This window comes from Streptomyces sp. NPDC087901, from assembly GCF_044742205.1.
Classification (GTDB): domain Bacteria; phylum Actinomycetota; class Actinomycetes; order Streptomycetales; family Streptomycetaceae; genus Streptomyces.
Genome location: NZ_JBIUUC010000027.1, coordinates 1 through 41,151, shown reverse-complemented (window position 1 = coordinate 41,151; position 41,151 = coordinate 1). Strand labels below are relative to the sequence as shown.

General features: G+C 71.9%; 30 protein-coding genes. 16 read left to right on the top strand and 14 right to left on the bottom strand.

Annotated features, from left to right (window positions below):
- The first annotated feature begins 457 nt into the window (after positions 1-457).
- Together ACIOEW_RS39615 and ptsP are read left to right on the top strand one after the other, a co-directional pair.
- Positions 458-907 carry a PTS glucose transporter subunit IIA gene (locus tag ACIOEW_RS39615; RefSeq protein WP_401970271.1) on the top strand — a complete coding sequence of 150 codons (450 nt, stop codon included), beginning with the start codon at positions 458-460 and terminating at the stop codon, positions 905-907.
- A gap of 76 nt (positions 908-983) precedes the next feature.
- Positions 984-2,654: a phosphoenolpyruvate--protein phosphotransferase gene (gene ptsP / locus ACIOEW_RS39610; protein WP_401970270.1), complete on the top strand. Its 1,671-nt coding sequence runs from the start codon at positions 984-986 to the stop codon at positions 2,652-2,654.
- Between the two features lie 83 nt (positions 2,655-2,737).
- Here ptsP and ACIOEW_RS39605 read toward each other — a convergent pair whose 3' ends face one another.
- Both ACIOEW_RS39605 and ACIOEW_RS39600 read right to left on the bottom strand, forming a co-directional pair.
- Positions 2,738-3,655, bottom strand: a complete 918-nt coding sequence (locus tag ACIOEW_RS39605; RefSeq protein WP_362556970.1) for a hypothetical protein — start codon at positions 3,653-3,655, stop codon at positions 2,738-2,740.
- A 67-nt stretch (positions 3,656-3,722) separates the two neighbouring features.
- Positions 3,723-5,699, bottom strand: a complete 1,977-nt coding sequence (locus ACIOEW_RS39600; RefSeq protein WP_401970268.1) for an acetoacetate--CoA ligase — start codon at positions 5,697-5,699, stop codon at positions 3,723-3,725.
- A gap of 240 nt (positions 5,700-5,939) precedes the next feature.
- On the opposite strand from ACIOEW_RS39600, the gene ACIOEW_RS39595 reads away from it, so the two are divergent.
- Positions 5,940-8,291 (top strand): glycoside hydrolase family 31 protein, encoded by a 2,352-nt coding sequence (locus ACIOEW_RS39595; RefSeq protein WP_401970267.1) that lies wholly within the window; start codon positions 5,940-5,942, stop codon positions 8,289-8,291.
- Positions 8,292-8,429: 138 nt separating this feature from the next.
- On the opposite strand, the gene ACIOEW_RS39590 is transcribed toward ACIOEW_RS39595, so the two are convergent.
- Positions 8,430-8,939: an NUDIX domain-containing protein gene (locus ACIOEW_RS39590; protein WP_362556975.1), complete on the bottom strand. Its 510-nt coding sequence runs from the start codon at positions 8,937-8,939 to the stop codon at positions 8,430-8,432.
- 114 nt (positions 8,940-9,053) lie between these two features.
- Between ACIOEW_RS39590 and ACIOEW_RS39585 the strand changes: the two genes are divergently transcribed.
- From ACIOEW_RS39585 to glpK, 6 genes are all read left to right on the top strand, one after another.
- Positions 9,054-9,860 (top strand): M15 family metallopeptidase, encoded by an 807-nt coding sequence (locus tag ACIOEW_RS39585; protein WP_401970265.1) that lies wholly within the window; start codon positions 9,054-9,056, stop codon positions 9,858-9,860.
- Positions 9,861-9,988: 128 nt separating this feature from the next.
- Positions 9,989-10,336 (top strand): DUF962 domain-containing protein, encoded by a 348-nt coding sequence (locus ACIOEW_RS39580; RefSeq protein ID WP_362556979.1) that lies wholly within the window; start codon positions 9,989-9,991, stop codon positions 10,334-10,336.
- Between the two features lie 48 nt (positions 10,337-10,384).
- Complete coding sequence (locus tag ACIOEW_RS39575) at positions 10,385-10,861, top strand: zinc ribbon domain-containing protein (RefSeq protein ID WP_362556980.1); 477 nt, start codon at positions 10,385-10,387, stop codon at positions 10,859-10,861.
- The gene (locus ACIOEW_RS39570) at positions 10,858-12,048 is read left to right on the top strand and encodes a lipid-transfer protein (protein ID WP_362556982.1); all 1,191 of its coding nucleotides are present in this window, start codon (positions 10,858-10,860) and stop codon (positions 12,046-12,048) included. The genes ACIOEW_RS39575 and ACIOEW_RS39570 overlap by 4 nt, the downstream gene beginning before the upstream one ends.
- A 234-nt stretch (positions 12,049-12,282) precedes the next feature.
- Positions 12,283-13,044 carry an MIP/aquaporin family protein gene (locus ACIOEW_RS39565; RefSeq protein ID WP_362556984.1) on the top strand — a complete coding sequence of 254 codons (762 nt, stop codon included), beginning with the start codon at positions 12,283-12,285 and terminating at the stop codon, positions 13,042-13,044.
- Positions 13,045-13,081: 37 nt separating this feature from the next.
- Positions 13,082-14,599 (top strand): glycerol kinase GlpK, encoded by a 1,518-nt coding sequence (gene glpK, locus ACIOEW_RS39560; protein WP_362556986.1) that lies wholly within the window; start codon positions 13,082-13,084, stop codon positions 14,597-14,599.
- 111 nt (positions 14,600-14,710) lie between these two features.
- On the opposite strand, the gene ACIOEW_RS39555 is transcribed toward glpK, so the two are convergent.
- Genes ACIOEW_RS39555 through ACIOEW_RS39540 form a run of 4 tightly spaced genes read right to left on the bottom strand, consistent with a single transcriptional unit; the run spans position 14,711 to position 18,997 of the window.
- Positions 14,711-15,316: a GTP-binding protein gene (locus tag ACIOEW_RS39555; protein ID WP_401970262.1), complete on the bottom strand. Its 606-nt coding sequence runs from the start codon at positions 15,314-15,316 to the stop codon at positions 14,711-14,713.
- Complete coding sequence (locus ACIOEW_RS39550; protein ID WP_351001764.1) at positions 15,297-15,719, bottom strand: DUF742 domain-containing protein; 423 nt, start codon at positions 15,717-15,719, stop codon at positions 15,297-15,299. Before ACIOEW_RS39550 ends, ACIOEW_RS39555 begins: the two co-directional genes overlap by 20 nt.
- 9 nt (positions 15,720-15,728) lie before the next feature.
- On the bottom strand, positions 15,729-16,172 hold the full coding sequence (locus ACIOEW_RS39545) for a roadblock/LC7 domain-containing protein (RefSeq protein WP_351001766.1): 444 nt from the start codon (positions 16,170-16,172) through the stop codon (positions 15,729-15,731).
- Complete coding sequence (locus tag ACIOEW_RS39540; RefSeq protein WP_401970259.1) at positions 16,169-18,997, bottom strand: nitrate- and nitrite sensing domain-containing protein; 2,829 nt, start codon at positions 18,995-18,997, stop codon at positions 16,169-16,171. The genes ACIOEW_RS39545 and ACIOEW_RS39540 overlap by 4 nt, the downstream gene beginning before the upstream one ends.
- A gap of 429 nt (positions 18,998-19,426) precedes the next feature.
- On the opposite strand from ACIOEW_RS39540, the gene ACIOEW_RS39535 reads away from it, so the two are divergent.
- Positions 19,427-19,894 carry a hypothetical protein gene (locus ACIOEW_RS39535; RefSeq protein WP_362556989.1) on the top strand — a complete coding sequence of 156 codons (468 nt, stop codon included), beginning with the start codon at positions 19,427-19,429 and terminating at the stop codon, positions 19,892-19,894.
- Positions 19,895-19,942: 48 nt separating this feature from the next.
- Here the strand turns inward: ACIOEW_RS39535 and ACIOEW_RS39530 are convergent, their stop codons facing one another.
- The 6 genes from ACIOEW_RS39530 to ACIOEW_RS39505 all read right to left on the bottom strand — a co-directional run bounded on the left by ACIOEW_RS39530 (position 19,943) and on the right by ACIOEW_RS39505 (position 33,620).
- Entirely contained in the window at positions 19,943-24,763 is a 4,821-nt protein-coding gene (locus tag ACIOEW_RS39530; RefSeq protein ID WP_401970257.1) for a hypothetical protein, read from the bottom strand.
- 81 nt (positions 24,764-24,844) lie between these two features.
- The gene (locus tag ACIOEW_RS39525; protein WP_362556991.1) at positions 24,845-25,798 is read right to left on the bottom strand and encodes a hypothetical protein; all 954 of its coding nucleotides are present in this window, start codon (positions 25,796-25,798) and stop codon (positions 24,845-24,847) included.
- A gap of 205 nt (positions 25,799-26,003) precedes the next feature.
- Positions 26,004-27,530, bottom strand: coding sequence for a hypothetical protein (locus tag ACIOEW_RS39520; RefSeq protein ID WP_362556993.1), 1,527 nt, complete (start codon positions 27,528-27,530; stop codon positions 26,004-26,006).
- 164 nt (positions 27,531-27,694) lie between these two features.
- Positions 27,695-31,399 (bottom strand): hydantoinase B/oxoprolinase family protein, encoded by a 3,705-nt coding sequence (locus ACIOEW_RS39515; protein ID WP_401970255.1) that lies wholly within the window; start codon positions 31,397-31,399, stop codon positions 27,695-27,697.
- A gap of 187 nt (positions 31,400-31,586) precedes the next feature.
- Positions 31,587-33,008 (bottom strand): HEAT repeat domain-containing protein, encoded by a 1,422-nt coding sequence (locus ACIOEW_RS39510; protein WP_362556997.1) that lies wholly within the window; start codon positions 33,006-33,008, stop codon positions 31,587-31,589.
- Between the two features lie 219 nt (positions 33,009-33,227).
- Positions 33,228-33,620 carry an ankyrin repeat domain-containing protein gene (locus tag ACIOEW_RS39505; RefSeq protein ID WP_362556999.1) on the bottom strand — a complete coding sequence of 131 codons (393 nt, stop codon included), beginning with the start codon at positions 33,618-33,620 and terminating at the stop codon, positions 33,228-33,230.
- Positions 33,621-33,933: 313 nt separating this feature from the next.
- Here ACIOEW_RS39505 and ACIOEW_RS39500 point away from each other — a divergent pair, with 313 nt between their 5' ends.
- Both ACIOEW_RS39500 and ACIOEW_RS39495 read left to right on the top strand, forming a co-directional pair.
- Complete coding sequence (locus tag ACIOEW_RS39500; RefSeq protein ID WP_018103962.1) at positions 33,934-34,128, top strand: hypothetical protein; 195 nt, start codon at positions 33,934-33,936, stop codon at positions 34,126-34,128.
- Positions 34,129-34,165: 37 nt separating this feature from the next.
- A complete protein-coding gene (locus tag ACIOEW_RS39495; protein ID WP_362557001.1) occupies positions 34,166-35,758 on the top strand; it encodes a hypothetical protein in 1,593 nt (530 codons plus the stop codon).
- 90 nt (positions 35,759-35,848) lie between these two features.
- Here ACIOEW_RS39495 and ACIOEW_RS39490 read toward each other — a convergent pair whose 3' ends face one another.
- Complete coding sequence (locus ACIOEW_RS39490; protein WP_362557003.1) at positions 35,849-37,348, bottom strand: PLP-dependent aminotransferase family protein; 1,500 nt, start codon at positions 37,346-37,348, stop codon at positions 35,849-35,851.
- 102 nt (positions 37,349-37,450) lie between these two features.
- Between ACIOEW_RS39490 and ACIOEW_RS39485 the strand changes: the two genes are divergently transcribed.
- The 4 genes from ACIOEW_RS39485 to ACIOEW_RS39470 all read left to right on the top strand — a co-directional run bounded on the left by ACIOEW_RS39485 (position 37,451) and on the right by ACIOEW_RS39470 (position 40,945).
- On the top strand, positions 37,451-38,113 hold the full coding sequence (locus ACIOEW_RS39485; protein ID WP_401970254.1) for a YitT family protein: 663 nt from the start codon (positions 37,451-37,453) through the stop codon (positions 38,111-38,113).
- Entirely contained in the window at positions 38,110-38,874 is a 765-nt protein-coding gene (locus tag ACIOEW_RS39480) for a glycerophosphodiester phosphodiesterase (protein ID WP_362557006.1), read from the top strand. The genes ACIOEW_RS39485 and ACIOEW_RS39480 overlap by 4 nt, the downstream gene beginning before the upstream one ends.
- Before the next feature lie 45 nt (positions 38,875-38,919).
- Complete coding sequence (locus ACIOEW_RS39475; RefSeq protein ID WP_362557008.1) at positions 38,920-40,296, top strand: MFS transporter; 1,377 nt, start codon at positions 38,920-38,922, stop codon at positions 40,294-40,296.
- A 274-nt stretch (positions 40,297-40,570) separates the two neighbouring features.
- Positions 40,571-40,945, top strand: coding sequence for an RNA polymerase-binding protein RbpA (locus ACIOEW_RS39470; protein WP_250970851.1), 375 nt, complete (start codon positions 40,571-40,573; stop codon positions 40,943-40,945).
- Positions 40,946-41,151 lie beyond the last annotated feature (206 nt).

Below are 41,151 nucleotides of genomic sequence, written 5' to 3'. Positions count from 1 at the left end.
TTCTGGGGCTTTCCTCCGGGCGCTTCCCTTCGGTCTTGCGTTTCCGACTCTATCAGACTCTTTCGTGTCCGATTCCCGGTCGAAGCGGGTTTTGCATTTCTCGCCTTTCGGGAATTCGCTTTCGCGTTTCCCTTTCCGGCGAGTCCGACCTTATCAGGCCTTTCCGCTCCCCCTGACCGGCGCCCCGCAAGCATGCGGCTGCCCGATATCGGGTTAGGGTTTGGGCTGAATCGTCGCCGCCGACCCCCGACTCAAAGTCGCGTTGGGGCCAGGCAGGAGTACGACAGTACAGGCTGCCGGGAGTCGAGGCAAATCGTTTCCGGTACACCCCTAGGTCCTCGAACCACCAGGACTCGGGCGGAACCGGGACTTCTTATGACTTACGCTGCTGAGCAGTACGCCGTCCCCCTACCAGCCGCGGCGGCGCCATCGAAGCTCCACTCTGGGAGGCTCCCCCATGACCACTGTGACGTCCCCTATTGCCGGACGTGCCATCGGGCTCGCTGCCGTACCCGACCCGGTCTTCTCCGGGGCGATGGTGGGTCCCGGCACCGCTATCGACCCCGTGCGTGAGCCGTCCGAGGCTGTCTCGCCCGTCGACGGAATCGTCGTCTCCCTTCACCCGCACGCCTTCGTGGTCGTGGACAGCGAGGGCCACGGGGTGCTGACCCACCTCGGCATCGACACCGTTCAGCTCAATGGCGAGGGCTTCGAGCTGCTGGTGAACAAGGGTGACACCGTCACGCGCGGCCAGGGCGTCGTCCGGTGGGACCCCGTCGCGGTCGAGGCGGCCGGCAAGTCGCCGGTCTGCCCCATCGTGGCGCTGGAGGCGACTGCCGATTCGCTGTCCGCCGTCATCGAGGACGGCGACGTGAAGGTCGGCGACGCATTGTTCGGTTGGCAGTAACGCGTTCGGCGCAGTGACAGCCGACTGGATATCCACCGCGGGGGCATCGGCCGCCGCACAACCGGAGACGGGTGCAATGCAGACAACGCTGCGAGGCGTAGGCGTGAGCCACGGTGTGGCCATCGGCGAGGTACGGCACATGGGCACGGCAGTGCTCGAACCGCCGGCCAAGCAGATTCCGGCCGAGGAGGCCGAGCGCGAGCAGGGGCGGGCCCGTCAGGCCGTGGAGGCTGTGGCGGCCGACCTCATCGCGCGCGGCAACCTGGCCGGGGGCGAGGCCCAGCACGTGCTGGAGGCCCAGGCCATGATGGCGCAGGACCCCGAGCTCATGGCCGATGTGGACCGCCGTATCGCTGTCGGCAGCACCGCAGAGCGCGGTGTGTACGACGCGTTCGCCTCTTATCGCGCTTTGCTGGCCGGTGCCGGTGAGTACCTGGCCGGCCGCGTCGCCGACCTCGACGATGTACGCAACCGGATCGTGGCGCGCCTGCTCGGCGTGCCGATGCCGGGTGTCCCGGACAGCGACGAGCCCTATGTACTGATCGCGCGCGACCTGGCTCCGGCCGACACGGCGCTGCTCGACCCCACGCTGGTCCTCGGTTTCGTCACCGAGGAGGGCGGGCCGACCAGCCACAGCGCCATCCTCGCGCGGGCGCTCGGTGTACCCGCCGTCGTGGCACTCCCCGGCGCCGGGGAACTGGCCGAAGGCACCGTGATCGCGGTGGACGGCAGTACCGGCGAGATCTTCGTCGAGCCGAGTGCCGAGAAGCGGGCGGAGATGGAGGCCTCCGCCGCCGCGCGCAAGGCGGCGCTGTCCGCGTCGACCGGCCCGGGCGCGACGTCCGACGGGCACAAGGTGCCGCTCCTCGCCAATGTCGGCGGGCCCGGCGATGTACCGGCAGCCGTTGCGGCCGGCGCGGAGGGTGTCGGCCTGTTCCGCACCGAGTTCCTGTTCCTCGACGACAGCAAGCAGGCACCGTCCGAGGAGAAGCAGATCGCCGCGTACCGCGCGGTGCTGGAGGCCTTCCCCGAAGGCCGTGTCGTGGTGCGGGTGCTGGATGCCGGGGCGGACAAGCCTCTGGACTTCCTCACTCCGGCCGACGAGCCGAACCCGGCACTGGGTGTGCGCGGGCTGCGCAGTCTCCTGGATCACCCCGACGTGCTGCGGACCCAGCTGACCGCTCTGGCGAAGGCGGCCGAGGGCCTTCCCGTCTACCTCGAGGTCATGGCTCCGATGGTCGCGGACCGTGCGGATGCCAAGGCCTTCGCCGACGCATGCCGTGCGGCCGGGCTGCAGGCGAAGTTCGGCGCGATGGTCGAGATCCCGTCGGCCGCACTTCGGGCGCGCTCGGTGCTGCAGGAGGTGGAGTTCCTGTCGCTGGGCACCAACGACCTGGCGCAGTACACCTTCGCTGCGGACCGTCAGGTGGGTGCGGTGTCCCGGCTTCAGGACCCGTGGCAGCCCGCGCTGCTGGATCTGGTCGCGATGTCGGCCGATGCCGCCAAGGCCGAGGGCAAGAGCTGTGGTGTCTGTGGTGAGGCCGCCTCCGATCCGCTGCTGGCCTGTGTCCTGACCGGCCTGGGTGTGACGTCGCTGTCGATGGGCGCCGCGTCCATTCCTTACGTACGCAGCACGCTGGCGAAGTACACGCTCGCCCAGTGCGAGCGCGCCGCGTCGGCCGCGCGTGCGGCGGACTCCGCCGAGGAGGCCCGCGTCGCCGCGCAGGCGGTGCTGTCGGGCGAGTAGGACCCCGCGCAGGACCGGAGGGTCCGGACGATGTGTGAAGAAGGGGCTTCCCGCCGGTGACGGTGGGAAGCCCCTTCGGGCTGTCAGCGGTGCTCCTCCGGTTCATCGGCACCGATGTCGAAGCCTGCGCAGTACTCCACACCGGATTCGGGGGACACGGGGTCACCGGTTTCGGCGTCGGTGCAGTAGGCGCTGAAGACCTCGCCCGCGGTGAGCGGGGTGAGGCTGCCGCTCCTCAGGCGCCAGCCGTGGACCCGGTCCGCCGTCCCCGGGGCGCTCGTCCGCAGAACGACTCCCCCAGGGCTTCCGAGCGCGATGGCGACGGCCAGCACGGTCACGAACTCGGCGCCCTCCGCCGAGTCGAGGTGTGCGGGGCCGGTGGTGTCGCGCTCGGTGTGCAGCGCGGCGAGCAGTTGCTCGCTCTCCGTGGGAGTGCTGCAGACCAGGTGGTGGGTGCCGGGGCCGGCCGCCTCCAGAGTGCGCAGCAGCAGGTGGGAGGCGCGGTCGAAGGCGGCGCGGCCGATGTCCTGTCCGCAGTCCGCGCAGTCCCCGAGTCCGGCCAGGAGCATCGTGGCGTACTCCCAGGTGGCCTGCCGGACCGCTCGGGCGACCAGGAGCGGGATCAGAGCCTCGATGGGTTGTCCGGTGTAGGCGACGGTGGCGCCGCAGGCCGCGACCTCCGCGGTGAACCTGCTGCGGCCTGCCGGGTCGTCGGGTGCGATTCCGGATTCGGCGCAGAACTCCGCGTACTCCTCGGGGTCGAAGAGGGCGACAGTCGTGTGCATGCCCTGCGCGGCGAGAGCCCTGAGCAGGCCCTCCACCTGCTGCAGATAGACGGAGTGGTCGTCGAACGTGAAGGTGCGGTACCGCCGCATCGCCGCGAAGTCCTGTTCATCGGTCAGGAGGCCGATGGTGCTCGGTGCTTCGCGGCGCAGCGTGCGTCGCATCGTGGTGCCGGTCCGGCCACGGACGGTGGCCCGCTTGTTCCTGGTCTGCGCCATGATTCCCCCAGTGCGCTGTCGAACATTGCTCACTCAGAGTAATCACGGGCACTGACAGTGGCCTCGGTCAGCGGCGCTTGCGGGCCAGCTCCTCGTAGAAGTGGAGGAGTTCCAGGTTGTCGATGGATCCGGGGTTGACGGCCTTGGCCAGGGCGGTTCCCTGGAGCAGACGCTTGACCGGAACCTCGATGCGCTTGCCGGTGAGGGTGTGCGGGATGCCGGGGACCTCGATGACCTCGTCCGGAACGTGGCGCGGCGAGAGGTTCTCGCGGATCGTGCGCTTGATGCTGTCGCGTAGGTCGTCGTCGAGCGCGGCGCCTTCGGCGAGGTGGACGAACAGCGGCATCCAGTAGCCGCCGTCCGGCTCTTCCAGGCCGATGACGAGGGACTCGCGGATCTCGGGGAGGCGCTCGACGGCTTCGTAGATGTCCGCGGAGCCCATGCGGACGCCCTGGCGGTTGAGAGTGGAGTCGGAGCGGCCATGGATGACGACCGATCCGCGGTCGGTGATCGTGATCCAGTCGCCGTGCCGCCAGGCGCCCGGGTACATCTCGAAGTAGCTGTCGCGGTAGCGGCTGCCGTCGGGGTCGTTCCAGAAGCGGATCGGCATGGACGGCATGGGCTGGGTGACGACGAGTTCGCCGACCTCACCGGTCAGCGGCCGGCCCGCGGGGTCCCAGGACTGGAGGTCCGTTCCGAGGCACGCGGCCTGGAGCTCACCGATGTGGACCGGGAGGGTGGGGACCGCGCCGGCGAAGCAGCTGCAGACGTCGGTGCCGCCGCTGACGGATGCGATCCACAGGTCGTCGGCCACCTCGTCGTGGAGCCAGCGGAAGCCGTCGGGCGGGAGCGGGGAGCCGGTGGTGGCCACGCACTGGATGCGGGAGAGGTCGAAGTCCCTCCCCGGGTGGATCTCGGCCTTGCGGCAGGCCATGACGTAGGCGGCGGAGGTGCCGAACAGGGTGGCGCCGGTCTGTTCGGCGACGCGCCACTGGGCGCTGACGTCCGGGTAGCCGGGGCTTCCGTCGTACAGAACGAGGGTGGTGCCGGTGAGGAGGCCGGAGACGAGGAAGTTCCACATCATCCAGCCGGTGGAGGTGTACCAGAAGAAGCGGTCCTCGGGGCCGAGGTCGCAGTGCAGGCCGATCTGCTTGAAGTGTTCGAGCAGGATGCCGCCCTGCGACTGGACGATGGCCTTGGGGAGGCCGGTCGTGCCGGAGGAGTAGAGCACCCACAGCGGGTGGTCGAAGGGGACCTGCTCGAAGACCGGCTCCGTGTCCGCGGCGGTGAGGGCGGACCAGTCGAGGGCGCCTTCGGGTGCGTCGGTGCCCAGCAGCGGGATGTGGACGACGGCGCGCAGCGTGGGCAGTTCCCGGCGCAGTTCGGCGACGGTGTCCGCGCGGTGGTGCTCCTTGCCGCCGTAGCGGTAGCCGTCGACGGTGAACAGGACGACGGGTTCGACCTGCTGGAAGCGGTCGAGGACGCTGCGGGCGCCGAAGTCGGGGGCGCAGGAGGTCCAGACGCCGCCGACCGCGGCGGTGGCGAGAAAGGCGACGACCGCCTGCGGGATGTTGGGGAGGTAGCCGCTGACGCGGTCGCCCGGGGTGACGCCGAGGGCGCGGAGTTCGGCTGCGAGCGAGCCGACCTGACGGCGCAGTGCGGACCAGGAGACGGGGACCTGGGTGTGGGTCTCGTCGACGTGGAGCAGCGCGGGGGCGTCTGCTCGCAGAGGGTCCTCCGCTGTGCGCAGCGCGTGTTCGACGTAGTTGAGGGTGGCGCCGGGGAACCACTGGGCGCCGGGCATCGTACGGTCGCCGATGACGGTTTCGTAGGGGGTGGAGAACCGTACGTCGAACCATTCGGCGACGGCCTGCCAGAAGGTGTCGAGCTCGTCGACGGACCAGCGGTGCAGGCTCGCGTAGCCGCCCTCGGCCGGTGCTCCGTGGCGTTCGGCCGCCCAGCGCTGGAAGCGGGTGACGGCCGCGGTCGCGATGCGGTCCGGGCCGGGCTGCCACAGGGGGGCTTCGTCGGCTGCTGAGGTCATGGGGCGGCTCCCTGGCTGTACGGGTACGCGGTGTGTGCGTGTGTCGCGCGCACGGGCTGGGGTGTGCGCGTGAGGCGGCTTCACGGACGATGCCATGTGATCGTCTTTCGCACCAGGGTTGCCCGCCCATGGCCGCGTGTCCCGATATGTGGTCCGGCCACGCTCCGTCCCGGCCGGCCATGGGTGAACGGAAGTTGAACAGAACCCGTTACCGGATCACCGGGTGGCAGGGTGAGCTGTATGGACGGTCGTGACCTGGTGCGCTCGGTGAAATTGGTCGGCTCGAAACAGGGGCTGCGTACGGTGCGCTACGCGTGGCAGCGGGCGCGGGCGGATGCGCGGGCCCTGCCTGCGCGCGGTCCGGAGCGGGCACGGGTGCCGGGGGCCCTGACCGGTGCGGAACCCGAACCGGGCGGCGGTGTCGTGAGGTTCGCCCGTTCGGAGCTCCGGATCCGGGTGGCGGTGGGCGGGGCCGTCTTCTGGGGATGGGACGGCGCGGAGCCGTTGCCGTCCTACGCGCTGCCGGGGGCTGCGCCGGACGCCGATCCGCGAGCCCTGCTGGAGCCGGACAAGGACGGCGGCTGGCAGGTGGTGTCGGAGCGGCTGACGGTGGTGGTGTCCCGGCTGGGAGCGGTGGAGCTGCGGACGCCGGGCGGGGTGGTGCTGAGGCGGGAGCTGCCGCCGCGGTGGTGGGAACCGGTGGCGGGTGGTCGGGCGCGGTGGGTGCAGCGGTCCGAGGTCCCGGCGGACGCGCGGTTCTTCGGGCTGGGCGGACGGGCTGCGGGCCCCCGGCTCAGGGATGGTGTGTACGGGCTGTGGAACACGGATCCGGGCGGGCGGTTCGGGCCCCAGGACGATCCGCTGTATCTGACGATGCCGGTGCAGGTGGTGGTCTCGGACGCGGGGACGCATCTGGCGTTCCATGACAACTCCTGGGCGGGGCGGGTGGCGCTGCGTGAGGGCGCGGAGGGGGCGGGCTCCGGTCATGACCGGCCGGGGACGTGCGAGGTCCGGATGGACGGGGGCCCGTTGCGTTGTTGGGTGGTGGTGGGTACGCCGGCCCGGGTCCTCCAGGGGTGGTCCGCCCTGACCGGCGCTCCTGCGCTGCCTCCGTCGTGGGCGCTGGGTCCGCAGCATGCGCGGTGGGGGTTCGGGAGCGAGCGGGAGGTGCGCCGGATTGCCGCGGGGTACCGGGAGCGGGGGCTTCCGTTGTCGGTGCTCCACCTGGACATCGACCACTTCGACGCACACCGGGTGTTCACGGTGGACCGGGAGCGGTTCCCCGATCTTCCCGGGCTGGCGGCGGAGTTGCGCGAGGACGGGGTGCGGCTGGTGTCGATCGTGGACCCGGCGGTGGCCGCGGCTCCGGGGAACGCGGTGTTCGACACCGGTGCGGCGGTCGGGACTTCGGGTGCGTTCGTCCGGGACGCCCGGGGGCGGGCTGTGCGCGGGGAGGTGTGGCCGGGTGAGTGCGTGTATCCGGACTTCACCGATCCGCAGGTGCGTGAGTGGTGGGGCGGGCTGTACGAGGAGCGGCTGGCTCAGGGGTTCTCCGGTGTCTGGCACGACATGAACGAGCCGGTGTCGTTCGCGGCGTTCGGTGAGCCGACGCTGCCCCGTTCCTCCCGGCACTCGATGGAGGGGCGCGGCGGCGATCACCGGGAGGGCCACAACGTGTACGGCCTCGCGATGGCGCGTGCCGGGTACGAGGGGCTGCTGCGGCTGCGGCCGCAGGAGCGGCCGTTCCTGTTCTCACGGTCCGGCTGGGCGGGGATGCAGCGGTACGGGGGTACCTGGTCGGGTGACGTGGCGACCGGCTGGCCCGGGCTGCGGGCCTCGTTGGCGCTGGTGCTGGGTCTCGGGCTGTGCGGGGTGCCGTACTCGGGTCCGGATGTGGGCGGGTTCGACGGCTCGCCGTCTCCGGAGCTGTATCTGCGCTGGTTCCAGTTGGGGGCGTATCTACCGCTGTTCCGCACGCATGCGGCGATCGATGCGGGGCGCCGGGAGCCGTGGGAGTTCGGCCCGCGGGTCCTCGACGGGGCGCGGGAGGTGCTGTTGGAGCGGGAGCGGCTGCGCCCGTACTGGGTGACGCTGGCGCACGTGGCCCGGCTGACCGGGGCCCCGTATGTGCGACCGCTGTGGTGGGCGGCGCCCGGTGACCGGGCGCTGCGGGAGTGCGAGGACGCGTTCCTGCTGGGTGACGCGCTGCTGGTGGCGCCGGTGCTGGAGCCGGGGGTCGAGGAGCGGTCGGTGCGGCTGCCGCCGGGGCGCTGGTACGACACGGTGAGCGGTGCGGTGTACGAGGGGCCCGGTCAGGTGATGGTCGAGGCGCCGCTGTCGCGGGTACCGGTGCTGGCGAGAGCCGGTGCGGTGATTCCGGTGCGGGGTGCGGACGGTGGGCCGGAGCTGGAGGTGTGGGCTCCTGCGGCGGGGGCAGGCGGGGGCGGCTCGGTGGTCCGTGACGCGGGTGACGGATGGGAGCCGGCGGTGGTCGAGCGGTACACGACGCGGCTGGTGGGCGGGCGGGTCGTGGTGGAGCGGGACGGGGAGGAGGGGTTGGTGGACTGTCCGGTCCGGGTGCGGGGGTTGTGAGTGACCGGGTGGTGGGGGCGCGGGGGTTGTGAGTGCGACCGGGTGTTGGGAGTGCGGCGGGTGCGGGTGCGACCGGGTGGTGGGAGCGCGGGGATGTGAGCGCAACCGGGTGCGCCGAGTTCCGGGTGGTGAGCGCGGTCAGCGGTAGCGGCCGGCGAACCAGGAGTGGACCGCCTCGGTGTGGAGGGGGAAGGCGAGCGCTTCGGGGGTGCGCAGTACTCCGTATCCGGAGGTCTCGTCGGTCGGCACGGACGGCGGGAGCGCGGCGGCCGGGCGGGCGGGGAGCAGCCCGAACACGAGCAGATGGCCGTCGGGGTCGCTGAGGGCGTCGGCGAGGCGGACGTCGTCCCGGTCGGCCTCGATGCCGGTCTCCTCGCGGAGTTCGCGTACGACCGCGTGCTTCCAGTCCTCGTCGTGGTCGATGAAGCCGCCGGGGAGGGCGGTGCCCCCGAGGCAGGGTTCGATCGTGCGGGTGATGACGACGAGTCCGGTGCCGTCGTGGCCGGTCACGGGGAGCAGGGCGACGGCGACCGGCAGTGGGTTGCGGTAGGCGGTGTCTCCGCAGGCGGTGCAGGTGCGGGGCCATGCTTCGGGGGCCGGGAGTGCGTTGTACGGCACTCCGCAGCTGCCGCAGTGGGAGTTCTTCACGGCCTTCTCCGTTCCTCGTCGTCGTGGGCCCGCAGGCGGTACGAGCCGGGTGGACACGCGCGGACTGTATCCGATCGCCCGCCCCGGACGGCTCGATCAGTGGACGATGTGCTCATGACAGCTATTGCTTCCGTTCTCCGTGTCCTGGCAGCGACCGCCGCCACTCTGCTCGCCGTCACCGCCGCCGCTCCGGTGGCGCAGGCGAAGCCCGAGCCGAAGGCCCCCGGGGAGTTCGTCGCGCTGCGTACGGTCGATCCCACGATCATCCAGGAGATGCGCTACCCCACCGGGCACGACTTCATGGGTGTGCCGGTGGACGGGTACCGCCAGTCCTTGTGCATCCTGACCCGGCCGGCGGCCGAGGCCCTGCACCGGGCCCAGGTACGGCTGCTGGCGCAGGGGTACTCCCTGAAGGTGTACGACTGCTACCGGCCCCAGCGGGCCGTCGACCACTTCGTACGGTGGGCGAAGGATCTCGACGACGAGACGATGAAGGGCGAGTTCTATCCGCAGGTCGACAAGACCCGCCTGTTCGCGGACGGTTACATCGCCGAGAAGTCCGGGCACAGCCGGGGCAGCACGGTGGACCTCACTCTGGTGCGGCTGCCGGCCCTGCCGACCAGGCCGTACCGTCCGGGCGAAGAGCTGGTTCCGTGCTACGCCCCGCAGGCCGACCGCTTCCCGGACAACTCGGTCGACATGGGGACCGGATTCGACTGCTTCGACACGCTCTCGCACACCGACGACCCGAGGATCCAGGGCGCGCAGCGCGCCAACCGTCAGTTCCTCAAGAAGACGCTCACCGACGCCGGATTCGTGAATCTGGCCGAGGAGTGGTGGCATTACACGTTCAAGCCCGAGCTGTTCCCGGACACGTACTTCGACTTCCCGGTGGCCCGCCGGTCCGTCGCCGGCCACTGAAGCGGCACGTCCGGGGAGGAAAGTGAGCGGGCGGTCGGGACCACCCCCGTGGGTTCCGGCCACCCGCTCTTCTTCTCGGACGCGGATCGGCCGTATCCGGTTGCCGGTCCAGCCATTACGGTGCCGGTATGTCACAGCAGACGTTCGATTCGTACGAAGAGTTCTGGCCCTATTACGTCGCGATGCACTCCCGGGCCGCGACCCGCTGGGTCCATCTCACCGGCACCCTGACCGGCCTCGCGATCACCGCCTACGGACTGGCGCGCGGCCGGAAGCGGTATGCGGCGGCACTGCCGCTGATCGGGTACGGGACCGCCTGGCCCGCCCATTTCCTGATCGAGAAGAACAACCCGGCCACCTTCGGCCATCCCGCCTGGTCGCTGCGCGGTGACGCGCAGATGATCGGGATGATGCTGGCCGGCCGCGACCGGGAGCTGGCGGAGACCGCTGCCAAGTGGCTCGCCGACAACAGCTGACCGTGGCACACTTCTGACGTTCCGTCAGATCCAGTGCCGGGAGGGGCTTTGTCGCGCAAGCGCATACCTGTGGTGGCCGGGTGGTTCACCGAGGAGGGTCCGGAGGAGGACTTCCGACTGCTGGGCACCCGCTGCCCGCTCTGCTCGTCGGTCTTCTTCCCGCCCCAGAAGGGGCTCTGCCGCAATCCGGGCTGTACGGGCGGCGAGCTCGCCGAGGTGCCGCTGTCCCGGCGCGGCACGGTCTGGTCGTACACCGACGGCCGCTACCGCCCGCCTGCCCCCTACCTCTCGGATCCGGAGGTGCCCTGGGAGCCGTACACGCTGGTCGCGGTGGAGCTGGCGGCCGAGCGGATGGTCGTGCTCGGGCAGGCGGTGCCCGGGGTCGGCGTCGGGGATCTCGCGATCGGGATGGCGGTCGAGGCCGTACCGGGTGTGCTGGACTCCGGTCCCGGTGACGACGACGGTACGGTCCGGACCACCTGGCGCTGGCAGCCGGTCGCCGGCTCCGGGGAGGGTGCGGCATGAGCGGGGACGTGGCAGTCCTCGGGGCCGGAATGCATCCGTGGGGCAAATGGGGCCGCAGTTTCGTGGAGTACGGCACAGTCGCGGCCCGCAACGCGCTCGGGGACGCGGGCATCGAATGGCGCGACGTGCAGTCCGTGGTCGGCGCGGACACCGTGCGCGGCGGCTATCCGGGCTATGTGGCCGGGGCTACGTTCGCCCAGGCGCTGGGCTGGCAGGGCGCCCGGGTGACCAGTGTGTACGCCGCCTGCGCGTCGGGCGCCCAGGCGGTCAACACCGCAAGGGCGCAGATCCTGGCCGGCATGGCGGACGTGGTGCTCGTGGTGGGCGCGGACGCGGCGCCCAAGGGGTTCTTCGCACCGGCGGGCGGCGAACGGCCCGATGATCCGGACTGGCTGAGGTTCCGGGTGCTCGGTGCGACCAACCCCGCGTACTTCGCGCTGTACGCCCGTCGGCGGATGGCCCTGCACGGGGACACCCCTGAGGACTTCGCCCGGGTCAAGGTGAAGAACGCGGCGGCCGGCGCGCTGAACCCGAACGCCCGCTACCGGGCGCCGGTGAGCGCCGAACAGGTCGCGGCCTCCGCGGTGGTCGCCGATCCCCTGCGGCTGCTGGACATCTGCGCCACCTCCGACGGCGGGGCCGCTCTGGTGCTGTCCAGCATGGAGTTCGCCCGGCGTCACGGAGCCGCCGACCCGGTCCGCATCCGTGCCGTGTCGACCGTGACGCCCACGTATCCGAAGGCGGTGCTCGATCTGCCGGACATCGCCACGGATTCGGCGGCCGCCGTCGAACCGGCACCCCTGAGCTTCCGCGCCTCGATCGCACGGGCCGCGTACGAGGAGGCGGGCATCGGCCCCGAGGACCTGTCCCTGGCCGAGGTGTACGACCTCTCCACGGCGCTGGAGCTGGAGTGGTACGAGGACATCGGGCTGTGCGCGCAGGGCGAGGGTGCGTCGCTCGTGCGCACCGGAGCCACGGCGCTCGGCGGACGCGTTCCGGTGAACCCGAGCGGTGGGCTCGCGTCCTTCGGCGAGGCTGTGCCGGCCCAGGCCATCGCGCAGGTCTGCGAGCTGACCTGGCAGCTGCGCGGCACGGCCGGGGAGCGCCAGATTCCGGGAGCACGGGCCGGAATCACAGCGAATCAGGGGCTGTTCGGTCACGGGTCCGCAGTCGTGGCAGTGCGCTGACGCGGCGCACCCACGAGCACAGGCTGCCAACAGCGCTTGTTGTCGGCCTTCTTGACGACCCATCAAGCACGGTGAACACTCCATTCCCAGCCGATGTCGTCCTCCCACTCCACGGCGGCCGGCTGATCCCACGCTCGTCACGGTCGCCGGGCGGGGCACGGCATCTGCCTGCTCCCGGCCGCCGTAGCCATGGAAGCGCCCGGCGAAACCCGCCGGACAACCACTGGGAGCGCCATGAGCAATGGAGACATCTTCACCGGGGAAGTCCTCGGAACGGCCATCCTCATCCTCTTCGGCGCGGGCGTCTGCGCCGCCGTCACGCTCCACCACTCGAAGGCCAGGGCCGCGGGCTGGGTCGTCATCGCCTTCGGATGGGGCTTCGGCGTACTGGCCGGCGCGTACACGGCCGCCCCGCTGTCGGGCGGACACCTCAATCCGGCCGTGACCGTCGGCATCGCCGTCGACACCGGTGAGTGGGACAAGGTCCCCCTCTACATCCTGGGTCAGCTGACCGGCGCCGTCATCGGTGCGGTGCTGGCCTGGCTGACGTACTACGCGCAGTTCCGCGCCAACGCCGACGAGGAAACGTCCGGGCCCACGCTCGGGATCTTCGCCACCGCTCCGGAGATCCGGAATCCGGTGGCCAACCTCGTCACCGAGATCATCGCGACCGCCGCTCTGGTGCTGCCGATCCTGGCCTTCGGGAAGAACGCGGGGATCGGAATCGGCCCGGTCGCGGGGGCCGGTGCCGGAGTCTACGGCTCCGGGATCTCCGTACTCCTGGTGTCCCTCCTCGTGGTGGGCATCGGTCTCTCGCTGGGCGGGCCCACCGGCTATGCCATCAATCCGGCCCGTGACCTCGGTCCCCGGTTGGTGCATTCGCTGCTTCCGATACCGAACAAGGGCACGTCGGACTGGGGTTACGCCTGGATTCCGGTCGTGGGGCCGCTCCTGGGCGGGCTGCTGGGCGGCCTCGTGTTCAACGCCGCGTTCTGAGGACCGTTCCGGAAGTACCCGACGGACAAGGGGAGTCATGACGATCAGGTATGTCGCCGCCATCGACCAGGGCACCACCTCCAGCCGCTGCATCATCTTCGACCAGTCCGGTGCCGTCGTCGCCGTCGACCAGCGCGAGCACCGGCAGATCTTCCCTCGCCCGGGCTGGGTCGAGCACGACGCCTCGGAGATCTGGGCCACCGTGCAGTCCGTCGTCGCCGGCGCCCTGGACCGGGCCGGGCTGCGGGCGGACCAGCTCACCGCGCTCGGCATCACCAACCAGCGCGAGACGACCGTGCTCTGGGACCGGGCCACCGGGGTCCCCGTCCATCACGCCATCGTCTGGCAGGACACCCGTACCGCCGCTCTCTGCCACGAGCTCGGTGGCGCCGACGGACAGGACCGGTTCCGGGCCACCACCGGCCTGCCGCTGGCCAGTTACTTCTCCGGCCCCAAGGCGGCCTGGCTGCTGGACCACGTCCCGGGCCTGCGCGAACGCGCCGAGCGGGGCGAGATCGCGTTCGGCACGATGGATTCCTGGCTGATCTGGAATCTCACGGGCGGCACCGACGGCGGCGTCCACGTCACGGACGTGACCAACGCGTCGCGGACCATGCTGATGGACCTGGAGACGCTCCGGTGGGACCCGTCCATCCTGGCCGCCATGAAGATCCCGGAGGCGGTGCTTCCGGAGATCAGGTCGTCGTCCGAGGTGTACGGAACGGCCGTGGGCGCGCTGGCCGGGGTGCCGGTGGCCTCCGCCCTCGGCGACCAGCAGGCCGCCGTCTTCGGGCAGGCCTGTTACGACCCGGGCACGGCCAAGAACACGTACGGCACCGGCAGTTTCCTGCTGCTGAACACCGGGAACCGCCCCGTTGCGTCCAAGAGCGGGCTGATCACCACCGTCGGCTACCGGATCGGCGACGAACCACCCGTCTACTGCCTGGAGGGGTCGATCGCGATCACCGGGGCACTCGTGCAGTGGTTCCGGGACCAGCTCGGGATCATCAGGAGCGCCGCGGAGATCGAGACGCTGGCGGCGAGCGTCGAGGACAACGGCGGGGCGTACATCGTGCCCGCGTTCTCGGGGCTGTTCGCCCCCTACTGGCGCTCCGACGCCCGGGGTGTGATCACCGGGCTGACCGGCTACGTCACCAAGGCTCATCTGGCACGCGCCGTCCTGGAGGCGACCAGCTGGCAGACGCGTGAGGTCGTCGACGCGATGTACCAGGACTCCGGGGTGCCGATCACGACGCTCAAGGTGGACGGCGGCATGACGGCCAACCATCTGCTGATGCAGCACCAGGCCGATGTGCTGGGCGTTCCGGTGATCCGGCCGAGGATCTCGGAGACCACGTGCCTGGGCGCGGCGTACGCGGCGGGGCTGGCGACCGGCGTGTGGTCGGGGCTCGACGAGCTCAGGACGCACTGGCAGCGCGATGTGGAGTGGCAGCCCCGGATGGAGCCGGAGGTCCGCGAACGCGAGTACGGCAACTGGCGCAAGGCGGTCGAGCGGAGCCTCGGCTGGCAGGAGGAGGGCGAAGGCGGGCAGTAGGGCCCGCTCCCCGGCCACCCGCTGACGCGCGGCTCGTACCCTGGCCGCCCGATGACGCGCGGCCCGTACCCCTGTCGGCGGGGGTACGGGCCGCGTTCCGCCCGCAGGGCCCTACGTGGTTACGGGCTCGCGGAGCCGGTCCACCCGGGCCACCGCGTGCTCGACGACGGCCACCAGGACGTCCCGTACAGAGGCCCGGTCCCGCGCGTCGCACACGAGCACCGGCACCTGCGGATCCAGGTCCAGTGCCGCCTGCACCGTCTCGGTGGGGAACTTGTCCGCGCCCTCGAAGCAGTTGACGGCGACGGCGAACGGGATCTCGCGGCGCTCGAAGTAGTCGACTGCCGCGAAGCAGTCCTCGAGCCGGCGGGTGTCCGCGAGGACGACCGCGCCCAGGGCGCCCTGGGCGAGTTCGTCCCAGAGGAACCAGAAACGGTCCTGTCCCGGGGTCCCGAAGAGATACAGCACGAGGTCCTCGCGGAGCGTGATCCGCCCGAAGTCCATCGCCACGGTCGTCGTGGTCTTCGCCTCGACACCGTGCAGGTCGTCCACCGGACGTCCTGCCTCGCTCAGCCTCTCCTCCGTACGCAGCGGCCTGATCTCACTGACCGCGCCCACCAGGGTCGTCTTGCCCACTCCGAAGCCGCCCGCCACCAGGATTTTCAGGGTAACGGGCTCAACGGGCCGCCTGTTGCGGCTAGAGCGCCCGAAGGCCATTGATCACCTCGCGAAGAATGTTCACGTCCGGCAGCTCGGCCGGCGGAACGGGACGGGTTACGTGCACCAGCTCGTCCTCGACGAGGTCACCGACCAGGACCCGGACCACCCCGACGGGGAGGTCCAGACCTGCGGCGAGCTCGGCGATCGACTGGGGCATGTCACTGCAGAGTTCGACGATCTCCACGTGTTCCGGGGAGAGCATCTGGTCCCTGCCGGGGTCGTCGGCCGCAGGTTCGGGCATGACGATCGCGATCAGGTCGAGGCGGTGACGGGACGCACTGCTGGTGCGTCCCCTCGTCATCGCGTACGGGCGGACCACCGGCCCCGCGTCGGCGTCGTACCAGCGCGAGGACTGTGGGTCGCCGGGGGTCTCCGGGGTACGGGACGTGTCGGCGCTCATCCCATCCACTCACCCTCCGGAGGACAGACCGGTTGTCCGTGGAGCGTTGGCCAGGTGGGCTCCCACGCGCTTGACCATCAGCGTCATCTCGTACGCCACCTGCCCGACGTCCGAGTCGGAGTCGGCGAGCACGGCGAGGCAGCTGCCGTCACCGGCCGCCGTGACGAACAGGAACGCCTCGTCGAGCTCTACGACGGTCTGCCGGACCCTGCCCGCGTCGAAGTGGCGGCCGACGCCCTTGGCGAGGCTGTGGAACCCGGAGGCGACGGCTGCCAGGTGCTCGCCGTCCTCCCGGGTCAGGTCCTTGGACGCGCCGGTGGCGAGACCGTCGCTGGAGAGGACCAGCGCCTTGCGGATGCTGGCGACGCGCTCCACGAGTTCGTCGAGGAGCCAGTTGAGTTCACCTGACCCCTGACGTGCGGAGTTGAGTGCTGCGGCGTTCGGTGCGGTCATGGACCGTCCCCTCCCGGAGTGGTTCCTTGTGCTGTGTCGCCGGGGCCGGTCACGTCCTCGGCGTTCTGCAGACGTCCGCGCTGCCAGCCGCGCTGGAGCGAGGCCATGCGGTTGCGTACCTCGTCGGCGTCCCGCTCGATGTCCTCCGCGCTCTCCACCGGGCCCGGGTCTGCCGCGCCGGAGCCCTCGCGGAGCTGGGGGGCGAGGCTCGCCTGACGGATCCGGCGGGGCAGTCCGCCCACGGTGTCGGGAGCGGCCGACGGGGACGGGACGGCAGGCGCGGACGACCGGGGCGCCGGCACCGACCCAGTGGCCGGCGGGGCTTCGGTGGGCCGCCGGAAGCCGGTGGGCTGCCGGGCGGCCTCGGTGGGGCGGCGCCGGTCCTCGTGCGGAACGGGTCCGGTCGCCTGGGGGCGGGCGGGCTCGGCATCGGCGCTCGTGGGGTGGGCGCGGCCGCTCTCGCCGACGCGGCGGCCCCGGTCGGTGACCAGGACCGGCGGCTTGCGGCGGGGCAGCGGGCGCGTGCCGTCCGGCTCGGCCGTGCGGTCGGCCGCCTGCTGATGCTGTTCGCGGTCGTCGTCGCGCCGGAGCTCGCGGGCGCGGAAGATGCCGCCGCGCTCGCTCTCGGTGTCGTCCAGGTCGGAGACTCCGTCGAGCACGGGGTCCCGATCCCGCTCGGCGACGGCTTCGAGGAGCGGGTCACGGCCGAAGTCCTGGGGAGAGACCGGTCCCTCGAGCTCGACAGGACCGTCCAGCAGTCCACTGGGGACCGGGGAGAGGCCCCCCGGCCGGTCCTGCGGGCGGGCGGCGGCGAGACGGCGGTCGGCCGAGCCGTCCCCCCGGCCCTCCTTGGGGTCGCTGCCCGGCCTGCTGCTGGCGATGGCCTTCTCGGACCTGCGGTCGAGACGGAATCCGGTGCCGTGCGAGTCCGGCGCGTCGGTGAGCAACGCCGCCGGGATGAAGACGACGGCGGTGGTGCCTCCGTAGGGGGAGGTCTGAAGCGACACGCGGACGTTCTGGCGCTGGGCCAGCCGGCTGACGACGAAGAGGCCCAGCCGGTCGGTGTCGGACAGTTCGAACTCGGGGGTTTCCGCGAGCCGGAGATTGGCGTCCAAAAGTACTTCGGGGGCCATCCCGAGGCCGCGGTCATGGATCTCGAGGGTGAAGCCGTTGGCGACCTGTTCGCCGTGCACCTGGACCGCGGTGTGCGGGGGCGAGAACACCGTGGCGTTCTCCAGGAGTTCGGCGATGAGATGGGTGAGGTCGGCCACGGCGGGGCCGCCCACGCCGATCCGCGGGAGCCTGCGGACCTCGATCCGTTCGTAGTCCTCCACCTCGGCGACCGCGGCGCGCACCACGTCCATGAGCTGGATGGGCTTACGCCACTGCCGGGAGGGTGCGGCTCCGGAGAGGATCACCAGCCCTTCGGCATGGCGGCGCATCCGGGTGGTGAGATGGTCGAGGCGGAACAGGTCGGCGAGTTCGTCGGTGTTCTCGGTGCGGCGCTCCATCGTGTCCAGGAGCGTCAGCTGGCGGTGCAGCAGCACCTGGTTGCGGCGGGCGAGGTTGACGAACACCTCGGAGACACCGCGGCGCATGTCCGCCTGCTTGACGGCCGCCTCGACCGCGGCCCGCTGCAGGGTGTTGAGCGCCTGGCCGACCTGGCCGATCTCGTCGCGTTCGTACTGCAGGTGCGGGGACTCGGTCTCGACGTCGACGTGTTCGCCCGCGGCGAGGCGGCGCATCACGCTCGGCAGCCGCACCCCGGAGACCTCGTGGGCGTCCTTGCGCAGCCGGGAGAGGTCACGGACGAGCTCGCGGCCGATGCGTACGGACACGAAGACGGAGACGAGCAGGGCCAGGAATCCGAGTACGCCGGCGACACCCGCCTTGATCAGGACGCCGTAGCCGGCGGGCCTGCCCCGGTCCTGGAAGCGGTTGTTCATCTCGGTCGAGTCGTTGGCCAGCCGGTCCAGGACCGGCGGCGCCACCTCCTGCCAGCGGGCGGTGTCCACGGCACGCAAGTCGCGGGTGGGTCCCTGGGCGAGGAGGCTCTCCTCCGCGGTGCGCAGCGGTTCGCTGTCGGGGCCCGTCCAGTACTGCTCCACCCGGCGACGCTCGGAATCGGGGAGCACTTGGAGGTTGATCTCGTACAGCAGTCCCCGGTTGGCCACGAGGTCGGAGATCTGGCGGAGTTCGGGGGCGGTGAACCGTCCGGCCAGCAGTCCCGAGGCGACCATGGCGTCTTCCCTGGACAGCATCTCGCGGGCCCGCGAGACACCTGTCAGTGCCCGGACCTGCTTGTCCATGGACACGTTCTCCATCGTGTGGAGGCCGGTCAGGAAGCGGTAACAGGGGTCGATGAGGCGGTTGTAGTAGTCCATCGCCTTGGCCCGGCCGATCGTGCGCCGGTCGACGGAGCCGCGGAGCGCGTCGAGTTCCTCGACCGCTCCGAGGATCGAGCTGAGCTGGGTCTCGGCGTCGGGGCGCAGTGCGTCGCGGATGTCCTTCTGCTGCGCACTCGAGGTCACGCGCTTCACGACCCGGTCGGTGACCGCGCGCTGCGTGCGCAGAATCGGCAGGGCGTCGGAGGCCCGTGGATCGGCGAGGAAGACGAGGGTCTGGCGGCGCTCGTTCTGGACGGCCCTGACCGTTTCCTCCAGAGGGTGGCCGACCTTCTCCACGATGGTGCTCGCGCTCAGCAGCTGGCCTGCCTCGCGCCCGGTCAGATATGTGGCGAAGCCCCAGAGTGCGGTGAGGGAGACGAGCGGCACCAGCAGCAACGCCACGATCTTCCTGCGGATGGACTTTCCGCGAAAGCGCATGGCCTCCCCCAGCTCGGCCCCGTGGGGCGGGAATTGTGTTCCGTCAACAAACGGCGCGAGCCTACTACCGACACACAGACAACTCGAAGGCGTGTCCGGACGATTTTCGGCCGCCTTGCTGGGAGTTGACCATGACTTGTCCCGGTATTCCAGGAGATGAAATTCGCGAATACGACAGAAGGCGCCGATCAGAGCGGCATATTCCTCCCCCTGCCGGTTGGCTGGATCTCTTCGTTCCGTGCCTGGCCGCGGGAATCTTCACGTTCCGGCACTCGTCTGTCTGTACGGGGGCAGGAGAGCTGCAAGGGTGCACTGGGCAGGACGGGACGCTCCGTCCGCGTAGAAAGGGTGCATGCGGGGCAGCAAACCTGAAGTCGGACAGTGGTGGGGAGTTGAAAGTCCTTGGACACGCAGGAGCGTCAAGGTGCGGTGAAAGTGCCACCGGCCCGGGCGGCGAAAGAGGCAGGCACGGCGGCCACGGAGGCGCGGGGCCGGCCGGAGAGTCCGCGGCAGCCGCTCTGGGTCGAGGAGCCGGCCACGCGTCGGCGGATGCCGGATCCGGTGCGCACGGCAGCCGTGCGGGCCGTGCTCATCACGTCGTTGACACTCATCCAGGCCATGGTCGCCTTCCTGGCCGAGCTGACCGGTTCCTGGCTGGCCTTCCCGACGGTTCTCAGCGGTGTGGCCAGCACGGTGGTCGCGACCTGGTCGGTCCTGGACGTGTGGGTCACCCGCCAGGTGTGGAATCAGCGCAACGGTGTGGTGTCGGTGCCCAGCAGTTCGGCCCGTCAGCTGCGCCGTGAGCGGCGCGCTGCGAGGCGGGCTGCGCGGACCGCCGAGCGGGACGCGGCGCGGATACGGCGGCGGGACGCGGGACGCCGTCTCTCCCGGGCCTGACCCGCACCCCGCCCCCACTTCCTTCTTCGGTTCCTTCTTCGCTTCCTTCTACGGGGCCGTGCCGGGCTCCGGAGCCCGGCGGTGTGCGTCCTCGGTCCGGGCCGCGGGCACATCCGGTGCCGGAGCGGACCGCTTGAACATCCGGGTGGCGGTGATCTCTCCGTGCACGGTCTCGCCGCCCGGGTCCTGCTGGGGCAGTCCGGGGCGCAGGTGCTCCTCGACGCTGATGTACTTCAGCCCGGCCCTCAGGTCCGCGTCGTTGCGCAACCTGATCACCAGCGGGAATTCGGCGAGCGCCGTCGTGTCGAAGAGCCCTGTGGTGTACAGCAGCTGGACGCCCAGCGCATCGGCGACCGCCCGCTGGAGCTCCAGCAGATACGTGGCGTTGGCGCGGCCGATGGGGTTGTCGAGGAACAGCGTCCCCGCGTGACGGTGCTGATGCCGGTCACGGCCGCGGTCGTTGCTGCGCAGGGCGGCCATCGTGCAGTACAGGGCGATGGCCGCGGTGAGCAGCTGACCACCCGAGAAGACGTCGCCCATCTGCCCGACCGGCACCCGCTCGGCTCGCAGCACAGCGTCCGGCTTCAGGATCTCCACAGCGATGCCCCGGGGCTCCAGTGCCGCCTGTACACCGCGCAGCAGCAGGGACATCCCGTCGCGGCGCAGGTCGGAGTTCTTCTTCAGAGCCGCCTTGGTCGCCTCGTCGATGACTTCGCCGAGCCGTTCGGTGAGGGTGGCCTGGTCGGGTTCCTCGAAGCGGATCCGCACGAATTCCTGGCCGGACCACTCCCCCAGGCCCTCGGGAAGCCGGGAGAGCCGCTGGGCGGAGCGGAGCGTGGTGAGCGCGGAGTCCACCAGGCCGCGCAGCCGGTCGACGATGGAGTCGCGGTTGCGCTCCAGCTGGGCCAGTTCGTCGGTGAGGACCCGCAGCCGGGGCGCGAAGGCCGTCGCCCACTTCTGTGCGTGCTCGGGCAGTGCCGCAGCCGGGAGTTCGCGGATCTGCTGGCGGGCCGGGGTGCGGACCTGTTCGTAGCGAGTGGAGTTGGCGTGCCGTACGAGGACGTCGCTCGCCTCCCGTACGGCCGCTTCCGCGGTGGACAGGTCGGCGGCGCAGCCGCGCAGTGAGCGGCGGGCCTCGGCCGCGGACTGCCGGGCCTCCTCCAGGCTGCCGGGATACGGCTCGGGGTCCTCCGGGTCGTCCTCGACGCCGTGGTCCCGCAGGAGGTCACGCAGCAGGGCAGCTGTCTCGTCGAAGCCGCCTGCCGAGTCCTCGGCGGTGCGGTGGGCGTGGAGCAGCTCGGCGTGGGCGGCTCGGGCGGTGTCCAGTGCGGCGGTCGCGGCGGCAAGCTCGGCCGTCGCGGTACGAAGCAGTGCCTGGGCCTGTTCGGCGTCGGCGGGAGCCTGGTCGTCGGGGAGTTCGGTGTGCAGGCTCTCGCCGTCGGCCGGGGCCAGCCGCTCGGCCTCGCCGCGCAACCGCCCCAGTTGCTCGCTGGCGGCCGATGCGCGCGTCTCCAGGAGCTGGACCAGGGACTCGGCCCGGGCGGCGGCGGCCTGCCGGGAGGGCCCGTCGGCGCCGTCCGTGCTCTCCAGGAGCTGGGCGGCCCGGGTGCGGACCTTGTTGGTGAGCCGGTCGAGCTCGGCCAGTGCGGCGCTCTCGTCGCTCTCCGCGCGCGCCTGTTCGGCGCGCAGGTCGGCGCCGACGCCGACCTTCTCGTAGAGCTGGGAGGCTGCCCGGTAGGCCTCACGCAGGGCGGGCAGGGTGTGGCGCGGGGCGCCCGCCTCCGGCTCCGGGAGGTGCTCCGGGGCGCCGGCGATCTCGGCCCGTTCGGCACGCAGTGCGCGGGCGGTGCGGCGGGCGTCGTCGGCTGCTCGCTGGGCGGCCCTGCGGTCCTCGTCGGCGGCGCGGGCCCGCTCCAGGCAGACGGTGGCCCGGGCCTCGGACTCGGCCGCCTCGTCGACCAGTTCGCGCAGCTTCGCCTGCCAGCCCGCCCGTTCGCGGAGCCGGAAGGCGAGTCCGGCGAGCGCGTCGGCGGCACGGCGGGCGCGCTGGGCGGCCTCCTGGCGTTCGTCGCGGACGCGGGCGGTGTCCGCCGCGGCCTCGTCTGCCTCGGCCCGCACGGTACGGGCCTCGGCGAGAACGGCCTGGGCCGTCTCGGCGGCCGTACGGGCGGTGCGGGCGGCTTCGGCGAGCTCGGTGAGCATGCCGGGCGGGCAGTCGGCGCGCCAGGAGCCGATACGGGCGGCGAGCGAGCGGTCCCCGGTGAGGCGGGCCGCCAGCGTACGGATGTCCTCGTCGCGGGCCGCGGTCCGGCTCCTGAGCGCCTGCCGTTCCTCGTCGGCCGCGTGCTCGTCGTGCATCGCCGGGTTCGGCGGGACGAGGAACACGCCGTCGGTGCTCGCGGCGGACCCGGCGGCGGGGTCCGGCACGGGGGCGAGCAACGCGGCAGCGGTGCCCACGGCCACGGCGGAGCGCGGCAGGAGGGCTGCGGCACCGAGGACCTCACGGGCGCGGGCGTGCGCGCCCGGGTCCGTGATCACGACGCCGTCGACGAGCTCGGGGCGGGCCGCGAGTACGGCCGCGTGGTCGGCGGGGTCGACGGCCTGGGCGAGGTAGCGCCACCCCGGCAGTGCCGGGATGCCGTGTTCGCCGAGGTATTCGACGGTGGCGAGGACGTCGGGCCCCGGCGGCAGCAGTCCGCCGTCGCCGAGCGCGCCCAGGATGCGGGAGTCGTCCGCAGCAGCGGTGCGTAGTTCGAAGAGCCGCCGTTCGGCGGAGGCGACGCCCTGGTCGAGGAGGTCCCGCAGCTCTTCCGCGCTGCGGTCCAACTCGTCTGCCGTGAGGGGCTGTTCGGCAGACCGGGGCTGTGCTGCCGCGGCGGTGTGGGCACCGTGAGCGGCCGGTTCGGTCCCCTCCGGGGCGGCGGAGCCGGACTCCGCGCCCACGCCCTCGTCGTACTGCTGCCGGTCCTCGGTACCGTCCTGTGCGCCCTGCGTGCCCCGCCGGGGCCGGGGAACACCTCCGGCAGTTGGCAGGCCCAGGAGGTCGGCGAGGCGGTGGTCGGCGGCGATGGACTCGGCGGCCCTGAGCTCGGCCTCGTACGCCTGCTCGGCGGCGCGTGCACCATCGGCGGCACGGGCCGCGGCGAGTTCGGCCCGGCTCTCGGCCGCGGTGGCCTGCCTGGACCGGTCCGCCGCGGTTCCGGCGGCCTCACGGGCGATGTCCCATGCGGCTACGGCGGACTGTTCGGCGTCGTTGGCGGCGAGCGCGGCGCGGGCAGGGTCCGCATTGGGCGCGGTGTCGTCGAGCCAGCCCGCGCGGACGGCTTCGGCGGTCTCCTGCTCCACCTCGGCGAGGCGCTGGCGCAGGTGGCCGGCCTCGCTGCGGGCGCGCTGGGCCTCGGTGGCAGCGGTGGTGGCGTCGCGGTGGGCGGCCTCGCCCGCCGTCTGAAGGGTGTCGGAGCGCTCCTCCTCCTCGTTGGCCACGCCCTCGCCCGCTTCCGCGGCGGTGTGCAGGGCCCGTACGAGATCGCCGGCCGCGGTGGCGCGGGCGGCCAGGGCCGGGGCGGCGTCGCGCTCGGCCTCGCGGATCGCGACGGCGACGCGGGCGGAACGGTCGGCGGCGGCCCGGTGACGGAGCACCGCCTCGGCGGCCTGCCAGGCGGAGTGCAGGGTGCGGGCGTCGCCGAGTTCCCTGCGCTGGGCGGCGGCACGCTTCTCGGCCGCGGTGAGGGCCAGGGAGGCATGCCGGTAGGCGAGTTCGGCGGCGATCAGGGCGCTGCGGCTTCGGGTGTCCTCGGCACCGGTGACGGTGTGGGCGGCGCCGGTGACCTGCTGGGCGAGCTCCGCGGTCCGGCCGCGCTCCAGACCGGCGCGGGCGGAGAGCCTGCGGGCCAGGGTGCGGGTGCGTCGCTCGGCACCGGCATGGATGTCCCGGGTCCTGGCGCGAGCTTCGGCGGCTTCCACGATGCGGCCGAGCAGGTCGACGGAGCCTGCGGTGAAGTCGCGTTCGGCCGTGAGCTCGGCACGGCGGCCCAGCTTGTTCCCGAAGCCGCTGACGAGGTCGGCGAGGCCGTCGGTGTCGCGGGTGTCGGTGACGGCGCGCAGCAGCAGGTCGGTGAAGTCGGAGTCCTTCTTCACCGCGAAGAGCCCGGCCGCCTCGCCCTCGTCGGCGTTCATCTCGCGCTGGTAGCGGAAGAGTTCGGGGTCCAGGCCCAGCTCGCCCAGGTGCTCGTTCCAGCGGTCGTGGATCTCTTCCCAGTGCACGTCGAGGTGTTGGTAGAACTTGCCCGCCTCGGTCAGCGCATCGCGGAAGCCCTTCATGGTGCGGCGCCTGCCGCGGGCCCCGGAGACGCCCTCGGCGGGGCGGCCGACCGAACTGGCCTCCGCGACGGGCAGCGAGTCGAGGCTGAGCCCGGGCCCGGGGCGGAAGGAGTACCAGGCCTCGGCGAACTTCCTCGGGTCGTTGGAGACCTGCCGCCCGCGCCACTCGCTGACCTTGCCGACGACCACGCACTCGCCGGTCAGCGTGTGCTGCCACTCCAGCGCGACGTGTCCGCAGTCCTCCGCCAGCAGGAACTTGCGCAGCACGCCGGAACTGGCGCCGCCGAGGGTGTTTCGGTGACCGGGCAGCATCACCGAGAAGATCAGCTTCAGCAGGACGGACTTGCCGCCGCCGTTCTCCAGGAACAGCACCCCGGCGGGCGCGGGCCGACGCGGCGGCCCGACCGGCTCGTCCTCGAAGAACTCCGCCTGGGCCGGTGCGGGGTGGGGCACTGGCTCGCCGACCCCGCGCAGGTCGAGCACGGTGTCGGCGTAGCGCGCGCCGGCAGGCCCGATGGAGTAGAGGCGGACCCGGGACAGCTCGTACATGGCGGCGGACTCTCGTCGTTCAGGCAGCGGGAAGGAGACGTCGATGGCGGGGCGGTCAGGGCCGGCCCCGGCGGGGGGCGGTCAGCTGTGGAACGGCAGACCGGCGTCGGCCGCCAGTTCCAGGTCGTTGGGGTCGGGTGGCGGCAGCAAGGTCGCCGATCCGTCGGTGACCGGCACCACGCCCAGTTCCAGGAGCTCGGCCATCGCGGCACCGCCTGCCATGTCCCGTACCTGGAGCTGGTAGCGGGCGGTGGTGCGGAAGGCGCCTCCGGCGTCGTCACCGGTGCGCTGGAGGAAGCCGGAGTCGGTGAGGAAGGCCACGGCCTTGCCGACGATGCCGGTGGTGGAGCCGGCCAGGCGGCGGGCGTCCTTCGTCGCTCCGGTGGCGCTGCGACGGGCGTAGATCCGCCAGCCGGCCTCCAGGCCGGGGGCGTCACTGGCCGGGTCGGTGTTGTCGCCGTGTTCCTCCGCGCGCTCCTCCAGACGGTGGCACGCCTGGCGGACGAAGGCGTCGACGCCGTTGACCGTGATCCGGCCGATGTACGCGTCGTCGGCGAGGTCCTCGGGGCGCGGGAAGGCCATCGCGGCGACGGCCAGGTGCGCCAGCCCGTGGAGGAAGCGGTCGGCGGAGTCCGAGGAGGCGCGCCGGGCGTAGTCGCCCATGCGCACGGCGAAGACCGAGTCCTCGCCCGCCGTGACGGCCATGCCGGCCCGGGTGGACACCTCCAGCACGACTAGGCCGAGTCCGGTGGCCACGGCGTCGACGAGCCGGGCGAAGGCCGGCTCCTCCCGGTAGCGGCGGAGCAGATCGGCGTACTCGGCGTCGCGGGCGGGCAGCAGTTTGGGCTGGAGCCCGAAGGCGACGAGCCGGGAGGCGTCCGCCGCATCGGCTGGGGTGACGGGGGCGGGGGCGGCCGACGGCCCGGAGGCGGGCCGGTCGGCGGGGTGGCCGGCCATGGGTGTCGCCCGGTCGGCCGGGTGCGCGGCGGTCGGCTCGTTCCACGCGTCGGTGTGCTCTGCGCGGTGGTCGCTCACGACGGTCGCTCCTTGTTGCGGAATGTCTTCGATACGGGGTCGCCGACGGTGCGGAAAGTCTTCGGTACCGGGCCGCCGACGGTACGAAACGTCTTCGGTACCGGGCCGCCGACGTTGCAAAGCGTCGTCGGTACGGAGTGACCGGCCGCGGTGCGTGTGGCTGCGGCGCCGGTTCTCGCAAGGGCGGCCGGAGTGGGGCCCGTCCTCATGTCGCCTCCGCGCGGTCCGCTGCCATGCCGACGGCGTCCAGCAGGGCCATGCCCACGATCAGGTCGGCGCCGCCGAACTCGGGGTCCTCCAGCTGGGTGCCGTCGTCCACGGAGAACAGCAGCCGACGCTCGCCCTGGCGGTATGCGGTGCCGACCGGCGGGCTGGCGGCGTGCACCGCGAGCAGGGCGACCAGGTAGGGCAGGTCCGCGTCGCGCCGCCGGGCCTCGGCCAGAAGTCCGGAGAGGCGGCGCGGTGCGTCGTGTTCCAGGTCGAGCAGCTCCATCGCGGAGGCCAACTGCTCCTCGCTGAACCGGCTGTCGTCCGGGGTGGCGATCAGATCGGGCTCGGGCATCTCGGCGCCCAGGTGTTCCCGTTCGAGCGGCGGGGTGAGCAGCATGTCGACCAGGTCACCCACCCGGACCGAGGTGGGGGTGCGCAACCCTGTGCCGTTCGCGAAGAACGCGTCGGTGGCCCGGATCGCCTGCTCGACGGGGAGCGGCAGCAGCGGGGCCAGGAGCTGTCCGTACAGGTCGAGTCCCGCGCGGGCGGCGGGCGCGGCGAAGGCCTGGCGGTCCTGCTCGGCGCGGAACAGCGGTCCGGCCTCCAGCAGGCGGGACTGGAGCTGGGTGTGGCGGCGGATGCAGTCCTTGACGATGTCGACGAGCTCGGCGGCGCGCCTCTTGTGCTCGGGCTCCTCGGCCTCGTCCCGGGCCTTGCGGATGTTGGTGAGGATCGCGTTCTCGTGGCGGTACCGGTCGGCGACGTGGTCGAGTGCCTCGGCGATCATGTCGGGCACGGCGTTGAGCCAGTCGACCGCGCGGACGTTGCGCCGGGTCGCGTCGAGCGTCTTACGGAGCGTCTCCGCGTACTGCACGGTCCGGTAGCGGGCCTGCTCCGCTGCGAGCTGGGCGTCGGCGAGGCGGCCCCGGCTGATCAGGACCTCCAGCTTCACCTCCGCGGCGATCTGGGCGCTGGTGACATCCGTGTCGAGCGCGCCGACCAGGACGTTGACCGCTTCGTCGGTGGCTCGCAGGTATACGGTGCCGCCGTATCCCGGGACTTCCTCGATCAGTTTGAAGTCGTAGTCCCGGCGCACGTAGACGCCGTCGGCCCCGAAGGTGCCGTAGACCGCCCGGAAGCCGCGGTCCACACTGCCGACGTTGATGAGGTTCTCCAGCACCCAGCGGGCGACCCGTTCGTGCTCGGCGACGGGGCGGGCCGGGGCCTGCGCGGCGACGCGGGGAAGCAGTCTGGCCACTATCTGGTCGTGGTCGGCCCCGGTGTCGAAGTCCATGTTGAGAGTGACGTGGTCGATAGCCGCGAGGGCGACCTCGGCCATCGCGTACACGGTGTACTCACCGGCGAGGTTCGCCTTGCGCACGTCGAGGTCGTGCAGCGGCGCCGTGCAGGCGAGCGCGCGCAGCCGCCGCGAGAGCCCCTCGTCGGCGGCCGGGCCCGGTGCGGGCCGCGGCCCCGCGCTGAGCTGGGGCGCAGCGTTTTCCGTGTAGGCAGGCGAAGTCACGCTGCACAGATTAGGTCCTCGGACTGACAACGGTCGAAACGGCGCAGATGCGGCCGGTTGCCCCGGAGTCGGTCATGCCCCGCCGTGGGGGTCTCCACGAGCCCGGCTGCCCGTCGTCGTCCGGGGCCCGGTAGCCCCCCGCCCCCGCCCGCATCCGGGGCTCTTCAGCCCCCGCCGCCGGTCGTGTCCGAGGCCCGGTGACCCCCGCCGCCCGTCGTGTCCGGGGCTCCGTAGCCCCCGCCGCCCGGGGTGCGGATGACAAGTACGTCCCCGGCGTCCAGGTCGGCGGTGTCGCAGCCCTTCAGCGGGGTACGGCCCCCGTCGGGGCGTTCGATGTGCTGGCTGCCGAGGGCGCCCGTCCCGCCGCCGGCCATGCCGTACGGCGGGACGCGGCGGTGTCCGGTGAGCAACGCGACCGTGACGGGTTCGAGGAAGCGGATCCGGCGTTCCACCCCGCAGCCGCCACGCCAGTGGCCGGGCCCGCCGCTTCCCTCGCGCACCCGGAAGCTCTCCAGCAGCACGGGGTAGCGCCATTCCAGGATCTCGGGATCGGTGAGCCGCGAATTGGTCATGTGGGTCTGTACGGCGTCGGTGCCGTCGAAGCCGTCCCCCGCACCCGAACCGCTCGCCACCGTCTCGTAGTACTGCACCCGGTCGTTGCCGAAGGTGAGGTTGTTCATGGTGCCCGAGCCCTCGGCCTGGACTCCCAGTGCGGCGTACAGCGCTCCCGTGACGGCCTGCGAGGTCTCGACGTTGCCGGCGACCGTGGCCGCCGGGCTGACGGGGGCCAGCATCGAGCCCTCCGGGACCCTGATCTCCAGGGGGGTGAGGCAGCCGCTGTTGAGCGGGATGTCGTCGGCCACCAGGGTCCGGAACACGTACAGCACAGCGGCCATGACCACCGACTTCGGCGCGTTGAAGTTGCCCGGCTGCTGCGGTGAGGTGCCGGTGAAGTCGACGACCGCGCTGCGGGCTTCCCGGTCCACGGTCAGCGTCACCTCGATCACGGCGCCGTTGTCGGTCTCGTACCGGCAGTGGCCGTCCCGCAGCCCGGCGACGATGCGCCGCACGGACTCCTCGGCGTTGTCCTGCACGTGCCCCATGTAGGCGTCGACGACGTCGGGGCCGAACTGATCGACCATGCGGCGCAGTTCGGCGATGCCCTTCTCGTTGGCCGCGATCTGGGCGCGCAGGTCGGCGAGGTTGGTGTCCGGGTCACGGGAGGGGTACGCGGCGGTGGTGAGCAGCTCGCGGGTCTCGGCCTCGCGGAAGGTACCGTCCCGTACCAGGAGCCAGTTGTCGAAGAGCACGCCCTCCTCGTCGACGGTACGGCTGAAGGCCGGCATCGAGCCGGGCGTGATGCCGCCGATCTCGGCGTGGTGGCCCCGCGATGCCACCAGGAAGCTCAGCGCGGGAACGCCGTCCGTCTCGTCGAACACCGGCGTCACGACGGTCACATCGGGCAGATGCGTACCACCGTGGTACGGATCGTTGATGGCGTACACGTCGCCGGGCCGCATCGTTCCGTGGTTGCGGCGCAGCACTTCCTTGATGGACTCCCCCATGGAACCGAGGTGTACAGGGATGTGCGGCGCGTTGGCGATCAGGTTGCCGTCCGCGTCGAAAAGGGCGCAGGAGAAGTCGAGCCGCTCCTTGATGTTGACGGAGTGGGCCGTGTTCTCCAGGCGCACGCCCATCTGCTCGGCGATGGACATGAAGAGGTTGTTGAACACCTCCAGCATGACCGGGTCGACACGGGTGCCGACGGCCTGTCTCGCGGGCCGCGGAAGGGCGCGGGTCAGGATCAGATGACCGGCGGCGCCGGGGACGGCCTGCCAGCCCGGGTCGACGACGGTGGTGGCGTCCGCCTCGGCGATGACGGCCGGACCGTTCACGGTGTCCGTGGGCCGCAGGTCCGCTCTGCGGTGGAGGGCGGCGTCCTGCCAGTGCCCCCCGGCGAACATCCGTGCCGTTTCATGGGACTGCGACGCGCGGGCCCCGCCACGCAGTGCCGTGTCATGGGAGCGCGGCGCGTCGGCGCCGCCACGCTCCGGTCCGGACGGTCGCGGCGCGGCATGCTCCCCCGCCGTCCCGGTCGCCTCGGCGGAGACCGCCTCGACGACGAGCGGCCGGTCCATCGTGAAGCCGTAGCGCGCGCGGTGCTCGCCCGTGAACGCCTCGGTCATGGCGGTCGCCGTGTCCAGGTCGACGGAGAGGCTGGCGTCGGTTCCCTCGTACCGCAGGAGTACGCGCGCCCGGGTGCTGATCGCGCGGTCCGGGACGCCGTCGGCGCGCAGTTCGGCCCGGGTACGGGCGGCCAGCGCGTCACAGAGTTCGCCCAGGCGGGCCCGGGTGGAGGTGTCGAGCGGCGCCTCGACGGACTGTTCGCGCATGGCGGTGGCGTCGGCCAGCCCGATGCCGTAGGCGGACAGCACACCGGCCAGCGGGGGTACGAGGACCGTGTCGATGCCGAGGGCGTCGGCGACGGCGCAGACGTGCTGGCCGCCCGCGCCGCCGAAGCCGGTGAGGGCGTAGCGGGTGATGTCGTGCCCGCGCTGCACGGAGATCTTCTTGACCGCGTTCGCCATGTTGAGCACCGCGATCTCCAGGAATCCGGCGGCGGTCTCGGCTGCCGAGCGCCTCGTCCCGGTGGCCCGTGCGACCTCGTCGGCGAGTGTCTCGAAGTGCTCGCGCACGATGTCCTCGTCGAGGGGCAGGTTCCCGTCGGGGCCGAAGACCGCCGGGAAATGGGCCGGCTGGATCCGCCCGAGCATCACCTGGGCGTCGGTGACGGTCAGCGGCCCGCCCCTGCGGTAGCAGGCCGGGCCGGGCACCGCTCCGGCCGAGTCGGGGCCGACCCGGTAGCGTCGGCCGTCGAAGTGCAGGACCGAACCGCCGCCCGCCGCGACGGTGTGGATGTTCATCATGGGGGCGCGCATCCGTACGCCCGCCACCTCGGTGCCGAGCTCGCGTTCGAACTCGCCCGCGTAGTGCGAGACGTCGGTGGATGTGCCGCCCATGTCGAAGCCGATCACCCGGTCGTAGCCGGCCTGCCCGGAGGTACGGGCCATGCCGACGACCCCGCCGGCCGGTCCGGAGAGCACCGCGTCCTTGCCCCGGAAACGGGCGGCCTCGCGCAGGCCGCCGTTGGACTGCATGAACATCAGCCGGATGCCGTCGAGCTCGGCGGCGATCGTGTCGACGTACCGACGCAGGATCGGCGAGAGGTAGGCATCGACGACGGTGGTGTCGCCGCGCGGCACCAGCTTGATCAGTGGGCTGACCTCGTGGGAGCAGCTGATCTGGGTGAACCCCGCCGCACGGGCCTCGGCGGCGACCGCCTTCTCGTGGTCCGGGTGGCGGTAGCCGTGCATGAGGACGACGGCAGCGCTGCTCAGGCCGTCGCCTCGCGCGGCACGCAGCCGCTCCGCCACCGCGGCCCGGTCCAGGGGCCTGACGGTCCGCCCGTGGGCGTCGACCCGCTCGGGGACCTCGATCACCCGCTCGTACACGGCCTCGGGGAGCAGGATGCGGCGGTCGAAGAGCCGGGGCCGGTTCTGGTACGCGATGCGCAGGGCGTCCCGGAAGCCTTCCGTGATGACCAGGACGGTGGGTTCACCGCGCCGCTCCAGCAGGGCGTTCGTGGCGACGGTGGTGCCCATCTTGACGGCGGCGACCCGGTCGGCGGGGACCGGTTCGTCCGGTGCGAGCCCCAGCAGCAGCCGGATGCCGGCCACGGCTGCGTCCCGGTGGCGCTCGGGGTCGTACGAGAGGAGCTTGCGGGTGACCAGCCGCCCGTCAGGATCCCGGCCCACCACATCGGTGAACGTGCCGCCTCGGTCGATCCAGAACTCCCAGCGTCCGGTCATCCCTCCATAGTGGCGCGCGGCCCTTCGAACGGGGCGCAGGGCGCGGTGGGGATGCGGCCGGGGAGTGGCGGAGGACCCGGGTGGTGGGATCGGGTGGTGGGATCGGTACGGCGCGGCGCGCCCCCGACGCGCTGCGCTCCTGCGGTTTCACGGCTGTGCGGTCCCCGGGGCGGGGTGTCCGGCCCCGTCAGACCGCCGGTGCGTCCGGTCCGATCCTGCTGCGTACGGCCGACTGCACCTCGGCCTCCTCGGCCGGATCGGCTGCCAGCCGGCGCAGGCGCTCGGCCACCCTGATGTCACCGGTCTCCGCGTGGCGTGCGGCGACCTCCCGGGTCGTCTCCTCGCAGTCCCACAGGCATTCGACGGCGAAGCCGGTGGCGAAGGAGGGGTCGGTGGCGGCAAGGGCCCGGGCGGCCCTGCCCCGCAGATGGGAGGAGGACGTCTCCCGGTACACGTGGCGCAGCACGGGAGCGGCGCAGGCGATGCCGAGCCGGCCGGCGCCGTCGACCAGGGACCACAGGCGAGGCGCGTCCGGCCCCTCGCCCCGTACGGCGTCACGCAGGGCGCCGAGCACCAGCGGGGAGTCCTGCGCGCCGCCGCGGCCGGCCAGCACACCGGCCGCCGAGGCGCCGAGCGCGTCGGGCCGTCGGGCCCAGCGGCGTGCGCGTTCCACGGCAGGTTCGCCGCACATCCGCTCGAAGGCGGCGACGGCCGCTTCGGCGACGGTGCGCGAGCCGCTGACCGCCGCGGCCTCGATCAGGTCGAGCACGGCCGGATCGCGGACCTCGGCGGCGAGGTAGTGCAACGCGGCGCAGCGGGCGCCTTCCGGACCGCTGCGGGCGGCCTCGACGATCACGGGCCGGTCCTCGGGCCCCGCCACCGCGGAGAGGCAGCGGGCGGCCGGCACATGGAGGGAGCTGCCGCGGTCGAGCCCTTCCTGGGCCCAGTCGAACACCGCCTGGACACTCCATCCCGGGCGAGGGCCGCCTGGCCGCATCTGCCGCTGCCAACGGTCGAACGAGCCCTGTTCGGAGGCGGCTCTGACCCGGGCGCCGACCGAGGCGCGCGGATCGTCGGCCCAGAGCCGCCAGGGGCGCGGCTCGTAGGCGTCACGCACGGTGGCGGCCAGCTCGGCGCGGCCCTCGGCGTTGTCCGGGAACCGGGCGAGCACGGGCACGGCGAGGGACCGGAGCCCGGCGTCGTCGTCACGCAGCGCCAGCTCGTCCAGGGCCCAGGCCCAGTTGGAGCCGGTCACGGCGTAGCGCCGCAGCAGGGCCAGGGCGTCGTCGCGGCCGTACGAGGCGAGGTGTCCGAGGACCGCCAGGGCCAGGCCGGTCCGTGAGTCGTCCGTGTCGAGGTGGTCGTCGGTATCGCACAGGTGCCGCTCGATCTCCTCGATCCCGCCGTCGAGATCGAGGTACAGGCGGGCGTAGTAGAGGGAGCGGTTCTCGACCTGCCAGTCGTGACGCGGGTCGCTCAGAACGCAGTGGTTGAGAGCCGCCAGGGCCTCGGGGCGTGGTGCGGCGAGTGCGTGGAGCGTGCCGTCGCCGCGGCCCCTCTGCAGCAGGCCGAGCAGGGTGCCGCTCGGCGCTATGAACGGATCAAACATGGGAAAAGCCTCACATCAAGCTGTCGACGCAACCGGGACTGTGCAGTTCCACGTGCCGGGTGGGCACTAGGCCGCGCAGCAACATGATCGGCCGACCGCCGTCTTCTGCCTGGTGTAGAGCATCTTCCTCTGCCTCTCGTCGGTGGCCCGAATCGGGCCCGCGACGTCATGATGACCCAGCCATTTCGCCACCGCGACCACATTTACGGCGAAGCCCGTTCAGCGGGCGCCGAAGAGTTCCAGCAGGTCGGCCTTGCCGAACATGCGCGCCGTGTCCAGCGCGGAGGGTGTTCCGGCCGCCGGATCGGCTCCCGCGTCGAGCAGTGCCTTGATCACCGCGTCCTCGCCCTTGAAGACGGCTCCGGCGAGCGGCGTCTGCCCGCGGTCGTTGGCGCGGTCCGGGTCGGCGCCGCGGCCTGTCAGGGCCGTGACGGCGGGGGCGTGCCCGTGGTAGGCCGCGAGCATCAGCAGCGAGTCACCCCGGTCGTTGGTGAGGTTCACCGGGACACCGGCGTCGACGTAGGCCGCGAGGGCGTCGGCGTCGCCGTGACGTGCCAGGTCGAAGACCTTGGTCGCCAGCTCGACCACAGCGGGATCAGGGGTTTCGCTCATCGGGGGGACCGCCTTCCTTTAACCGTTCGTGCTGCTGCCGGCCTGCCGGGGCGTGTGCCGCGTGGGCCGTACGAGTGAAACGACAGGGTACTGCCCGGGAGCGGACATGCCCCGGCCCGCCCATGGCAAAGGATCACGTCGAGCGACGACGGAGTCGGCCCGGCTCCGGATTTCCGTTCCGCCGACGTCTCCTTGTCCGCCAGTCCAGTGAAAAAACCGACTTTTCACCCAATTGCAGCTTTTATCATATAGATACTTCCGGTGAGCTTGGAAGGACTCATGGTGACTGTCCCCCCAACCAGGAGAACCACTCATGATCCTTTCCATGTCAGGCGTCGTCATCCTCGGCATCATCGTCTTCCTGTTCTTCAGGAAGGACGGTCTCAAGGCGTCGCACGCCCTCGTCACCGCCCTGTTCGGCTTCTATCTGGCCGGCACCGCCATCGCACCGAGCATCACCGCGGGCGGGGCGAGCCTCGCCGGCCTCTTGGGCGGGATCAAGTTCTGACCCTCCGCTCCCGCTCCCACCCCTTCAGGAGACACACGTGGCCCGGCGACCACTTCCCCGCATTCTGAGCAGCGGCAGCGCTTCGATCACTCGCAGTCGCGAGTTCGCGCGCACGGCCGCCGACAGCGCCACCGACGTGCTCCATCCGCTGATCATGATCACTCGTGGTCTGCGGCTGCTGGCCGGTGCAGGACGGCAGAAGTGGGCCGCGACGCCCAAGGACCGGCGTGGTCCCACGCTGTTCCTCGTCGCGGCCTGCGTGCTTGTGGTCGCGCTCATCCCGTACGGGCCGCTGCTGGCCCTCGTCACGGTGATGGGCGCCGCCGCATGGAAGGGACGGGAACGCACACCCGTCAAGACCGGCCCCGACGAGGCGGAGACCGGGCGCCTGCAGGCTCTGTACGAGGCGCTCGTGCCGTACTTCTCGACGGCCGACGACCCCAGTCCGCTGTTCACGCACGGAGGCGACTGGGACAAGGTCTTCAGCGGGTACGAGTTCGACGGCGACGGCCGCGTCAGCAGTCTCCGTGTGACATATCCCGCCTACTTCACCGACAGCGAGGCCGCTTCCCGCGCCCGGATCGAACAGCTGCTGCACGCCAAGTCGGGCCGTGGCCGCGAGTACCTGTTCAGCTGGGACGAGGAGGGCAACCAGCTCGTCATGAACGTGCTCGACGCCCTGCCCACCTCCCTCACCGCCCAGCGCTTCGTCACCGCCCCCGGCGAGACCGTCCTCGGGTTCACCGACGACGACGCGGTGCAGCGCACGGTGCCGGTGAGCGACGGCGACGAGACCCGGGACGCGCCCGGGGTCGTCTGGCGGACCGGCGGACGCTCGACCGAGCCGCACCTGCTGATCGCCGGGCAGCCCGGCAGCGGCACCACCACACTCCTGCGTTCCATCGCCCTGCAGGCGCTCCAGCAGGGCGACATCCTGATCATCGAGGGCAGCGGCACCGGCGAGTACGCGTGCTTCACCGGGCGCGAGGGAGTCCTGGCCGTCGAGTGCGGACTGGCCGGGGCGCTGTCCACCCTGGAGTGGGCGGCCAACGAGACGGAGCGGCGGCTGATCGACGCCAACCGGGCCCGGCAGGCCGGCCAGGCCGCCCCCGAGGACACCCGGCGCCCCCTCTGGATCCTGCTGGACCGGCCGAGCGTGCTCGGCCACCTAGCCGCGGCCGACGGCGGACCCGATCCGCAGGAGCTGCTCCAGGTGCCCTTGCGTCACGGCAGGGCCGCCAACGTCACCGTGGTGATGACCGAACAGCTGGACAGCCTGGACGCCCTGAGCGACACCGTCCGGTCCCACGCCAGGGCCCGGGTCGTGCTCGGTCACTGCTCGCCCGGTCAGATCGAGTCCGTCCTCGGTCTGGAGCCGCACACCACCCCCACTCCGGACGTCCCGCCCGGCCGTGGGTACGCACGGCTCGGCACCGGCCAGGTGCTGCGCATCCAGGTGCCGGCCACGCCCGACCCGTACGACGACGCGACGAGCGAGGCGCAGCGCCAGGTGGTGCTCGACCTGCTCCCCGAGCGGCGCACCGCGGTCGAGGCGAGCGTCCCCGACCCGGTGATGGCGGACACCGTGACCGCTTCCGTCGCCGTCGAGGGCCTGGCGCTCAGCGACTGACCCGGACAACGGGAGGGGCCCGCTGATCAGCTGATCAGCGGGCCCCTCGTCGTATGCCGGAGGCGCTCAAGCACTCAGGCACTCAGGCACTCAGGCCACGAACGTACGGGGTGCCTCGGCCCCCGCCCCCGCCCCCGAACCGACCAGCTGGGCGGCTGCCGCGAGCCGCAGGGCCGCCTCGTCCGCCACCGGACCACCGACCGTGAACGGCAGCCGTACGTAGCCCTCGAAGGCGCCGTCGACGCCGAACCGGGGCCCGGACGGCACCCGTACCCCGACCCGCTCCCCGGCCACCGCGAGCCGCGAGCCGGAGAGGCCGCCGGTGCGCACCCAGAGCGTCAGCCCGCCGCGCGGCACGGTGAACTCCCAGTCCGGCAGCTCCCGGCGCACCGCCGTGACGAGCGCGTCCCGGTTGTCCCGCGCCTGCTCCCGGCGGATCTGCACGGCCTGCTCCCACCCGCCGGTGCGCATCAGCCAGTTGACGGCCAGCTGTTCGAGGACCGGAGTCCCCATGTCCGCGTAGGCACGGGCGGCCACCAGGCTGCGGATCACGTCCGGCGCGGCGCGGACCCAGCCGATGCGCATGCCGGCCCAGAAGGCCTTGCTGGCCGATCCGACGGTGAGCACGGTGCTGCCGGCCGGGTCGAAGGCACAGACGCGGCGGGGCATGTGCACGTCGTCGTCCAGATGCAGCTCGTGCATCGTCTCGTCGACGACCAGGACCGTGCCGGCCGACCGGGCGGCGTCCACCAGTGCGCGGCGGCGGTCCTCGTCGGCGAGGGCGCCGGTGGGGTTGTGGAAGTCCGCGACCACGTACGCGAGCCGGGGCGCCGCGTCCCTCAGCACCTGGCGCCACCGGTTCATGTCCCAGCCGCCGAGCCCCTCCTCCATGGCCACCGGCACGAGGCGGGCGCCCGCCTCCCGCATCAGCTGGAGGATGTTGGCGTAGCTCGGGGACTCCACGGCGATCCGTTCGCCGCGGCCGGCGAAGAGGTGACAGATCGCGTCGATGGCACCCATCGCCCCGGTGGTGACCATGATCTGTTCGGGCATCGTCGGGATGCCGCTCTCGGTGTACCGGGCGGCGATCATCTGCCGCAGCGCGGGGAGGCCGGCCGGATAGTCGCCGTGGGTGTGGGCGTACGGAGCCAGCTCCTCCAGAGCCCCCTGAACGGCCCGGGTCAGCCACGGCTCGGGGGCGGGCAGCGAGGCGCAGCCCAGGTCGATCATCGATCCGAGCGCCTCGGGCGGCAGCGGTTCCAGTCCTCGGGCGGGCAGCGGGTTGCCCGCGGGGACAGCCGTCCAGCTGCCGGCCCCGCGCCGCGACTCCAGGAAGCCCTCGGCCCGCAGTGCCTCGTAGGCCGCGGCGACCGTCGTCCGGCTGACGGAGAGGGCGAGTGCCAGTTCACGCTCGGCCGGCAGACGGGCGGCCACCGGGACGCGGCCCTCCAGCACGAGCAGCCGGATGCCGTCGGCGAGCGCGCGATAGGCGGGCGGCCTGCGGCTGCCGGGGCCCGCTGGCCGGGGCTGCTGGGCGTGGAGCTGCCGGGCGAGCTGTGCCGCACCGACGGCCGAAGTCCACTGCGCCATGAGAATCAGTCCACCTTCCTCGGATTGGCCATAGTTGGCAGCCAATCCCCTGCCACAGAGTGACATGCAGCAGTCCACAACCACCACACCAGGGGGCACCACTTGTCCATCACCGCCGTACCGCGCGGGTCGCACCTCCCCCGACGGCTGATCCAGCTCTACGCGGGCCTGGCGCTGTACGGGGCGAGTTCGGCGCTGCTGGTCGTCGCCGGTCTCGGGCTGGAGCCCTGGGGTGTGCTGCACCAGGGGCTCGCCGAGCGCACGGGGATCAGCATCGGGGTCGTCTCCATCATTGTCGGCGCCATCGTGCTGCTGCTCTGGATCCCGCTCCGGCAGCGGCCGGGCCTCGGCACCGTCTCCAACGTCTTCGCCGTCGGTCTCGCGATGGACGGCACCCTCGCCCTGGTCCCGGAGGTGCACGGGCTCGCGGCGCAGGCCGGGGTGATGGCCGCGGGGATCGTCCTCAACGGCGTGGCGACGGGGCTCTACATAGCCGCCCGGTTCGGCCCCGGGCCGAGGGACGGGCTGATGACCGGGCTGCACCGGCGGACCGGCCGGTCGATACGGCTCGTCCGCACGGCGATCGAGATCTCGGTCGTGGTCACCGGGTTCCTGCTCGGCGGGTCGCTCGGAGTCGGCACGGTCCTGTACGCCCTGGCCATCGGCCCGCTCGCCCAGTTCTTCCTGCGCTTCTTCGCGGTCACAGAGGACGGTGGCACCACGGTCACCGCCCGGACATCCGGGCAGGCCATACTGCCGCAGTGACTTCCGTACGGCATGCCTATCTGGACCATCCGGCCCCGCTCGCGTTCGCCCACCGGGGCGGTGCGGCCGACGGGATCGAGAACACCGCGGCCGCGTTCCGCCGCGCCGCCGACGCCGGGTACCGCTACTTCGAGACCGATGTGCACGCTTCGGCGGACGGCCGGCTGGTCGCCTTCCACGACGCCACCCTGGACCGGGTCACGGACTCCCGGGGCCGGATAGCGGAGCTGCCGTGGAGCGAGATAGAGCGGGCCCGGGTAGCGGGGCGCGAACCGCTGCCGCTGTTCGAGGAGCTGCTGGAGGCGTTTCCCGAAGCCCGCTGGAACGTGGACATCAAGTCGGAGCCCGCACTCGTGCCCCTCGTGGAGCTGATCCGCCGGACGGACTCCTGGGACCGGGTGTGCGTCGGCTCGTTCGCGGAGGCGCGGGTCGCCAGGGCGCACCGGCTGGCGGGCCCCCGGCTCGCCACCTCCTACGGTGTCCGCGGCGTCCTGGCCCTGCGGCTGCGTTCGTACGGCATACCGGCGGCGCTGCGCGCCGGTGCGGTCTGCGCGCAGGTCCCGGAGAGCCAGGGCGGCGTGCGGGTCGTCGACCGGCGCTTCGTGCGGGAGGCGCACGCGCGCGGGCTCCAGGTGCACGTCTGGACCGTGAACGAACCGGAGCGGATGGCCGCGCTCCTGGACCTCGGGGTGGATGGCATCATGACCGATCACATCGAGACGCTGCGTTCGGTGCTGAGCGAGCGGGGGGCCTGGGCCTGACGCCGGCCCGGTGACGTCTCCACGGGGAGAGACGAGGGGTGCGCAATGAGCGCCGAGACCACGGACACCGCCGAGCCTGCGGACGGCACGGCCGCCGGAGCGGCCGACGCCGGCGAGCGACGCCGCGAGCAACGCGGATGGTACTTCTACGACTTCGCCTGCTCCGTCTACTCGACCAGCGTCGTCACGGTGTTCCTCGGGCCGTATCTGACGTCGGTCGCCAAGGCCGCCGCCGACGCCGACGGCTACGTCCATCCGCTGGGCATCCCGGTCCGCGCCGGGTCGCTGTTCGCGTACGCGATCTCGGCCTCGCTCGTCGTCGCGGTGATCCTCATGCCGATCGTGGGCGCTGCGGCGGACCGCACAGGCCGCAAGAAGCCCCTTCTCGCGGCGGCGGCCTACACGGGCGCGACCGCGACGGCCGCGATGTTCTTCCTGGACGGGCACCGCTATCTGCTCGGCGTGTTCCTGCTCATCGTGGCGAACGCCTCGATCTCCGTGTCGATGGTGCTCTACAACGCCTATCTGCCGCAGATCGCGGGGCCCGAGGAACGCGACGCGGTCTCGTCCCGGGGCTGGGCCTTCGGATACACGTCGGGGGCTCTGGTCCTCGTCCTCAATCTGATCCTCTACACCGGCCACGACTCCTTCGGCCTCTCCGAGTCGGATGCCGTACGGATCTGTCTCGCCTCCGCCGGCGTCTGGTGGGGCGCGTTCACCGTCATACCGCTGCGGCGGCTGCGCGACCGGAACACGAGGCCGGGCAGCACCGAGGCGGTCGGCTCCGGATGGCGGCAGCTGAGGGCGACTCTGCGCGACATGCGCCGCCACCCCCTCACCCTTTCGTTCCTGCTGGCGTACCTCGTCTACAACGACGGCGTGCAGACCGTCATCTCCCAGGCATCCGTGTACGGCTCCGAGGAACTGGGCCTGAGCCAGACGACACTGATCACGGCGGTGCTGCTGGTCCAGGTGCTGGCAGTCGCCGGTGCGCTCGGAATGGGGCGGATGGCCCGGACCTACGGTGCGAAGCACACGATCCTCGGCTCGCTCGTCGTCTGGACGCTGATCCTCGTCGCCGGGTATTTCCTGCCGGCCGGCTCACCGCTCTTCTTCTACGCGCTGGCCGCCGCGATCGGCCTGGTCCTCGGTGGCAGCCAGGCGCTGTCCCGGTCGCTCTACTCGCATCTGGTGCCGCGCGGCAAGGAGGCCGAGTACTTCTCCGCGTACGAGATGAGCGACCGCGGGCTGAGCTGGCTGGGGCCACTGGTGTTCGGGCTCGCGTACCAGCTGACCGGCAGTTATCGGGATGCGATCATCTCGTTGGTGGTCTTCTTCGTGATCGGTTCCGTACTGCTCGCGAGGGTGCCGGTCAGGCTGGCTGTGGCAGCGGCGGGGAATCCTGTTCCCGAACGGATTTAGACGTTCAAGTGAAAGGCCGGTAGTGTACGCCTTTGGCCTGCCCGGAGGACCGTTACTGCGAGTGGAAGAATCCAAACCGTTGGGTGACAACTTCCGCCAGATGTGACAAACCGGGCATTGGCGGGTACGTGAACACTCGCAAACCTGAAAAAGCAGCGGCACGACGGGCGACGCATGACCGGCAACGGGAATCTTTGCCGCCGACCGGACGTTGACCGGATGACGACGACAGCGACATTTGTCCTGTGGGCGACAAGCCCGGGAGGCACGATTCATGAGTGAGCGAGCTCTCCGCGGCACGCGACTCGTGGTTACCAGCTACGAGACGGACCGCGGCATCGATCTGGCCCCGCGCCAGGCGGTGGAGTACGCATGCCAGAACGGACATCGATTTGAGATGCCGTTCTCGGTAGAGGCGGATATTCCGCCGGAGTGGGAGTGCAAGGCGTGTGGCGCCCAGGCACTCCTGGTGGACGGGGATGGCCCCGAGGAGAAGAAGGGCAAGCCTGCGCGTACGCACTGGGACATGCTCATGGAGCGGCGCACACGCGAGGAGCTGGAAGAGGTGCTGGCCGAGAGGCTGGCGGTTCTCCGCTCCGGCGCCATGAATATCGCCGTGCATCCGCGGGACAGCAGGAAGTCTGCCTGACCGCGTAGCACCGCATCGAGACAGAGCCGCGGGGGGGGGCCCCCCGGGGGGGGGGGGGGGGGGCGGGGGGGGGGCGGGGGGGGGGGGGGGGCGGGCGGGGGGGGGGGGGGGGGGGGCCGCCCCCCCCCCCCCCCCCGGCCCACGGTCCCGGCTGGGAGCGCAAGTCGCTGGTCGATCCGGCGAGTTCACGCGAGGGCGGCTCTGCG

Bases quoted from the DNA above. Each gene is read 5' to 3' on its own strand.
- ACIOEW_RS39615 (WP_401970271.1), top strand. From the start codon at position 458: ATGACCACTGTGACGTCCCCTATTGCCGGACGTGCCATCGGGCTCGCT.
- ptsP (WP_401970270.1), top strand. From the start codon at position 984: ATGCAGACAACGCTGCGAGGCGTAGGCGTGAGCCACGGTGTGGCCATC.
- ACIOEW_RS39605 (WP_362556970.1), bottom strand. From the start codon at position 3,655: ATGGCGCAGACCAGGAACAAGCGGGCCACCGTCCGTGGCCGGACCGGC.
- ACIOEW_RS39600 (WP_401970268.1), bottom strand. From the start codon at position 5,699: ATGACCTCAGCAGCCGACGAAGCCCCCCTGTGGCAGCCCGGCCCGGAC.
- ACIOEW_RS39595 (WP_401970267.1), top strand. From the start codon at position 5,940: ATGGACGGTCGTGACCTGGTGCGCTCGGTGAAATTGGTCGGCTCGAAA.
- ACIOEW_RS39585 (WP_401970265.1), top strand. From the start codon at position 9,054: ATGACAGCTATTGCTTCCGTTCTCCGTGTCCTGGCAGCGACCGCCGCC.
- ACIOEW_RS39580 (WP_362556979.1), top strand. From the start codon at position 9,989: ATGTCACAGCAGACGTTCGATTCGTACGAAGAGTTCTGGCCCTATTAC.
- ACIOEW_RS39570 (WP_362556982.1), top strand. From the start codon at position 10,858: ATGAGCGGGGACGTGGCAGTCCTCGGGGCCGGAATGCATCCGTGGGGC.
- ACIOEW_RS39565 (WP_362556984.1), top strand. From the start codon at position 12,283: ATGAGCAATGGAGACATCTTCACCGGGGAAGTCCTCGGAACGGCCATC.
- glpK (WP_362556986.1), top strand. From the start codon at position 13,082: ATGACGATCAGGTATGTCGCCGCCATCGACCAGGGCACCACCTCCAGC.
- ACIOEW_RS39555 (WP_401970262.1), bottom strand. From the start codon at position 15,316: ATGGCCTTCGGGCGCTCTAGCCGCAACAGGCGGCCCGTTGAGCCCGTT.
- ACIOEW_RS39550 (WP_351001764.1), bottom strand. From the start codon at position 15,719: ATGAGCGCCGACACGTCCCGTACCCCGGAGACCCCCGGCGACCCACAG.
- ACIOEW_RS39545 (WP_351001766.1), bottom strand. From the start codon at position 16,172: ATGACCGCACCGAACGCCGCAGCACTCAACTCCGCACGTCAGGGGTCA.
- ACIOEW_RS39540 (WP_401970259.1), bottom strand. From the start codon at position 18,997: ATGCGCTTTCGCGGAAAGTCCATCCGCAGGAAGATCGTGGCGTTGCTG.
- ACIOEW_RS39530 (WP_401970257.1), bottom strand. From the start codon at position 24,763: ATGTACGAGCTGTCCCGGGTCCGCCTCTACTCCATCGGGCCTGCCGGC.
- ACIOEW_RS39515 (WP_401970255.1), bottom strand. From the start codon at position 31,399: ATGACCGGACGCTGGGAGTTCTGGATCGACCGAGGCGGCACGTTCACC.
- ACIOEW_RS39510 (WP_362556997.1), bottom strand. From the start codon at position 33,008: ATGTTTGATCCGTTCATAGCGCCGAGCGGCACCCTGCTCGGCCTGCTG.
- ACIOEW_RS39505 (WP_362556999.1), bottom strand. From the start codon at position 33,620: ATGAGCGAAACCCCTGATCCCGCTGTGGTCGAGCTGGCGACCAAGGTC.
- ACIOEW_RS39500 (WP_018103962.1), top strand. From the start codon at position 33,934: ATGATCCTTTCCATGTCAGGCGTCGTCATCCTCGGCATCATCGTCTTC.
- ACIOEW_RS39490 (WP_362557003.1), bottom strand. From the start codon at position 37,348: ATGGCGCAGTGGACTTCGGCCGTCGGTGCGGCACAGCTCGCCCGGCAG.
- ACIOEW_RS39475 (WP_362557008.1), top strand. From the start codon at position 38,920: ATGAGCGCCGAGACCACGGACACCGCCGAGCCTGCGGACGGCACGGCC.
- ACIOEW_RS39470 (WP_250970851.1), top strand. From the start codon at position 40,571: ATGAGTGAGCGAGCTCTCCGCGGCACGCGACTCGTGGTTACCAGCTAC.